We start from the raw sequence: 54,539 nt of genomic DNA, 5'->3' as shown, positions 1-54,539 counted from the left end.
GTCCACGTTGCCGGGCTGGTAGTAGCCGCGCCGGAAGCCGATGGGTTCGAATCCGAAGCGCTCGTAGAGCTTTTGCGCGCGCGTGTTGTCGACCCGCACTTCCAGCATCACCTCGGCGCACTCGAAGGCGGTCGCGGCCCGCAGCAGGTCGGTGAGGAGCCGGGCGCCGAGGCCGGTGCTCCAGTGGTCGCGGGCCACGGCGATGGTCTGCACGTCGGCGAGGTCACCGGAGGCGGCGAGCCCCGCGTACCCGACGAGGCGGTCGCCGTCCACGGCCACCACGTAGCGGCGGGTGGCCAGCGGTCCGCGCGCGTGGGCGAGCTCGGACCAGAACATCCCGCGCGACCAGGCGTCGTCCGGGAAGAGCTCCTTCTCCAGGACGAACACCGCGTCGATGTCCCACCAGCGCATCTCGCGCAGCACGGCGGTCCCTGCCGTCCGGGTCACCTGGGTCACTTGGGGGTGACCACCTTGTAGTTCTTGGGGACCTGCGCGTCGGGCCTGCGCAGGTAGAGCGGCCGGGGCTCCATGAGCTCCTCGCCCGCCGCGAGCCTCTCGGCGGCCAGGGCGGCGAGGGAGGCCGCCGAGACGTGCTCGGGGGCGCGGGCGTCGGGGAAGGTGTCGGGGTAGAGCAGCGCGCCGGCGCCGACCGCGGGCAGCCCCTCGACGTCGGCGGCGATGTCCGCGGGCCGGTCGACGGCGGGGTCGCCCACCCGGGTGCGCGCGTTCTCGTAGCGGGCCCAGTAGACCTCCTTGCGCCGGGCGTCGGTGGCGACCACGAAGGGTCCCCCGTCGAGGCCGGCGGCGTACGCGAGGCCGTCCAGCGTGCACACGCCGTGCACGGGCACGCCGAGCGCGAGGCCGAAGGTGTCGGCGGTCATCAGGCCGACGCGCAGCCCGGTGTAGGGGCCGGGGCCCACGCCGACGACGATGCCGGTCACGGCGTCGAGTCTCAGGCCGGCTTCGGCGAGGACCCGGTCGACGGCCGGCAGCAGCAGTTCTCCGTGGCGCCGGGCGTCCACCTGGCTGGACTCCGCGACGGCGGAGGAGCCGTCGTGGAGGGCGACGGTGACGGCGGGCGTTGCGGTATCCAGAGCGAGCAAGAGCACGCGAACAGCCTACGGCTCCGGCGCACGGAGCACGGCCGGTCCGGCATCAGGTGCGGCTGCCCCGGGATGGGGGGCGGCTGCTGCTACCGTCACTGCGTAGCCGTACGCAGTACGAAGAGGTGGGTGGCGCAAGGTGTCAAGGAGCAGCTCGGGATTCGTGGCCGGGCTCACCGCCGCTGCCGTCGCCGCGGTCGGTTTCCTCGCCTACCAGGCCTCGGCCAGCGCGCCGGACGGGCTGAAGCACCCGGACAAGACCCCCACCGCCGCCGCCCCGCGCTCCCCCAAGGACAAGAAGAACCCCGCGGAGGTTCCCGCGCAGTCCGGCAGCGGCAAGCGGGTCGTGTACTCCCTGGACGAGGACCGCGTCTGGCTGGTCGAGCCGTCCGGCAAGGCGCAGCTGACCTTCCGGGTCACCCCGGGCACGGTCGACCCGGCCCCCGGCACCTACACGGTCAGCTCCCGCTCCGGCTCGGTCACCGGCACGGACGGCAGGCCGATCGAGCACGTCGTGCGGTTCACGACGGTCGACGGGATCACGATCGGCTTCAGCGCGGCCGTGGACGGCTCCACGCCGAAGCCGGACCCGTCGAAGAAGACCGGCGGCATCCGTGAGTCGCGGGCGCACGGCGACGCGATGTGGAACTTCGCGGTGATCAACCAGAAGGTCGTCGTCGTCCCGTAGGCGCGTCACGCGTGCTCACGCCACGCGTCGCTCCCCGCTCACGTCACCCGCGAGCGTCACCCGAAGGTGCGTCCCCCGTGGGCGCCGGGTCGCACGGCGGTGTGGAGACGGCGCTCGCCGCGGCGCACGACGCCAGCAGGTCGCTCATCGACAGGTGCGAGGGGTCCACGACAGCCGTCGGTCCCGGCAGCACGGGCGGCTGCGGCTGTACGTCACGTTCTGAAGCCGACATGGATGCCTCCTGGGGCTCCGGGGGCAGACGTGGTTAGGTAGACCTAACCAGGACCGGTATCCATGTGACCACGCGCGACACACGCAACGCAACATTTTGCCGACGTCCTGTCGGAACGTTAGGGCGAACGTACGAGAACGGCCCGAGCGGCCCCCGGAAGGCCCGCCGGGGCCGGGCCCCGCCGCGCCTCAGGCCGACAGCGACACCAGGTCCGCCTCCGCCCAGCGCCGCCCGAGCCCGGTGAGCGTCACCTCGCGCACCTCGTCCGTCGTGTCGCCCACGGCACGGTCGATGACGACGTGCAGCCGGTCGTCCGAGAGCTCCTCGACCTTGCCGTCGCCCCACTCCACGACGACCACCGATTCGGGCAGCGAGACGTCGAGGTCCAGGTCCTCCATCTCGTCGAGCCCGCCGCCCAGGCGGTACGCGTCGACGTGCACCAGCGCGGGCCCGGCGCCGAGCGGCGGGTGCACGCGGGCGATGACGAAGGTCGGGGAGGTGACGGCGCCGCGCACGCCGAGGCCCTCACCGAGGCCGCGGGTCAGCGTCGTCTTGCCTGCGCCGAGCTCCCCGGTGAGCATGACGAGATCGCCGGGGCGCAGCAGCTTCGCGAGGCGACGGCCCAACTCCCCCATCTGTTCGGGAGAGTTGACGGTGATCTTGAGTACGGTGGCGGGGGCCTGGTCGTGCGGTGCTTCCATGCCGTCCACGGTAGCGGCTGACGGGCCCCGCACCGGCCCGCGCGGTCAGCCGCCGACCCGGCCCGCCCGGTCGGCCGCGGGGACGGCGCCCGCCCGCACCAGCAGGTCGGCGAGACGGTCCATGACCACCTCCGGGTGCTCCAGCATGACCAGATGTCCGGCGTCCGGGACCAGGACGAGCTCGGCGTCCGGCAGCCGCCCCGCGATGGTCTCGCTGTGCTCGCTCGGCGTGACGAGGTCCTTGTCCCCGGCCAGCACGAGCACCGGCAGCTCGGCGAAGTGCTTGAGCGCGTCCGCCTTGTCGTGCTCGGCGAACGCCGGGTAGAACTCCGCGACCACGTCGATCGGGGTCGCCTCGATCATCCGCTCCGCGAACCGCGCGATGCCCGGGTCCACGTCCTTGCGCGAGAACGAGTAGCGCTTGATGACGCCCGCGAAGAGGTCCGCGGTGGCCCGCCGCCCCTTCTCCACCAGCTCGGCCTGCGAGCCCAGCGCCCGCAGCACGCCGGGCAGCACCCGCCGGACCGCGTTCATCCCGGCCACCGGCAGACCGAAGTTCACCTGACCGAGGTGCCCGGACGACGTGCCGACCAGCGCGACGCCCACGACGCGCTCCCGGATCAGCTCGGGGAACTGGTCGGCGAGCGCCATCGTCGTCATGCCGCCCATGGAGTGCCCGACGAGGATGAGCGGCCCCTCGGGCGCCGCCGCGTCGATGACGGCCTTCAGGTCCCGGCCCAGCTGGTCGATGGAGACCGGCACGTCGTGCTCCGCCTGGCCGACACCGCGACCCGAGCGGGCGTGGCTGCGCTGGTCCCAGTAGACGGCGCGGACGACCCCCCGCAGCGCGGCCCGCTGGAAGTGCCAGGAGTCCTGGCTCAGGCAGTAGCCGTGGCTGAAGACGACGGTGACCGGCGCGGGTGCCCTGCGGCCGAAGAGCCTGCGGCGCCGCGAGGCCTGGTCGCTGTCGGACTCGACCTCCTCGACCTCGTAGGAGAGCGCCGTGCCGTCGTCCGCGTACGCCGTGCCGGGCATGCCGCGCAGCGAACCGTAGGGGCCCGAGGCGTCGAGCGCGAGCCGCGCCTTCTTGCGCATGCCGCGGCCCACGGTGAGCCGCTCTATGGCGACGCCGGCGGCCGCGCCCGCGGCGATGACACCTATCGCGGCGCCCGCCACTCCGGCCCGCCGCCAGTTCCCGGCCGCGGCGGCGGCCTCCGTCACCGCTTCCGCCGCGGCCGCCCCCGCGCTGCTCTCGCTCACGTGCCGCTCCTCGTCCGTTCCTGGTCAGTCCCCGGGCCGCCCGCTCCCGGTCAGTCCTTGGGCCGCTCGTTCACATAGACGCGCGGGACGCGCGATCCGATGCGGGTGACGATCTCGTACGCGATGGTCCCCGCGGCCTGCGCCCAGTCCTCCGCGGTCGGCTCCCCGCGGTCACCGGGGCCGAACAGCACGGCCTGCGAGCCCACTTCGGGCTCGTCCCCGCCGAGGTCGACCACGAACTGGTCCATCGCGACCCGGCCCGCGACCGTCCGCCACTTGCCGTCGACCAGCACCGGGGCCGTGCCGGACGCGTGGCGCGGGATGCCGTCGCCGTACCCGGCGGGGACCAGGCCGAGGGTCGTCTCGCCGGGGGTCACGTAGTGGTGGCCGTAGCTCACGCCGTGCCCGGCGGGGGCGTGCTTCACGTGGGCGAGCGAGGCGGTCAGCGTCATGACGGGCCGCAGCCCGAAATCCTGCGGGGTGCCCACCTCGGGGCTCGGCGAGATGCCGTACATCGCGATGCCCGGACGGACCAGGTCGAAGTGCGTCTCCGGCAGGGTCAGCGTCCCCGGCGAGTTGGCGATGTGCCGCACCTCGGGGCGTATGCCCTGCTCCTCCGCGTACGCCACCATCTCGCGGAAGACCGTGAGCTGGGCGGCGATGGAGGGGTGCCCCGGCTCGTCGGCGCAGGCGAAGTGCGACCAGAGGCCGGTTACCTCGACCAGGCCTTCGGCCTCGGCGCGCAGCGACGCGGCGACGAGCTCGGGCCAGTCGGCCGGCATGCAGCCGTTGCGCCCGAGGCCCGTGTCGGCCTTGAGCTGGATGCGCGCGGTGCGCCCGGCCTCGCGGGCGGCGGCGCTGACCTCGCGCAGCGCCCACAGGGCGCTCACCGACATGTCCAGGCCGGCCTCGATGCCCTCGCGCCAGGGGCCGCCCGGCGTCCACAGCCAGCACATGATCCGCCCGGGCAGACCCGCCGCGCGCACCGCGAGGGCCTCTTCGGGCGTGGCGGTGCCGATCCAGGTGGCGCCCGCCTCACGGGCGGCCCTGGCGCAGGCCACCATTCCGTGGCCGTAACCGTCCGCCTTCACCACGGCCATGAACGCTGCGTCCGGCGCGTGGGCGCGCAGCGAGCGCACGTTGGCGCGGAGGGCGTCGAGGTCGATCTCGGCGCGGACACGGAAAGGGGCTGTCTCGTTCATCGCGGACAAGTGTCTCAGAGGCCGCCGACAGCCCCCGCTCCCACGGGCCGGTACCCGGCTCAGGTGCCCGGCTTGCGGCCCCACACGTAGACGCGGTCGCCCTTGAGGAGCGTCTTCCACAGCGCGCGGGCGTCGGCCACCCGCAGGTTCACGCAGCCGCGCGATCCCGGCGGGCTGTACACGTTGCCGTAGATCGCGTGGAACGCCTGCCCCCCGTTGAAGAACTGGCTGTACGGCATGGGGGTCTCGTACAGCGACGACCAGTGGTTCTTGTGCTTCCAGTAGACCTTGTGCCAGCCGGTACGGGTCGGGTACCCGGCACGTCCGGTGCGGATGGGCACGGGGCCGAGCAGCTTCTTCTTGCCCTTCTGCACCCACATCAGCTGACGCGTCAGATCGACGCAGGCCAGGCGGTACGCGCGCGTGGGGCACTGTTTCGTGACGTTCGGATTCTTGCGGGCGGCGATCAGGCGCAGCCGGGCCCAGGTCACCGGGCCCGCGAACCCGATCGCGGGCCGGATCTTCTCCTTGCGCTGGAAGGCCCGGATGGCCCGGCAGTCCTTCGCGGACTGCCGCCCGTCCACCGTGAGGCGGAGCGCCCGCTCGATCTCCCGCTGGTAGGGGCCGGTGCGCCGGGTGCAGGCGGGCGCCGCCTCGGGTTCGGCCTCGCTGCGCGGCACGTACTCGACGAGGTCGTCGGCGGCGGCCGCCGCGTCCATGGGCTCGATCGCGTCCTCGGCGGCGCTCGGCCGGTACACGTGCGGGCGCAGCGTCTGGTCGGGGGTGTCCAGCTGCCACGGGTGGGACGCGGCGGACGGGAGGCCGGGGACCAGCGCGGCGGTGCCGGGGGACGCGGGGCGCGGTGGCGCCGGGTCCGCGGACGCGGGGACGGCCGGCAGGGCCGCGGCGAGGGCGAGCAGCACGGTGAGCCCGCGCTGAGCTGTCTTACTGATCATGTGATGAGCGAACCCGGCGCGGTGCCGTGCGGCCGTCAGCCGCGCGGAGGCGTCACTCGAAGGGCCCTCAGCCCATCCCTCACCCGGAAACCGCCCTACCCCGGCCGCCGCACCTCGCGCCACGCGCCGGGAATCGCGTCGGCCACGTCCTGTGCCGCCGCGGGCGCGCCGTCCGCCGCCCGCCGCCCGGCCAGCCCGTGCAGATACGCGGCGACGGACCCGGCGTCGCGCGCGTCGAGCCCCGCCGCCAGCAGGGACCCGGCGAGCCCCGACAGCACGTCGCCGCTGCCCGCGGTGGCGAGCCAGGCCGTGCCTGTGGGGTTGACGCGCACGGCGCCCTCCGCCGAGGCGACCAGCGTGGTGGACCCCTTCAACAGCACCGTCGCCCCGTACCGCCGCGCCAGCTCCCGTACGGCGGACAGCCGCCCCGCCTCGACCTCCGCGCGCCCGGCACCGAGCAGGGCGGCGGCCTCACCGGCGTGCGGCGTGAGCAGCGTGGGCGCGCTGCGCGCCCGCACCCGCCGCTCCCCCGCGAGCCGCAGCCCGTCGGCGTCGATCAGCACCGGCACGTCGGCCTCGACCACGTCCCGCAGCCGCTCCTCGTCATCACCGAGCCCCGGCCCCGCGACCCAGGCCTGCACGCGCCCGGCCTTCGACGGCGGCCCCGCGGACACCAGGACCTCGGGGAACCGCGCGATGACGGCGTCCGCGGCGGGCCCCACGTACCGCACGGCGCCCGCACCGCCGCGCAGCGCGCCCGCGACGGCGAGCACGGCGGCCCCCGGGTAGCGCGCGGACCCGGCGACGACCCCGACGACACCGCGCCGGTACTTGTCGCTCTCCCCGCCCGGCACCGGCAACAGCCGCTCCACGTCGGCGAACTGCAGGGCCTGCGCCACGCAGTCGTCGGCATCGAGGTCGAGCCCGATGTCGACCAGCCGCACGGCACCGGCGTACTCCCTGGCCGGATCGATCAGCAGCCCCGGCTTGTACGCGCCGAAGGTCACGGTCACATCGGCACGCACCGCCTCGCCCCGCACCTCCCCCGTGTCGGCGTCGACGCCGCTCGGCAGATCCACGGCGACGACCACCGCGTCCCGCACCGCTGCGACGAGCCGCACGGCGCTCTCCCGCAGCCCGCCCCGCCCGCCGATCCCCACGATCCCGTCGACGACCAGCCCGGCCGCGCCGACCAGCCCCTCGGCCCTCCCGTCCGCCGCGTCCACGACGACGGCCCCGGCGGCCCGCAGCGCGGCGAGCGCACGGGCGTGCGCCCGCGCGGGGTCCAGCAGCACGGCACTGACACCGGCACCTCTCCGGGCGAGCCGGGCCCCGGCGTACAGGGCGTCGCCGCCGTTGTCACCACTGCCCACGAGCAGGGCGACCCGCGCCCCGTACACCTTGCCGAGCAGCCGCGCGCACTCGGCGGCGAGGCCGGCGGCGGCGCGCCCCATCAGCACGTCGTCGGGCCCCTGGGCCATGAGCAGACGTTCCCCGGACCTGACGCTGTCCACGCTGTACGCATCACGCATACGCCCAGTCTCCCCCCAGGCGAAGGCGCCTGACTCCTGAACGGTGCGGGGTGGGTGGGTTCCTCCCTGCGCGGGCGGGTGCGGGTGCGCCGTGGCTTGTCGCGCAGTTCCCCGCGCCCCTAAAAGCCCACCCGCCGTTGCAGGCCGCGCTGCGTGGGCGGGTGCGGGTTTGTTGTGGCTTGTCGCGCAGTTCCCCGCGCCCCTAAAAGCCCACCCGCCGCTGGGGGGGCCGGACGCTTTGCGGGTGCGGGTGCGGGTTTGTTGTGGCTTGTCGCGCAGTTCCCCGCGCCCCTAAAAGCCCACCCGCCGTTGCGGGCCGTGCTGCGTGGGCGAGTGCGGCGGGTGTGTTGTGGCTTGTCGCGCCGTTCCTCGCGCCCCTGAAAGCAGCAGCCGGGCCGCAGACACCCCACCGGCCGGAGGGGGCGCGGGGGTATGTGCGCACGGAGCACCGAGCCAGCCATAGCGTCTTTGTTCGTGCAGCGTGGCGCAGGGATAGCGAGTACGTACATACCCCCGCGACCCCGCCCCACAGACGAACCCCAGGGGCGCGGGGAACTGCGCGACCAGCCACACCACACCCGCAGACGAAAGACGAAGGCGAAAACTCGCCCAGGACCGCCCAAGGCCCAGGGGCCAGAACCCTTACTCGCCTACTCGCCCTCCGCAACAACCACCGCAGACGCAACCCCCGCATCATGACTGAGCGACACGTGCCACGCCCGCACACCCAACGCCTCGGCCCGCTCCGCCACAGTCCCCCGCACCCGCACCCGCGGCTGCCCGCTCTCCTCCACGTACACCTCGGCATCCGTCCACCGAAGCCCGCCCGGCGCCCCCAGCGCCTTGGCCAGCGCCTCCTTCGCCGCGAACCGCGCCGCCAGCGAGGCGACCCCCCGCCGGTCCCCGCCCGGCAGCCGCAGCTCGCTCTCCACGAACAGCCGGTCCGCCATCCCGGGCGTCCGCTCCAGCGCCGCCCCGAACCGTTCGATCTCCGCGACGTCGATGCCAACCCCAATAATCACCGGCTCAGCGTGACACACCCCACGCACCACCCCACCCCCCGTCCCGTTCAAACAGCCGTAACAATGGACTGTGATCTCTTCGGTCTCCGTGCCCGCGACGGCACCGCGGAGCGCCCACCGGCACAAGCCGGAGGCGACTCCCTACCTCGACCTCACCCGCACCGAGTGGAGCGCGCTTCGGGAGAAGACGCCTCTGCCGCTCACGGCGGCGGAGGTGGAGCAGCTGCGCGGCCTCGGCGACGTCATCGACCTGGACGAGGTCCGCGACATCTACCTGCCGCTCTCCCGGCTCCTGAACCTGTACGTGGGCGCGACGGACGGCCTGCGCGGAGCGCTCAACACCTTCCTCGGCGAGCGGGGGTCCCAGTCGGGAACGCCCTTCGTCATAGGGGTGGCCGGCTCCGTGGCGGTCGGCAAGTCCACCGTCGCCCGCCTCCTTCAGGCCCTGCTCTCCCGCTGGCCGGAACACCCGCGCGTGGAGCGGGTCACGACCGACGGCTTCCTCCTGCCCACCAAGGAGCTCCAGGCCCGCGGCCTGATGTCGCGCAAGGGCTTCCCGGAGTCGTACGACCGCCGCGCCCTCACCCGTTTCGTCGCGGACATCAAGGCCGGCAAGGACGAGGTGACGGCGCCCGTCTACTCGCACCTGATCTACGACATCGTGCCGGGCAAGCGCCTCACGGTCCGCCGCCCGGACATCCTCATCGTGGAGGGCCTGAACGTCCTGCAGCCCGCGCTCCCCGGCAAGGACGGCCGCACCCGCGTGGGCCTCGCGGACTACTTCGACTTCAGCGTGTACGTGGACGCCCGCGCCGACGACATCGAGCGCTGGTACCTGAACCGCTTCAAGAAGCTGCGCCAGACGGCGTTCCAGGACCCGTCCTCGTACTTCCGCAAGTACACGCAGGTGTCGGAGGAGGAAGCCCTCGACTACGCCCGCACCACCTGGCGCACGATCAACAAGCTCAACCTCGTCGAGAACGTCGCCCCCACCCGCAGCCGCGCCACCCTCGTCGTCCGCAAGGGCCCCGACCACAAGGTGCAGCGCCTGAGCCTGCGCAAACTGTGAGCACCGGCACCGGTCCCACCGCCTGTGCCCCGGCTAACCTGCGGACATGCTGCACCTGCGCCTTATCACGCCACCGGACACGACCGACGAGGTGGTGCGCCTGATCGAGACCACGGTCGGCACCGCGCACCTGGCGGTGGTCCCGGGCGCGGCCCGCAATCCGGCGGGCGACGTCGTCATGTGCGACGTGGCCCGCGAGGCGGGCGACGGTCTGATCGGCGCGCTGCGCGACCTCGGCATCGACGAGTCGGGGTCGATCGCGCTGGAGAACATCGACCTGTCGCTGTCCCGTCGCGCGGACCAGGCGGAGGACGACGCTCCGGGTGAGGGCGCGGACGCGGTCCTGTGGGAGCACCTGGCCGACGCGACGCACGAGGAGTCGACGCTCTCGGTCACCTACGTCGCCTTCATCACGCTCGCCACGATGATCGCGGCCTGCGGCGTCGTGCTCGACAACGCGATCCTGATCGTGGGCGCGATGGCGGTGGGCCCCGAGTTCGGCCCGCTCGCCGGGTTCTGCACGGCGCTGGTCCGACGTGCCCCGCGCCTCGCCCTGCGCTCGATGTCCGCGCTGCTCGTGGGCTTCCTGGCGGCGATGGTGGTGACGGTCGGGTTCAGCTACTTCATGGACGCGATGGACCTGTTCAGCGACGACGCGCTGAAGGCGGAGCGCCCGAACACGAACTTCATCTACCGCCCCGACTGGTTCTCGTTCGTGGTGGCGGTCCTCGCGGGCGCCGCGGGCACGCTCTCGCTGACCTCGGCGAAGTCGGGCGCCCTGGTCGGCGTGGCGATCTCGGTGACGACGGTCCCCGCGGCGGCGAACGCCGCGGTCGCGTTCAGCTACGACGAGTACCGGCAGGCGTGGGGCTCCACCGAGCAGCTCCTGCTGAACCTCCTCGGCATCGTCCTGGCCGGCACGCTCACGCTGCTGGCCCAGAAGTTCTTCTGGGCCGTGCAGCGCGAGCGCACCGCCAAGGCACAACGCGCCTAGCCCAGCGCCGACTTCACCGCGTCGGCCAGCCGTCCGGCGACGGACCGTGCCTGCTCGATGTCGGCGGCCTCGACCATGACCCGTACCAGCGGCTCGGTCCCGGAGGGGCGCAGCAGCACCCGGCCCGTGGAGCCCAGCTCGCGCTCGGCGTCGGCGACGGCGGCGGCCAGCTCCGAGGAGGTGGTCACGCGGGTCCTGTCGACGTCGGGCACGTTGATCAGGACCTGCGGCAGGCGCTCCATGACACCCGCGAGGTCCGCGAGCGTACGTCCCGTCTCGGCGACCCGCGCCGCGAGCAGCAGCCCGGTCAGCGTGCCGTCGCCGGTCGTCGCGTGGTCGAGGATGATCACGTGCCCGGACTGCTCGCCGCCGAGGGCGAAGCCGTGCTCCTTCATCGACTCCAGGACGTACCGGTCGCCGACGGCGGTCTGCACGAGGGAGAGCCCCTGGCCCTCCATGGCGAGCTTGAAGCCGAGGTTCGACATGACCGTGGCGACCACGGTGTCGTGGCGCAGCGTCCCGTGCTCCCGCATGGCGAGGGCGAGCACGGCGAGGATCTGGTCGCCGTCGATCTCGGCGCCCGTGTGGTCCACGGCGAGGCAGCGGTCGGCGTCCCCGTCGTGCGCGACGCCGAAGTCGGCCTTGTGCTCGACGACGGCGGCCTTGAGCAGCTCCAGGTGCGTGGAACCGCAGCCGTCGTTGATGTTCAGCCCGTCGGGCTGGGCGCCGATCGTGATGACCTCGGCTCCGGCGCGCGCGAAGGCCTCGGGCGAGACGCGGGCGGCGGCGCCGTGCGCCTCGTCCAGGACGATCTTCAGCCCGTCGAGGCGGTTCGGCAGGACGCCGATGAGGTGGGCCACGTACTGGTCGAGGCCCTGGTCGTACGACTTCACGCGGCCGACGCCCGAGCCGGTGGGCCGCTGCCACGGGGCGCCGGTGCGGTGCTCCTCGTAGACCGACTCGATGCGGTCCTCCAGCTCGTCGGCGAGCTTGTGGCCGCCGCGGGCGAAGAACTTGATGCCGTTGTCGGGCATGGCGTTGTGGCTGGCGGAGAGCATCACACCGAGGTCGGCGCCCAGCGCACCGGTGAGATGCGCCACCGCGGGGGTGGGCAGCACACCGACGCGCAGGACGTCCACGCCCGCGCTCGCGAGGCCCGCGACGACCGCGGCCTCCAGGAACTCCCCGGACGCGCGCGGGTCACGCCCGACCACCGCCACCGCGCGATGGCCCTCAAAAGTGCCCGCCTCGGCCAGTACGTGCGCCGCCGCCACGGAGAGTCCGAGCGCGAGCTCGGCCGTCAGATCCGCGTTGGCGACACCGCGCACGCCGTCCGTGCCGAAGAGTCGTCCCACTGCTGTCCTCCGAACGTTCCAGAAAAACCATGAACCCCTGGAAAGAGAGTCCCAGAGTGAAGAGAGTCCCAGGGTCCCAGGGGTTCCTGATAGACGAACGCCCCGGCAGCACGGTGCGTGCCGCCGGGGCGAACGAGAAGTACGAGCAGGCAGCGATTAGCGCTTGCTGTACTGCGGGGCCTTGCGGGCCTTCTTGAGACCGGCCTTCTTGCGCTCGACCGCACGGTCGTCACGCTTGAGGTAACCGGCCTTCTTGAGGGCGGCGCGGTTGTTGTCGACGTCGGCCTCGTTCAGCGCACGGGCGACACCGAGACGGAGCGCACCGGCCTGACCGGAGACGCCGCCACCCGAGATGCGGGCGATGACGTCGTAGCGGTTGTCGAGCTCGAGCACCTTGAAGGGCTCGTTGACTTCCTGCTGGTGGACCTTGTTCGGGAAGTAGTCCTCGAGCGTACGCCCGTTGACCTTCCACTTGCCGGTGCCCGGGACGATCCGGACGCGGGCGATGGCGTTCTTGCGACGGCCCAGGCCGGCGGCCGGCTGCGGGTCGCCGAAGCGCGCGGCGTTCGACTCAGAGGTGTACTCGCCCTCGACGGGGACCTCGGACTCGGTGGTGTACTGCTCGACGTCAACAACCTCGGTCTCTTCGACCGGCTGCTCAACGGTGGTCTCGGCCACGATTCTCCTCAGATTTCTTTACGTCTTTGGGGGTGGCCGGAACTACTGCGCGACCTGGGTGATCTCGAACGGGACCGGCTGCTGAGCGCCGTGCGGGTGCTGGTCGCCCGCGTAGACCTTCAGCTTCGAGAGCATCTGACGGCCGAGGGTGTTCTTGGGGAGCATGCCCTTGACGGCCTTCTCGATGGCCTTCTCGGGGTTCTTCTCGAGCAGCTCGTCGTAACGGACGGACCGCAGACCACCCGGGTAACCGGAGTGGCGGTACGCCATCTTCTGGGTCTTCTTGTTGCCGGAGAGGTGCACCTTCTCCGCGTTGATGATGATGACGAAGTCACCGGTGTCAACGTGGGGGGCGTAGATCGCCTTGTGCTTGCCCCGCAGGAGGGAGGCTGCGGTGGTCGCCAGACGTCCCAGGACGATGTCCTGAGCGTCAATGACGTGCCACTGGCGGGTCACATCGCCGGGCTTGGGGCTGTACGTACGCACTTCGTAGCCTTCGCTTCTTCAGTGGATGGGGTCCAGACACACGGCACCCAGGAAGCGATCATGCAGCTGGGGCTCACAGTGCCGGGGACGCTGCCCGTATGCGAGCCACTGGTAACTGCTCCAGGGAACCTACGTATGGGCCCTTCGCGTGAGAACGACGACACCAATACGCATAACAATCCATGAGAGTACCCGCGCCGACCCGTACGGGTCAAAACGCGGACCGGGAGGCCGGCACCGCCTCGTCCCGCTCCCCGCGCTCCCCCCACACCCCCCGCTCCCCCGCGACCCGGCCTGTCACGCACGACCACCCGGCCGTGGCCGCGAGGAGACAGAGCGTGATCGCGTCCTTGAAGGCGCGCCGCGTCCCCGGCTCCAGGCCCGGCCACCCGAACCCCGGCACCTGCGGGACCAGCGCCACCCAGAACCACGGACTGCGCGCCATGGCCCCCTCCGACAGCGCCCCCGCGAGCAGCAGCGGAAGCACGACGAGGAGGTAGTGGTCGTAGGAGGGCCGGGAGACGAGAAAGGCCGAAAGCATCAGCATCACGGCGCAATCCACCACCCTCGCCGACCCCGCGTCCCCCCTCTCCCACCGCCGCCAGGCACACCACACCCCGGCCACCGCCGCACACCCGGCCAGCAGCGTGGCTCCCGACTGCGGCACCCCGAGCCGCGCGAGGACCGCCGACGGCGACGCCTCGTAGAGACGTACGAAGCTGTCCTCGCCGCGCAGCAGGAAGGGCAGCGTGCGCGTGAAGAACCCGGCCGGGTCCGGCATGACGAGCGCCGCGGCCACCGACACCAGCGCCGGCACCCCCACCGCGGCCCCCAGCGCCCGCCACCGGCGCGCGAGGACGAAGAGCAGCACGACGGGCGCGAGCAACGGCTTCACGGCGACGGCGGCCCCGATGACGACCCCCGCCGCGACCCACCGCCCGCGGCACGCGAGGAGCAGGGCGAACGGCAGCGCGGCCGCGGACCCCACCGTCCAGTTGCCGAGCTGCACGAGGTGCCCGAAGGGCGCGAAACCGAGCGCGAGGCCGAGCAGCCCGTACACCGCGAACCGGCTGCGCCACGGCACCCCGTGGATCCGCAGCGCGCACGCCCACCCGGCGACGAGCCCCGCGCTCACCCCCGCGGGCACCAGGAAGCGCGTCACCGCCGTCGGCAGCAGCGCCTGCGGGACCGCCGCGAGCACGGCGCCCGGCAGATAGAGGAAGTGCCGGTCGGCGTAGGGCGAGCGCCCGGCGAGCCACGCGTCGGCGGCCCGCACCACGATCGCGTTGTCCATCCCGCCGTCCGGATCCCGCAGCCCCACCCGCACGACCGCGGCGACCAGCACGACCCCGAGCACCCACCGGACGTGCCGCCCGGCCGGCCGCAACAACCACCCGCTAACAGCCGATCTGCCCGTGTTCATACGCCTCAGGCTAGGCCGGACACCCCGTGCAACCCCTGCTCAACATCCCGGACCGCCCGTCTAAGATGCGGCCCATGAGCTTTGGGCAAGGGGGACCTCAGTGGGGTCCGGGGGGAACGGGCGGACCCGGCGGCGGGCCCACGCCCGACTGGGCGGCACTGGCCGAGGCCTCCGAGGCGCGCACCCGCCGCCGCAAGTGGCTGCTGATCGGCGGCGGAGCGCTCGCCACGGTCGGCATCGCGGCCGCCGTGGCCATCACGGTCGTCACCGCCAACAGCGACGACCCCTCCGCGTCGAACAAGCCGGCCAGCGAGCTGCCGACGGCCGCGGACATCCCCGGCGCGAGCAAGGACGCGGAGCCCTCCTTCGACGCCACCACGCCGCCGCCCCCGCCGGACCCCAAGGACTTCATCTCCAGCGCCAAGAAGGACAAGGCGCCGCTCACCCCGGAGGGCCTCTTCCCCGGCAAGTCCTGGCGCACGGGCGAGCGCCTCTACAAGAAGGGCGCGACCGACAGCACCACCCAGTGCGCGTCCGTCACCCAGGACGCCCTCGGCTCGGTCCTCGCCAAGAACGACTGCACGCGCCTGATCCGCGCCAGCTACGTGCGCAACGGCCTCGCGGTCACCGTCGGCGTCGCCGTCTTCGACACCTCGGCCGACGCCGCGAAGGTCAAGGAGCAGGTGAAGAAGGGCCTGGTCAACTCCCTCTCCGGCAAGGGCGTGCCCGCCTTCTGCCGCACCGGGGTGTGCCGAGGCACCTACAACGCCTACGGCCGCTACGCGTACTTCACCACCACGGGCTACACCAGCGGCAAGAACGTGGTGACGACCGACACCAAGGCCTACGGCGTCGGCGACGACCTGGCCCGCTTCGCCTTCCAGCGCATCAACCAGCGCGGCGAGGCCCAGGCGTCGGCCGCCGCCGCGGCTCCGCGGTAGTCCGGCGGGCGGGCGCCCGGCCGGGGCTCAGCAGCACCCGGCCCCGGGCAGCGTCCGCTTGTTCCGCGCCTGATTGCTGCGCGCGGCGAGCAGCTCGTCGGCGGGGTAGCCGACCTCCTCCAGCGTGAGCCCGTGCGGCCGCACGACGTGCACGGCGGAGTCCCGCACGCCCGCCGCGAGCACCTTCGCAGGCCACTCGACGGGCCGGTGCCCGTCCCCCACGAACAGCATGGCGCCCACCAGCGAACGCACCATGTTGTGGCAGAACGCGTCGGCCCGCACGGTGGCCTCCAGGATCCCGTCGGCCCGCCGCTCCCACCGCAGCTCCTGCAGCGTACGGATGGTCGTGGCACCCTCGCGCCGCTTGCAGTAGGCGGCGAAGTCGTGCTCGCCGACCAGCCGCTCGGCGGCGGCGTTCATGGCGTCGAGGTCCAACTCCCAGTCGTGCCACAGCACATGGCCGCGCAGCAGCGGGTCGACGCCACCGGGGTGGTCCGTCACGCGGTAGGCGTACCGCCGCCACACGGCCGCGAACCGCGCGTTGAACCCGGCGGGCGCCTCGGCCACCTTCCACACCCGCACGTCGTGCGGCAGGCGCCCCGCCAGCCGCCGCAGCAGCTTGTCGCTGTGCTCGGCCCACACGCCCTCCGGCAGATCGACGTGCGCGACCTGCCCCCGCGCGTGCACGCCGCTGTCGGTCCGCCCCGCGACGGTCAGCTCGTACGTCTCCTGGGACCGGGTCACGGTCCGCAGCGCGGACTCGATCTCCCCCTGCACGGTCCGCTGCCCCTGCCGCTGCTTGGCCCAGCCGGAGAAGTCCCTGCCGTCGTACGACAGATCCAGCCGCACCCGCACGAACCCGGGCTCTACCTCGTCACTCACTCGTGGATCCTCTCAGGCAACACAAAAGCGGGCCCGTCCCCCGCAGGGGACGGGCCCGCGAACGCCCTGAAGGGGCGCGGGGAACTGCGCGACGAGCCACGACGGGGCCGCGGCCGGCGACACGCGGTCCCCGGCGGGACGCTTACGCGTCCTTCGACTCCTCGGCAGCCTCGTCGCCCTTGGCCGTGTCGACCTTGGGCTCGGAAACCTCGGCGTCCTTGGCGGCGCGCTTCGTCGCGGCCTCGGCCTCACCGGTGGCCTCCTGGGCCACGGTCAGGGCCTCCACCAGCTCGATGATCGCCATGGGCGCGTTGTCGCCACGACGGTTACCGATCTTGGTGATGCGGGTGTAACCACCGGGGCGGTTCTCGTAGCGCGGGCCGATCTCCGTGAAGAGCGTGTGCACGATGCTCTTGTCGGTGATGACGGACAGCACCTGGCGGCGGTTGTGAAGGTCGCCCTTCTTCGCCTTGGTGACCAGACGCTCCGCGTAGGGACGCAGACGACGGGCCTTCGCCTCGGTGGTGGTGATGCGGCCGTGCTCGAAGAGCTGCTTGGCGAGGTTCGCCAGCAGAAGCTTCTCGTGCGCGGCGCTGCCGCCCAGACGGGCACCCTTGGTGGGCTTCGGCATGGTGTTTCTCCTAGTGATCTGCCCCGGCCGTATCAGGTACCGGAGTCAGTGGACCCGCGCCCCGTAAGGGGCGCGGGGAACTGCGCGACCGGTCGAAGCCGGCCGGCAGCCAAAATCAGACCTAGTACTGCTCGGTCTCGACGAAGCCGGCGTCGGCGTCGTCGTCCGCGCCGAACGCGTCGGCCGCAGCGGTCGGGTCGAAGCCGGGAGGCGAGTCCTTGAGCGCAAGGCCCATCCCGTTGAGCTTCATCTTGACCTCGTCGATCGACTTCGCACCGAAGTTGCGGATGTCGAGCAGGTCCGCCTCGGAGCGGGCCACGAGCTCGCCCACCGAGTGGATGCCCTCGCGCTTGAGGCAGTTGTACGACCGAACGGTGAGCTCCAGCTCCTCGATCGGCAGGGCGAGATCGGCGGCCAGGGCCGCGTCCGTCGGCGAGGGGCCCATGTCGATGCCCTCGGCGTCGATGTTGAGCTCGCGGGCCAGACCGAACAGCTCGACCAGGGTCTTGCCGGCGGACGCCATGGCGTCACGCGGGCGCATGGCCTGCTTGGTCTCGACGTCGACGATCAGCTTGTCGAAGTCGGTGCGCTGCTCGACACGCGTGGCCTCGACCTTGTACGTGACCTTGAGGACCGGCGAGTAGATCGAGTCGACCGGGATGCGCCCGATCTCCTGACCGACCTGCTTGTTCTGGACGGCGGAGACGTAGCCGCGACCGCGCTCGACGGTCAGCTCCATCTCCAGCTTGCCCTTGCCGTTGAGCGTGGCGAGGACCAGGTCCGGGTTGTGCACCTCGACACCGGCCGGGGGCGCGATGTCAGCAGCGGTGACCAGGCCGGGACCCTGCTTGCGCAGGTACATCACGACCGGCTCGTCGTGCTCCGAGGAGACGACCAGCTGCTTGATGTTGAGGATGAGGTCGGTGACGTCCTCCTTGACGCCCGGCACGGTGGTGAACTCGTGCAGGACACCGTCGATGCGGATGGACGTGACAGCCGCACCCGGGATCGAGGAGAGGAGCGTACGACGCAGGGAGTTGCCGAGGGTGTAACCGAAGCCCGGCTCCAGCGGCTCGATCACGAACCGGGAGCGGAATTCGTCGACGACCTCTTCGGTCAACGAGGGACGCTGAGCGATCAGCATGAAGTGATTCCTTCAGTCATGGGCACCCACTATTTGATGCCCTTGAGTACTGCAAGGGTACGGGCGGCACGCCTCCGAAGAGCCGTACCGCCCGAAAACCTGAGACAACCGTGCGTCAGACGCGGCGGCGCTTGGGCGGACGGCAGCCGTTGTGCGGCGTGGGCGTCACGTCCTGGATCGAGCCGACCTCGAGGCCGGTGGCCTGGAGGGAGCGGATCGCGGTCTCACGGCCGGAGCCGGGACCCTTGACGAAGACGTCGACCTTGCGCATGCCGTGCTCCTGGGCGCGACGGGCAGCCGACTCGGCGGCCATCTGCGCGGCGAACGGCGTGGACTTGCGCGAGCCCTTGAAGCCGACGTGGCCGGCGGAGGCCCAGGAGATCACGTTGCCGGTCGGGTCCGTGATGGACACGATCGTGTTGTTGAACGTGCTCTTGATGTGCGCGTGGCCGTGAGCGACGTTCTTCTTTTCCTTGCGGCGCACCTTCTTGGCAGCGCCCTGACGACCCTTGGGGGGCATCTATAACTCCTACGGGAGGTGGTCGGTCCTGCAGCGTCAGCTGTCGATAGACCGCTGAGCGAGGACTACTTCTTGCCCGGCTTCTTCTTACCGGCGATGGCGCGACGCGGGCCCTTGCGGGTGCGGGCGTTCGTGCTGGTGCGCTGACCGCGGACGGGCAGACCACGACGGTGACGGATGCCCGCGTAGCAGCCGATCTCGACCTTGCGGCGGATGTCGGCCTGGATCTCGCGACGGAGGTCACCCTCGGTCTTGATGTTGGCGTCCACGTACTCGCGGATCTTGACGAGGTCTTCCTCGGTCAGGTCGCGAACGCGGGTGTTGCGGTCCACCTCGGTGGCGTCCAGCGTCTGCTGGGCCAGCGTGCGGCCGATGCCGAACACGTAGGTGAGGGCGACCTCAATACGCTTTTCGCGCGGGAGGTCAACGCCTTCAACGCGTGCCATTCATGGCTCCTGTTGATTCTTCGGAGGTCTTCAGCAGAACCACTCCCGGCCGCCGTCCCCGTTCTCCGGAATGTCTTCTGGAGAAGAGTCGGTACGTACCGGGTCCCCGGCCTCCGACCGGGGGTGCCGCCCTCCATTACCTATGGATCTGAAGAGGGACGGGCTCTGCGTATCTACTTACGTGCGTCGCGCGAAAATCTGCGAACTGCAGTCGTGCGTCAGCCCTGGCGCTGCTTGTGGCGCGGGTTGTCGCAAATGATCATGACCCGGCCGTGACGGCGGATCACCCTGCACTTGTCGCAGATCTTCTTGACGCTCGGCTTGACCTTCATTGGGTGAGGTTCTCCGGGTCAGTGCCACCACCCCGCCGGAACGGGATGCGGGCAAGATCTACTTGTACCGGTAGACGATCCGGCCACGCGTCAGGTCGTACGGAGACAGCTCCACCACGACCCGGTCGTCAGGGAGGATACGGATGTAGTGCATACGCATCTTGCCGCTGATGTGTGCCAGGACCTGGTGGCCGTTCTGGAGCTCCACCTTGAACATGGCGTTCGGAAGAGACTCGACGACAGTGCCTTCGATCTCGATGGCACCTTGCTTCTTGGCCACGCTTCGCCCTTCGAATCGACTACCTTGATCGGCTACGTACTCCGTGTCCCGCATACAGGCACACGGATGCACGAGAGCCGACGCGTCAGTCTACGTCAGTGCACTCGGAAAGACGAATCGAGAAAGTCTGCCCCACGACGAAGATCCTTAAGCAAGGGGGTGGCCCAACGGCCCATCCCCCCTGCCCGGACGCACTCAGCCCAGCGGGTCGGGCGCGACCGTGACCCCGTACTCCGCGAGCTTCGCCTTGCCGCAGTCGGGAGAGGTCAGCACGATCGGGCCCTCCTCCGTCAGCGCGACGGAGTGCTCCCAGTGCGAGGACCAGGTCCCGTCCGTCGTGATGACGGTCCAGTCGTCCTCGAGCACCTCGGTCCGGGGCGTGCCCAGGGAGACCATCGGCTCGATGGCCAGGCAGAAGCCGGGGACGAGCTTGGGGCCCTTGCCGCGGCGGCGCTCGACGTAGTTCAGGAGGTGCGGGTCCATGTGCATCTCGGTGCCGATGCCGTGGCCGCCGTAGTCCTCGACGATGCCGTACTTGCCGCCGCCGGGCTTCGGCTGGCGGCGGATGTACGTCTCGATGGCGCGGGAGATGTCGACGAGGCGGTTGCCCTGCTTCATGGCGGCCAGACCGGCCCACATCGACTCCTCGGTCACCCGGGAGAGCTCGATCAGCTCCGGAGCGTGACCGGTGCCCACGAAGGCCGTGTAGGCGGCGTCCCCGTGCCAGCCGTCGACGATCGCGCCCGCGTCGATGGAGATGATGTCGCCGTCCTTGAGGACGGTCTTGTCGTCGGGGATGCCGTGCACGACGACCTCGTTGACCGAGGTGCAGATCGTGGCGGGGAAGCCCCCGTACCCGAGGAAGTTCGACTTCGCGCCGTGCTCGTCGATGACCTTGCGCGCGACCTGGTCCAGGTCCTTCGTGGTGGCGCCGGGCACCGCGGCCTCACGGGTCGCGGCGTGGACGGCGGCGACGACAAGGCCCGCCTCACGCATCTTCGCGATCTGCTCGGGGGTCTTGATCTGCACCATGGGACTTCCGCTCTCCGTCATCCGTCGACAACCGGCTACGTACACACGAACCGGGTACGTAGACAACAGTACGGCCGCGGTCCCCTCACGGGCACCGCGGCCGAACAGCGTACTGGGTTACTTGTCGCCCTTGAGGGCGTCCATCGCGCGCGCGGTGACCTCTTCCACCTTGCCGAGCGCCGAGATCGTGACGACCAGACCCTGGGTCCGGTAGTAGTCGATGATCGGCTCGGTCTGCGTGTGGTAGACCTCGAGGCGCTTGCGCACGGTGTCCTCGCTGTCGTCCTCGCGCTGGTACAGCTCGCCGCCGCAGACGTCGCAGACGCCCTCGGTCTCGGGCTTCGAGTACGTCACGTGGAAGACGTGGCTCGAGTCCTTGCGGCAGATGCGCCGCCCGGCGATCCGCTTGACGACCTCGTCCTCGGGGACCTCCAGGTCCAGGACCGCGTCGAGCTTCACGTCGTCGGCCTTGAGGGCCACGTCGAGCGCCTCGGCCTGCGACACGTTCCGCGGGAAGCCGTCCAGCAGGAAGCCGTTCTCGGCATCCGGCTGCGCCATGCGGTCCTTCGCCATGCCGATGGTCACCTCGTCGGGGACGAGGTTGCCGGCGTCCATGTAGGCCTTCGCCTGCTTGCCCAGCTCCGTGCCCTTGCTGATGTTGGCACGGAAGAGGTCGCCCGTGGAGATGTGCGGGATCGACAGGTTCTTGGCGAGGAACGCGGCCTGCGTTCCCTTGCCCGCACCGGGCGGCCCGACGAGGACGATTCGCATCAGCGGAGGAACCCTTCGTAATTGCGCTGCTGGAGCTGGCTCTCGATCTGCTTCACGGTTTCCAGACCCACACCCACGATGATCAGGATGCTCGTCCCGCCGAACGGGAAGTTCTGGTTGGCCCCGAAGCCCACCAACGCCATCGTCGGCACAAGAGCGATCAGACCCAGATACAGCGAACCCGGCCAGGTGATCCGGTTGAGTACGTAACTCAGATACTCAGCGGTCGGACGGCCAGCCCGGATGCCCGGGATGAAGCCACCATACTTCTTCATGTTGTCGGCGACTTCCTCGGGGTTGAAGGAGATCGCGACGTAGAAGAAGGCGAAGAAGACGATCAGGATGAAGTACGTGGCGATGTAAATCGGGTGGTCACCCTTGGTCAGGTTCGCCTCGATCCACGTCTTCCATCCCGAGTTGCCACCCGCGAACTGGGCGACCAGCGCCGGAATGTACAGCAGCGAGGAGGCGAAGATCACAGGGATGATGCCCGCCTGATTGACCTTCAGCGGGATGTACGTCGACGTACCGCCGTAGGACCGGCGGCCGATCATTCGCTTCGCGTACTGGACCGGAATGCGGCGCTGAGCCTGCTCCACGAAGACCACCAGGCCGACCATGACGAGCCCGACCGCGATGACGGTGCCGAACTCGATCCAGCCACCCGCGAGGTCACCCTGCGACTTGATGGCCCACAGGGCGCTCGGGAAGGTCGCGGCGATCGAGATGAACATCAGGATCGACATGCCGTTGCCGATGCCGCGGTCGGTGATGAGCTCACCGAGCCACATCACGCAGGCCGTACCGGCGGTCATCGTGATGACCATCGTGATCGTGACGAAGATCGACTGGTCGGGAACGATCTCACTGGCGACCGGGCAGCCCTGGAAGAGGGTGCCGGTACGGGCGGTGGCCACCAGGCCGGTGCCCTGCAGGATCGCCAGCGCGATGGTCAGATAGCGCGTGTACTGCGTGATCTTCGCTGTGCCGGCCTGGCCCTCCTTCTTGAGGGCCTCGAGTCGCGGGATCACCACGGTCAGCAGCTGCAGAATGATGCTCGCCGTGATGTACGGCATGATGCCGAGCGCGAAGATCGTGATCTGCAGCAGCGCGCCACCGCTGAACATGTTGACGAGGCCGAACAAGCCCTGGTTCGCATTGGCGTTGTCAATGCAGACCTGGACGTTCTTGTAGTCGACGCCGGGAATCGGCACATGCGTACCGACCCGATAGATCACGATGATGCCGAGCGTGAAGAGCAGCTTCTTGCGCAGGTCGGGCGTCTTGAACGCCCGGGCGAACGCGGTGAGCACGGTGCCTCCTGCGACCCCCGCGCGCGTGCGCCAGAGGTGGTGGTCTGAGGTTCGACGAATACGTATCAGTCAAGAAAACCGTGCGGACAGACCGCACGGAGCTTAGACAGTGCACGCCACCTTACCGGCGACCGTGCCCCCCTAGGAACGACCAACCGGGGATGCCCCTTTTGTGGGGCATCCCCGGCTGGGAATCGCTCATGTCATCGACACGTCTGAGGGAATATCAGACGAGCTCGGTGACGGTACCGCCCGCGGCGGTGATCTTCTCCTTGGCGGAGCCGGAGACGGCGTCGACCGTCACCTGCAGCGCCACGGTGACCTCGCCCTGGCCGAGGACCTTGACAAGGCTGTTCTTGCGAACGGCACCCTTGGCGACGAGACCCTCTACGGTGACCTCGCCACCCTCCGGGTACAGCGCGCTCAGCTTGTCGAGGTTCACGACCTGGAACTCGGTCTTGAACGGGTTCTTGAAGCCCTTGAGCTTCGGGAGACGCATGTGGAGGGGCATCTGGCCACCCTCGAAGCGCTCCGGAACCTGGTAACGGGCCTTCGTGCCCTTGGTACCACGACCAGCGGTCTTACCCTTGGACGCCTCACCACGACCCACACGGGTCTTGGCGGTCTTGGCGCCCGGGGCGGGCCGGAGGTTGTGGACCTTCAGCGGGTTCTGCTCCGCCATGTCAGTCGACCTCCTCAACCGTCACGAGGTGGCGGACGGTGTGCACCATTCCGCGGAACTCGGGGCGGTCCTCCTTGACGACCTGCGTGTTGATGCCCTTGAGACCAAGGGAGCGCAGGGTGTCGCGGTGGTTCTGCTTGCTGCCGATGTACGACTTCGTCTGCGTGACCTTGAGGCGAGCCATTACGCACCCGCCCCAGCACGTGCACGGAGCAGAGCCGCGGGGGCGACGTCCTCGAGGGGCAGACCACGGCGGGCCGCGATCTCCTCGGGACGCTGCAGACCCTTGAGGGCCGCCACGGTCGCGTGCACGATGTTGATCGCGTTGTCGGAGCCCAGGGACTTCGACAGGATGTCGTGAACGCCGGCGCACTCGAGCACGGCACGCACCGGGCCACCGGCGATAACACCGGTACCGGGGGAAGCAGGCTTCAGCAGGACGACGCCCGCGGCCTTCTCACCCTGGATGGGGTGCGGGATGGTGCCCTGGATACGGGGGACCTTGAAGAAGTGCTTCTTGGCCTCCTCAACACCCTTGGCGATGGCGGCCGGCACCTCCTTGGCCTTGCCGTAACCGACACCCACGGTGCCGTCACCGTCGCCCACCACGACCAGCGCGGTGAAGCTGAAGCGACGACCACCCTTCACAACCTTGGCGACACGGTTGATCGCGACAACGCGCTCAACGTATGCGGTCTTCTCGGCGGCAGCGCCACCGTCGCGACCCTTCCGGTCCCGCCGCTCGCCGCCACCGGCACCGCCACCGCGGCGCTGGGGTCCAGCCATTGGAATTACCTCTCTCTGTTTCCGCTAGCTACGGAACCGACTCAGAACTTGAGTCCGGCTTCGCGGGCGGCGTCCGCCAGGGCGGCGATGCGCCCGGCGTACTGGTTACCACCACGGTCGAACACGACAGTCTCGACACCGGCGGCCTTGGCGCGCTCGGCGACCAGGGCGCCGACCGACTTGGCAGCCGCGGACTTGTCGCCCTCGGCACCGCGGATCGTGGTGTCCAGGGTCGAGGCCGACGCAAGGGTGTGACCCTTGATGTCGTCGATGACCTGGGCCACGATGTGGCGGTTGGAGCGCGTCACGACCAGGCGCGGACGCTCAGCCGTACCCGAGATGTGCTTACGGATGCGGATGTGACGACGCTTGATGGCAGCACGCTTGTAAGCGTCGCCCTTAGCAATCTTGACACCGTATGCCATGGCTTACTTACCCGCCTTTCCGACCTTGCGGCGGATGACTTCGCCTTCGTACTTGACGCCCTTGGCCTTGTACGGGTCGGGCTTGCGCAGCTTGCGGATGTTGGCCGCAACCTCGCCGACCTTCTGCTTGTCGATGCCCTCGACCGAGAAACGGGTCGCGGACTCCACCTTGAAGGTGATGCCCTCGGGGGCCTCGACCAGGATCGGGTGGCTGTAGCCCAGCGAGAACTCCAGGTTGGAGCCCTTCGCGAGGACGCGGTAACCGACACCGCTGATTTCGAGCTTCTTCACGTAACCCTGGGTCACGCCGGTGATCATGTTCGCCACCAGCGTGCGGGACAGGCCGTGCAGGGCCTTGTTCTGACGCTCGTCGTTCGGGCGGGTGACGTTCAGAACGCCGTCCTCGTCCTTAGCGATCTCGATCGGCGCGACAACGGTGTGCGAGAGGGAACCCTTGGGGCCCTTCACAGCGACCGTACGGCCGTCGATGGTGACGTCCACGCCGGCGGGAACCGTGATGGGGAGCTTGCCAATACGCGACATTAGCTATTCCTCCGTTCCCGACTACCAGACGTAGGCGAGGACTTCCCCACCTACGCCCTTCTTGCCTGCCTGCTGGCCGGTCAGGAGACCGTGCGACGTGGAGATGATCGCCACGCCGAGGCCGCCGAGGACCTTCGGCAGGTTGGTGGACTTCGCGTAAACCCGGAGACCGGGCTTGGAGATCCGCTTGATGCCCGCGATGGAGCGCTCACGGTTCGGGCCGAACTTCAGCTCGAGAACGAGGTTCTTGCCAACCTCGGCGTCCTCGACCTTCCAGCCCGTGATGAAGCCCTCCTGCTGGAGGATCTCCGCGATGTGAGACTTGATCTTGCTGTGCGGCATAGCCACGGTGTCGTGGTACGCCGAGTTCGCGTTACGCAGACGAGTCAGCATGTCCGCGATCGGATCAGTCATGGTCATGAATTGGCCTTCGGCCTCTCTCGCCGTGGTTTCCTATCTGCGCCATCCCTCTCCCCACTCAGAGGCGGGACGGGTGCGGCGCGGGGACCTACGGCGTAGTAAGTCGGTCAGGGCGGCAGACGCCCAACCCTCCTAGCCTAAGCCATGTGGAGGAGGGCCTCTGCCAACCCTTTACTTACCGAGAGATCCAGACAGTCCCTGAAAGCGGGGACTACCAGGAGCTCTTGGTCACGCCCGGCAGCTCGCCACGGTGAGCCATCTCACGAAGGCACACGCGGCACAGGCCGAACTTGCGGTACACGGAGTGCGGGCGGCCGCAGCGCTGGCAGCGGGTGTACGCACGCACACCGAACTTGGGCTTACGAGCAGCCTTGGCAATCAGAGCCTTCTTCGCCATCTCGCTTACGCCTCCTTGAAGGGGAAGCCGAGGTGACGGAGAAGGGCACGGCCTTCGGCGTCGTTGGTCGCCGTGGTGACCACGGTGATGTCCATACCCCGGACGCGGTCGATCTTGTCCTGGTCGATCTCGTGGAACATGACCTGCTCGGTGAGACCGAAGGTGTAGTTGCCACGGCCGTCGAACTGCTTGGGGGACAGACCACGGAAGTCGCGGATGCGCGGGAGCGCGAGCGACAGGGTGCGGTCCAGGAACTCCCACATGCGGTCGCCACGGAGCGTGACGTGGCAGCCGATCGGCTGGCCCTCGCGCAGCTTGAACTGCGCGATGGACTTCCGGGCCTTCGTCACGGCCGGCTTCTGACCGGTGATCGTGGTGAGGTCGCGGATGGCGCCGTCGATCAGCTTCGAGTCACGGGCGGCGTCGCCGACACCCATGTTCACCACGATCTTGACCAGGCCGGGGATCTGCATGACGTTCTCGTACGAGAACTCCTCACGCAGCTTGCCCGTGATCTCCTCGCGGTACTTCGTCTTGAGACGCGGAGTGGTGGTGGTCGTCATCAGATGTCCTCACCCGTCCGCTTGGCAACGCGGATCTTGTTGCCCTCGTCGTCGAAGCGGTAACCGACGCGCGTGACAACCTTGTTGCCGTCCTTCTCCACGACCAGCTGGACGTTGGAGACGTGGACGGGGGCCTCGGTGGTCACGATGCCGCCGGCCTGGGAGCCGCTGGCGGTCGGGCCGGCCTTCGTGTGCTTCTTGACCCGGTTGACACCCTCGACCAGGACGCGCTCGTCGCGCGGGTAAGCGGCAATGACCTTGCCCTGCTTGCCCTTGTCCTTACCGGTGATGACCTGGACCAGGTCGCCCTTCTTGATCTTCATGCTTACAGCACCTCCGGCGCGAGCGAGATGATCTTCATGAACTTCTTCTCGCGCAGCTCACGGCCGACGGGGCCGAAGATACGGGTGCCGCGAGGGTCGCCGTCGTTCTTCAGAATGACGGCGGCGTTCTCGTCGAAGCGGATGTACGAGCCGTCCGGACGGCGGCGCTCCTTGACGGTGCGAACGATGACCGCCTTGACGACGTCACCCTTCTTCACGTTGCCACCGGGGATCGCGTCCTTGACGGTGGCGACGATGACGTCACCGATGCCCGCGTAGCGGCGACCCGAGCCACCGAGAACACGAATGGTGAGAATTTCCTTCGCACCCGTGTTGTCGGCGACGCGAAGTCGCGACTCCTGCTGGATCACGTCTATCTCCTGTTTGTCTGCCGGTTCCCGGCGGGGGCGCGTCCCTTACGGGACACGACCCCACCGAGCCTGGCGGAACTGATCCGAGGGGAAACCCCCTCGGAAATTACTTGGCCTTCTCGAGGATCTCGACGATGCGCCAGCGCTTGGTCGCCGACAGCGGACGCGTCTCCATCAGGAGGACGCGGTCGCCGACGCCGGCAGCGTTCTGCTCGTCGTGCGCCTTGAGCTTGTTCGTACGACGGATGACCTTGCCGTACAGCGCGTGGGTCACGCGGTCCTCGACAGCGACGACGACGGTCTTGTCCATCTTGTCGCTGACGACCAGGCCCTGGCGGGTCTTGCGGAAACCGCGGTCGGTCTTCGTCTCAGTCACGTTGCTCTCGCTCATCAGGCGCTCTCCACCGTCTCGATGCCCAGCTCGCGCTCACGCATCAGGGTGTAGATCCGCGCGATGTCCTTACGGACGGCCTTGAGCCGGCCGTGGTTCTCGAGCTGGCCCGTCGCCGCCTGGAAGCGGAGGTTGAACAGCTCTTCCTTGGCCTCGCGAAGCTTGTTGACAAGCTCCTCGTTGCCCAGCTCGCGCAGCTCGGACGCCTTGGTACCGGCCGACATCACGACTCACCTGCCTCGCGCCGGACGATGCGGCACTTCATCGGAAGCTTGTGAGCAGCGCGGGTGAGCGCCTCACGAGCAATCTTCTCGTTCGGGTAGGACAGCTCGAACATCACCCGTCCCGGGTGAACGTTCGCGACCCACCACTCGGGGGAACCCTTACCGGAACCCATGCGGGTCTCGGCAGGCTTCTTGGTGAGGGGGCGGTCCGGGTAGATGTTGATCCAGACCTTGCCGCCACGCTTGATGTGGCGGGTCATCGCGATACGAGCCGCCTCGATCTGGCGGTTGGTCACGTACGCCGGCGTGAGGGCCTGAATGCCGTACTCGCCGAACGCAACCGTCGTACCGCCCTTGGCCTGACCACGGCGCTTCGGGTGGTGCTGCTTGCGGTGCTTGACCCTACGGGGGATCAGCATTTCGGTCAGGCCTCCGTTCCGGTGCTCTCAGCCGGAGCGGCAGCGGCGGCGGGAGCGTCGGCCTTGGGGGCCTCGGCAGCCGGCGCGGACTGCTGCTGCGGCTTGCGGCCGCGGCCGCCACGCTCGCCACCACGGCCACCACGGGCCGGGCGGTCGTTGCCGCCACCACGGGCCGGGCGGTTACCCGCACGGGCCGCGGCGTTCTCGGCACGGACCTCGGCGATGTTCTTGACGTCGCCCTTGTAGATCCAGACCTTCACGCCGATGCGGCCGAAGGTCGTCTTGGCCTCGAAGAAGCCGTAGTCGACGTTCGCGCGGAGCGTGTGCAGGGGCACGCGGCCCTCGCGGTAGAACTCCGAGCGGGACATCTCGGCGCCGCCGAGACGACCGCCACACTGGATCTTGATGCCCTTGGCGCCCGCCTTCATCGCCGACTGCATGCTCTTACGCATGGCGCGACGGAAGGAGACGCGGGAGGACAGCTGCTCCGCGACGGCCTGGGCCACGAGCTGAGCGTCGACCTCGGGGTTCTTGACCTCGAGGATGTTCAGCTGGACCTGCTTGCCCGTGAGCTTCTCGAGGTCACCGCGGATGCGGTCGGCCTCGGCGCCACGGCGGCCGATGACGATGCCGGGACGAGCGGTGTGGATGTCCACACGCACGCGGTCACGGGTGCGCTCGATCTCCACCTTCGAGATGCCGGCGCGCTCCATGCCGGACGTCATCATCCGACGGATGGCGACGTCTTCCTTGACGTAGTCCTTGTACAGCTTGTCGGCGTACCAACGCGACTTGAAGTCGGTCGTGACACCGAGCCGGAACCCGTGCGGGTTTACCTTCTGGCCCATTACCGGGTTCCTTCCTTGCTGCTGACGACCACGGTGATGTGGCTGGTCCGCTTACGGATCCGGTAGGCACGGCCCTGGGCACGCGGACGGAACCGCTTCAGGGTCGGGCCCTCATCCACGTACGCCTCGCTGATGACCAGCGAAGAGGCGTCAGAGTGGTCGTAGTTGTGCGCGGCGTTGGCAATGGCGCTGTCCAGCACCTTGCCGACCGGCACGCTCGCGGCCTGCGGGGCGAAACGCAGGACCGCCTGAGCCTCCGTGGCATCCATGCCACGGATGAGGTCCACCACGCGGCGGGCCTTCATGGGCGTGACGCGGATGTACCGCGCCTGGGCCCTGGCTTCCATGGTTGTCCCTTCGGTGTTAGTCATAGTCGTTTCCACCCCGCGCTAGCGGCGCTTCGACTTCCGGTCGTCCTTGACGTGGCCGCGGAAGGTGCGAGTCGGCGAGAACTCGCCGAGCTTGTGGCCGACCATCGACTCGGTGACGAACACCGGGATGTGGGTCTTGCCGTTGTGCACCGCGATCGTGTGACCCAGCATGCTGGGGACGATCATCGAGCGACGGGACCAGGTCTTGATGACGTTCTTGGTGCCGGCTTCGTTCTGGACGTCCACCTTCTTTACGAGGTGGTCGTCAACGAAGGGCCCCTTCTTGAGACTGCGCGGCATCTAAACCCGCTCCTAGCGCTTCTTGTTCGACTTGCGGCGACGGACGATGTACTTGTTGCTCGCCTTGTTGCGATCACGAGTACGACCCTCCTTCTGACCCCACGGCGAGACCGGGTGACGACCACCGGAAGTCTTGCCTTCACCACCACCGTGCGGGTGGTCGACCGGGTTCATCACGACACCACGCACGGTCGGGCGGACGCCCTTCCAGCGCATACGGCCGGCCTTGCCCCAGTTGATGTTCGACTGCTCGGCATTGCCGACCTCGCCGATGGTGGCGCGGCAGCGGACGTCCACGAGACGGATCTCGCCGGACGGCATGCGAAGGTGCGCCATGGCGCCTTCCTTCGCGAGCAGCTGCACGGAGGCACCCGCGGAGCGGGCGAACTTCGCGCCGCCGCCGGGCCGCAGCTCGATGGCGTGGATGGTCGTACCGACCGGGATGTTGCGCAGCGCCATGTTGTTGCCGGGCTTGATGTCGGCGCCGGCGCCGCTCTCAATCCGGTCACCCTGCTGCGTGCCGCGCGGGGCGAGGATGTAGCGCTTCTCGCCGTCCGCGTAGTGCAGCAGCGCGATGCGCGCGGTGCGGTTGGGGTCGTACTCGATGTGCGCGACCTTGGCCGGCACGCCGTCCTTGTCGTGACGACGGAAGTCGATCACGCGGTAGGCGCGCTTGTGTCCGCCACCCTGGTGACGAACGGTGATCCGACCGGCGTTGTTACGGCCGCCCTTGCTGTGCAGCGGGCGAACCAGCGACTTCTCCGGCGTGGACCGCGTTACCTCGACGAAGTCGGCGACGCTGGAGCCACGACGGCCCGGCGTAGTCGGCTTGTACTTGCGGATTCCCATTTCTCAGTCCTCGTCCGATATTCGGACCAGGGCACTCCGTTAGGAGGCCTGGCCGAAGATGTCGATACGGTCGCCCTCAGCAAGGGTCACGATGGCGCGCTTGGTGTCGGCACGCTTGCCGAACCCGGTGCGCGTACGCTTCCGCTTGCCCTGACGGTTGATCGTGTTGACGCCGGTGACCTTGACCGAGAAGACCGCCTCGACGGCCTGCTTGATCTGGGTCTTGTTGGCGCCCGGGGCCACGATGAACGTGTACTTGCCCTCGTCGAGCAGCGCGTACGACTTCTCGGAGACGACCGGCTTGACGAGGACGTCGCGCGGGTCCGAGAAGGACTTGCTCAGCGGGGTGGGCTCAACGGCGATCTTGCCCTCGGTCGCGATGCGCTTCGCCTTGGCGACGCGCGCGGCCTTCGCGGCCTTCGCAGCCTTGGACGCGATGCTCTGGTGACGAATAGCCATCAGGCTTCGCTCCCTTCGGTCTCATCGGCCTTGGGGCCAGACACGAAGGACTCGAACGCGGCCTTGGTGAAGACCACGTCGTCCGAGACGAGCACGTCGTACGTGTTCAGCTGGCCCGGCTCCAGGATGTGCACCTGGGGCAGGTTGCGGGCGGAGAGCAGCGAAGTCTCGTCCGCGCGGTCGATGACCAGGAGCACGTTCTTGCGCTCGCTGACCTTGCCGAGCAGCGTCTTCGCGGCCTTCGTGGAGATGTCGCCCTCGACCACGTTGGTGACAACGTGGATACGAGCGTTGCGGGCCCGGTCGGTGAGGGCGTGGCGCAGGGCCGCGGCCTTCATCTTCTTCGGGGTCCGCTGCGAGTAGTCGCGCGGCTGCGGGCCGTGGACGACGCCACCGCCGGCGAACTGCGGCGCACGGGTCGAACCCTGGCGCGCGCGGCCGGTGCCCTTCTGGCGGTACGGCTTCTTGCCGCCACCGCGGACTTCGCCACGACGCTTGGTCTTGTGCGTGCCCTGACGGGCAGCGGCCAGCTGGGCGACGACGACCTGGTGGATCAGCGGAATGCTGATCTTCTCGACGTCGAAGATCTCCGCGGGGAGCTCGACCGTCCCGGTCTTGTCGCCTGCCGGCGAAAGGATGTCAATGGTGCTCATGGGTTACCTCAGGCCCCCTTGGCCGCGGTACGGACCAGGACGAGGCCGCCGTTCGGACCAGGAACCGCGCCCTTGATGAGGAGCAGGCCCTTCTCCGCGTCAACGGCGTGGACGGTCAGGTTCTGGGTGGTGACCCGCTCGTTGCCCATGCGACCGGCCATGCGCTGGCCCTTGAAGACACGGCCGGGCGTGGCGCAGCCACCGATGGAGCCGGGCTTGCGGTGCACGCGGTGGGCACCGTGGGAGGCCTTGCCACCGGCGAAGTTGTGACGCTTCATCACACCGGCGAAGCCCTTGCCCTTGCTCTTACCGGTGACGTCGACCTTGATACCGGCCTCGAACGTCTCGGCAGTCAGCTCCTGGCCGAGGGTGTACTCGCTGGCACCAGCGGTACGGATCTCGACGAGGTGGCGACGGGGGGTCACGTCGGCCTTGGCGAAGTGGCCCTTGAGGGGCTTGTTCACCTTGCGCGGGTCGATCTCGCCGAAGGCGATCTGGACCGACTCGTAGCCGTCGCTGTCATTCGTGCGGACCTGGGTAACGACGCAGGGTCCGGCCTTGACCACGGTCACCGGGACGATGCGGTTGTTCTCGTCCCAGACCTGGGTCATGCCGAGCTTCTCGCCCAGGATGCCCTTGATCTGCTTGGTCATCTTCTTCGCGCCCTTCAGAGCTTGATCTCGATGTCAACGCCGGCCGGAAGGTCCAGGCGCATCAGCGAGTCAACGGTCTTGGGGGTCGGGTCGAGGATGTCGATCAGGCGCTTGTGCGTGCGCATCTCGAAGTGCTCGCGCGAGTCCTTGTACTTGTGCGGCGACTTGATGACGCAGTACACGTTCTTCTCAGTGGGCAGCGGCACCGGGCCCGCGACCGACGCACCAGTACGCGTCACCGTCTCGACGATCTTCTTCGCCGAGGAGTCGATGACCTCGTGGTCGTAGGCCTTGAGCCGGATGCGGATCTTCTGTCCCGCCATGGCTACTTAGTAGTCCTTCGTCTCGAACGCTCTGGCTCCCGGGAGGCCCTTTTTTCTACTTCCTCCGACCCACGCGGTCGGGCGTGTCGCAGTCCCGCTCACACAGATCTCCCGAAGGATTTCCCTGCTAGGGGCTGCGGCCCTGAATGACCGCGGGTCCGGGGGAAGAAACCCACCGGGCGCCTGGCCGAGCCACCGCACTGCACTTCCCGAAAGATTCCCGTACGTCCGCCACAGCGCTGCCAGTGGATCCTTGCGGACCCTTCGACAGATGGGGCGACGAGTACTGTGGGACTCGCTTCCGGTCCTCCCGGCGGGAGGCGCGCAGCATCGGCACTCAACCGAGCAACCTGAACAGTGTGCCATACGGGGCATGCCGAAGGCCAATCGGGACGAACTGTCAAGCTGCCACGGCCAAGATCGCGTACACAAAGAGCCGTACGCAAAGAGCCCCGCCCACCCGGAGGTGGACGGGGCTCTTCGCTGCGCTCAGTTCAGAGCGACCGGGTCTCCCCGATCTTCAAGCAAGCGAGCTTACTTGTTGATCTTGGTGACCTGGCCGGCGCCGACGGTCCGGCCACCCTCACGGATGGCGAACTTCAGGCCCTCTTCCATCGCGACGGGCTGGATGAGCTCAACGGTCATCTCAGTGTTGTCGCCCGGCATGACCATCTCGGTGCCCTCGGGGAGGGTCACGACGCCGGTCACGTCGGTGGTGCGGAAGTAGAACTGCGGGCGGTAGTTGTTGAAGAAGGGGGTGTGACGGCCACCCTCGTCCTTCGACAGGATGTAGGCCTGGGCCTCGAACTCGGTGTGCGGCGTGACCGAACCGGGCTTGATGATGACCTGGCCGCGCTCGACGTCCTCGCGCTTGATGCCACGGAGGAGCAGACCGACGTTCTCACCGGCCTGGCCCTCGTCGAGCAGCTTGCGGAACATCTCGATGCCGGTGACCGTGGTGGTGGTCTTCTCGTGCTTGATGCCCACGATGTCAACGGTCTCGTTGACCTTGAGGATGCCGCGCTCGATACGACCGGTGACGACGGTGCCACGACCGGTGATCGTGAAGACGTCCTCGATCGGCATCAGGAACGGCTTGTCGACGTCACGCTCGGGCTGCGGGATGTTCTCGTCGACCGCCTTCATCAGGTTGAGGACGGACTCACCCCACTCCTTGTCGCCCTCGAGCGCCTTGAGCGCCGAGACCTTGACGACCGGCAGGTCGTCGCCCGGGAACTCGTACTCGGAGAGGAGCTCACGGACCTCGAGCTCGACGAGCTCCAGGATCTCCTCGTCGTCCACCATGTCGGCCTTGTTCAGGGCGACGACGATGTACGGAACGCCGACCTGGCGGGCCAGGAGCACGTGCTCCTTGGTCTGCGGCATCGGGCCGTCGGTGGCGGCGACCACGAGGATGGCGCCGTCCATCTGCGCGGCACCCGTGATCATGTTCTTGATGTAGTCCGCGTGACCGGGGCAGTCGACGTGCGCGTAGTGACGGTCCTCGGTCTGGTACTCGACGTGCGCGATCGAGATCGTGATACCGCGCTGGCGCTCCTCGGGAGCCTTGTCGATCTGGTCGAAGGCCGAGGCCTCGTTCAGGTCGGGGTACGCGTCGTGCAGCACCTTGGTAATGGCGGCCGTGAGGGTCGTCTTACCGTGGTCAATGTGACCGATGGTGCCGATGTTGACGTGCGGCTTAGTCCGCTCGAACTTTGCCTTCGCCACTGAATCCTCCTGCGGAGTGGTTCTGTACGCCTTGCTTCATCGGCGCCAGGTGATCTTTGCTGGGAAGCCAGCCACCGGGGTTCTTGCCCTGCGGGGTCGAACCCCGGCGGATGGTGTCAAGCCTAAAGCGTGAACTCGGGTGAGTTACTCGCCCTTGGCCTTCGCGATGATCTCCTCGGCGACGTTCCGCGGAACCTCGGCGTAGGAGTCGAACTGCATTGAGTAGCTTGCGCGACCCGACGTCTTGCTGCGGAGGTCTCCGACGTAGCCGAACATCTCCGAGAGGGGCACGAGGCCCTTCACGACGCGAGCGCCGCTGCGCTCCTCCATGGCCTGGATCTGGCCACGGCGGGAGTTGATGTCACCGATGACATCGCCCATGTAGTCCTCGGGCGTGGTGACCTCGACGGCCATCATCGGCTCGAGCAGCACAGGGCTGGCCTTGCGCGCGGCCTCCTTGAAGGCCTGGGAGCCGGCGATCTTGAAGGCGAGCTCCGAAGAGTCGACCTCGTGGTACGCACCGTCGAGAAGGATGACGCGGACGCCAGTCATCTCGTAGCCGGCCAGGATGCCGAACTGCATGGCCTCCTGCGCACCGGCGTCCACCGACGGGATGTACTCCCGCGGGATGCGGCCACCGGTGACCTTGTTCACGAACTCGTACGACGCGTCGCCGTCCGTGATGGGCTCGATCGCGATCTGCACCTTGGCGAACTGACCGGTACCACCGGTCTGCTTCTTGTGGGTGTAGTCCACGCGCTCGACGGTCTTGCGGATCGTCTCGCGGTACGCGACCTGCGGCTTGCCGACGTTCGCCTCGACGCGGAATTCGCGCTTCATGCGGTCGACGAGCACCTCGAGGTGAAGCTCGCCCATACCACCGATGATGGTCTGGCCGGTCTCCTCGTCCGAGTGGACCTGGAAGGAGGGGTCCTCCTCCGAGAGACGCTGGATGGCTACACCCAGCTTCTCCTGGTCACCCTTGGACTTCGGCTCGATGGCGACCTGGATGACCGGCGCCGGGAAGTCCATGGACTCCAGGATCACCGGCTGCTTGTCGTCACAGAGCGTCTCACCCGTGGTGGTCTGCTTCAGACCCATGACGGCGACGATGTCACCGGCGCCCACCGACGCGATCTCCTCACGCTTGTTCGCGTGCATGCGGTAGATCTTGCCGATGCGCTCCTTCTTGCCCTTGACGGAGTTCAGCACCGCGGTGCCGGCCTCCAGGCGACCGGAGTAGATCCGGACGAAGGTGAGCTTGCCCAGGTGCGGGTCGCTCGCGATCTTGAACGCGAGCGCCGACAGGGGCTCCTCGTCGGACGGCTTGCGCTTGACGACCGTCTCCGGGTCCTTGACGTCGTGGCCCTCGATGGCCTCGACGTCCAGGGGGGACGGCAGGTAGCGCACGACGGCGTCGAGCAGGGGCTGAACGCCCTTGTTCTTGAACGCGGTGCCGCAGAAGACGGGGGTGACGGTGGTGTCGCCGCCCTTGCCCGAGGCGATGGTGACACGACGGATCGCCGCGTACAGCTGCTCCTCGGTGGGCTCCTGGCCCTCGAGGTACAGCTCCATCATCTGCTCGTCGTTCTCGGCCACGGCCTCGAGCAGCTTGCCGCGGTACTCCTCGGCAGCCTCGGTGTGCGTGTCCGGGATGTCGACGATGTCGTAGGCCTCGCCCATCTTGGTCTCTGCGGACCAGACGAAGGCCTTCATCGTGACGAGGTCGACGACGCCCTTGAAGTCAGCCTCCGCGCCGATGGGCAGCTGCATGACGATCGGGGTCGCACCGAGGCGGTCGACGATCATGTCGACACAACGGTGGAACTCGGCACCGGTGCGGTCGAGCTTGTTGACGAAGCAGATGCGCGGGACGCCGTAGCGGTCCGCCTGACGCCACACGGTCTCGGACTGGGGCTCAACACCGGCGACGCCGTCGAACACCGTCACGGCACCGTCGAGCACGCGGAGCGAACGCTCCACCTCGACGGTGAAGTCGACGTGGCCCGGGGTGTCGATGATGTTGATGGTGTGGTCGACGTCGTTCAGCGGCCAGTGACAGGTGGTGGCAGCAGAGGTGATCGTGATGCCACGCTCCTGCTCCTGCTCCATCCAGTCCATCGTCGCGGCGCCGTCGTGCACCTCACCGATCTTGTACGACACACCGGTGTAGAACAGGATCCGCTCGGTGGTCGTCGTCTTGCCCGCGTCGATGTGGGCCATGATGCCGATGTTGCGCACCTTGGCCAGGTCAAGTGAAGTGGTAGCCATATCGGCTCAGTCTTCTCTCGGTCTCGATGGGGGTAGCGACTACCAGCGGTAGTGCGCGAAGGCCTTGTTGGACTCGGCCATCTTGTGGGTGTCCTCACGCTTCTTCACAGCGGCACCGAGGCCGTTGGAGGCGTCGAGGAGCTCGTTGAGCAGACGCTCGGTCATGGTCTTCTCGCGACGGGCGCGGGAGTAACCGACCAGCCAGCGCAGGGCGAGCGTGTTCGCTCGGCCCGGCTTGACCTCGATCGGGACCTGGTAGGTCGCGCCACCGACACGGCGGGACTTGACCTCGAGGGTCGGCTTGATGTTCTCGAGCGCGCGCTTCAGCGTGATGACCGGGTCGTTGCCGGTCTTCTCGCGCAGGCCCTCCATGGCGCCGTACACGATGCGCTCGGCGGTGGAGCGCTTGCCGTTCAGCAGCACCTTGTTGATGAGGGAGGTCACCAGAGGAGAACCGTAGACCGGGTCGATGATGACCGGGCGCTTCGGGGCGGGGCCCTTACGAGGCATTCTTACTTCTCCTTCTTGGCGCCGTAGCGGCTGCGGGCCTGCTTGCGGTTCTTGACACCCTGGGTGTCGAGGGAACCGCGGATGATCTTGTAACGAACACCAGGCAGGTCCTTCACACGGCCACCACGCACGAGCACGATGGAGTGCTCCTGCAGGTTGTGTCCCTCACCCGGAATGTAGGCCGTGACCTCGATCCCGGAGGTCAGACGCACACGCGCGACCTTACGGAGGGCCGAGTTCGGCTTCTTCGGGGTGGTCGTGAACACACGCGTGCAGACGCCACGGCGCTGGGGCGAACCCTCGAGTGCGGGCGTCTTGTTCTTCTCGACCTTGTCCTGCCGGCCCTTACGGACCAGCTGCTGGATCGTAGGCACTACTTCTCCGGTTTCTGTGTGCCGAATAGGTAAAGCTAACCCGGAACATCGCCGACCCACGCGGTCGGGTGTGTCGAATGCTGCAGACTCCCGCCGCAAGGCGGAAAGGGGCGCAGATTACGGTGGCCGTTCTCGGACTCGCGATGCGGCTGAAGACACGCGCGCGAGCCCAGGCACACCCCAGGCACAAGGTCTGAGCGTACCTACCTCATCGGGTTCGGTCAAAACAAATGCAGGCCACCCCGACACGCCGGACTTCTCGGACCACTTTCGCAGCCCCTCCGAGGGCCGATTCCCACCCTTCCATGTTCATGGCGCACTCGTCTTCAGTAGCTTGATCGGTCCGCTGGACGATCGGGGGACCCATGACGGTGGCGCACTTACCCGGGGACGGCGGTCTGGACGACCGCGTCCCCTTCCTCGCCCGCCTGGAGAGCGAGGAACGCTCCGCCCTGCTCGGGCTCGGCCACGAGCTGGACTTCGCTCCCCGCATCAGGCTCCTGCACCAGAACGAACCCTCGTCGCACGTCCTGCTCATCCTGTACGGCTGGAACAAGGTGACCGCCGCGGCCGCCAACGGGTACGAGGCGCTCCTCGCCCTGCGCGGCCCCGGCGACATCATCGGAGAGTCCGCCGCACTGACCGGACGGCCGCGCTCGGCGACGGTGACCGCCCTGGAGGCCGTGCGCGCCGTGGCCGTGGAACACGAACGGTTCACGGACTTCCTCGGCCGCTCCCCCGCCGCCTCCTTCGCCCTGCTGGCCCTGACCTCCGACCGCACCCGGGCCGCCGACCGGCGCCGCCTGGAGTTCGCGTCCATGAGCGTCAAGGAACGGTTCGCCGCACTGCTGCTCGACCTCGCCCGCACCCACGGGCGCCGCACGGCCGAAGGCATCGAGCTCGCCGTGCCACTGAGCAAGCAGGAGCTCGCCGGGTCCGTCGGGGCGTCCCGGGAGATGGTGCAGCGGCTGCTCAAGGAATTGCGCGACCGGGAGGCGGTCTCCACCGGGCGGCGGGCCCTCGTGATCATGCGACCCGACGTACTGCGGCGCATCGCGCGCGCCGAACGCCCCGAGCACTGGTGACCGAGGGCCACCACCCGCTTCCCCAAAGCGACTCTGTGCACACGGTCACACTTCGAGTGCGTCATCCGCCCTCACCGCGGGGAGCCCGTCGTCGGCACGCTTCAGGTCGGCACGACTCCCCGAGCGAAGGGCGAACATGACCGACCCCGTGAGCCGCACGATCCTGCTGCTCGACATCGAGAAGTACAGCGACCGCGACGACGTCGAACAGGCGTATCTGCGACGCATGTTGTACGACATCACCGACCGTGCGCTGGAGAGCGCCCGGATCGACGAAACCCTGCGGCTGCGCGCCGACCGCGGCGACTCGGTGATGGAGCTGATCGACGCCAACGCCTCGGTGCACGCCCTGCTGCGCGCTCTCCTCGGTGAGGTGCCGGCCCAGCTGCGCGCGGTCAACCGGATGGCATCGCGCTCCGCGCAGATCAGGCTGCGGGCCGTGGTCGCGACGGGATACGTGGCGGTGGACGAGCTGAACGGATGGGTCGGCTCCGACCTCAACCACGCCTGCCGGCTGCTCGACGCCGACGTCCTGCGTGCGGCGCTGCGGGAACGCGCCGACGACTTCGCGCTCTGCGTCTCGCAGGGCGTGTACGCGGGTGTCGTGCGGCACGACCGGCCGGGCGTCCCGTCCGACGGCTTCCACGCCGTCACCGTCGACAGCAAGAACGGCCCGCTGGAGGCATGGCTGCACGGGCCCGTGCCGGGTGCGGCCCTGACCGATGACCACTGTGGAGCGGGGGAAACCCCGGCGCCGGGCGGCGGCTCGGGGGACCGTCCGGCGCCGGGGCGGGGGACTCCTCCCGGGTCCGCGGGTGCGGTCTTCACCTTCCACGGCGGCTCCCCCAGCTTCGGCGGCAGCCTCGTGGGCGGCGACCAGCACGGGGTGTCCGGCGGGACCGTCAAGGGCGACGTGTATCTGGGCGGTGCATCAGGCGTACCCGGCACACCCGCGGGACCGGGGCGGGGTGACTCCGCGTGAACCCTCCGTCGCCGGCTCCCCCGGGGGCCGTACCTCCCCAGGACCCGCGCCCCGCCGAGCCCCGGGAACCCGAGGAGCAGACGCAGGAGGCGCGTGCCGCCCAGCGCGAACTCTTCGCGCACGCGCCGGAGTTCATCATCGGCGCGGCTTCCTCCTTCGGGGGCTCGCTGGTCGGCGGCGCCCAGCACGGGGTGTCCGGCGGGTCCGTAGGCCGGGACGTCGTCATGGGTGGCAAGACCGAGATCCACCAGTACGGGGCGGCCGGCCCCGCGTACGCCTCCGGCGAGGTCCCTCGCGAGCGGCTCGACCGGCTCGCCGGTGTCTTCGTCGAGGGACCCGCTTTCGCGGCGGCGCTCCGGCGGTTGCGCGAGGACCGGGTCCTGGTGCTCTCGGGGGCCCATGCCACCGGGCGCGCCGCGGCCGCACTGATGCTCCTGCGCGGCGCGGGCAGCGCCACTGTGCGGGCCCTGCAGCCCGAGACCAGCCCGGGCGCGCTGGCCGCGCAGCTCACGCACGGGGATGGCCATGTGCTCCGCGACATGGTGCTCAGCCGGAACAAGCCGCTGCGGGACACCCATCTGTACGCCGCCCGCGACCAGCTCAAGAGTTCCGGCGGCCATCTGGTGATCACCGTCGAGAACTCCCCCCACCTGCTGGGCGCCGTCCCTGCCGTCTGGGAGACGCCGGACCCGGCCCAGGTCCTGCGCGCGCACCTGTCCGCCCTGCACCACCAGGAGGCCGCCACCGTCGAGCGGCTGCTCACGCTCGGCCCCGTGGTGGATTTCCTGGGCACCGGACGGCGGCGGCCGGCCGAGGTCGCGGACTTCGCCGAGCGCCTCGCCGGGTACGACGGGTCAGAGCAGGCGCTCGGACGACTCGTGGACTTCGGTGTCGCCGCCGTGGAGAAGCAGTGCCGGACCTGGCTGAGCGACCCGGCGCTGACCCTGCGGGACAAGGCGTTCCTGATCTCGCTCGCCGTCTTCGACCAGGCGCCCTACGTCCTGGCCGCCGAACTCGCCGACAGACTCTTCGTGCACTTCCAGCGCCTCCAGCATCCCGAACAGCCCCCGGAGATCCCGGTGTTCGGGCCCGCGGCGGCCGACCGTCTCGACCTGGCGCGTGCCGTGGGTGAGGAACGGCACGAGCCGACCGAGTGGGGCCCCGTACCCCAGTACCTGGCGCGCTTCAGCGAGGAACGCACCCCGAAGGCCCTGCTCACCGAGGTATGGACGGGGCACCCCTCGGCCCGCCCCGCGCTCGTCGACTGGCTCAAGCAGCTGGCCCGCGACGGACGCCCCCTGGTGCGGACCCGCGCCGCGGCGGCGACCGCGCTCCTGGCGTACGCGGATCTCCCCTCCACCATGGCGCTCCTGATCGACACGTGGGCGGCCTCGCCGTCCTTCGGCCCCCGGGTCACCGCGGCGAACGCACTCACCCTCGCCCAGCTCTCCGGCGCCCCGGTGGTCCTGCGGCTGCTCTCGCAGTGGTGCACCGACCCGCACTGGGCGCGCCGCTGGACCGCGATCCGTGCCTTCGCGCTGCTCGCGCCGCTGCGGCCCGATCTGGCCGGGCCCGCCCTCGACGCACTGGCGACACGAGCCCGTGCGGAGAGCAGCAGCGCGGCCGAGCGGGACAACCTCATCGAGTCGACGGCTCTGCTGCTCTCCGCGGGCAGCCGCGGCGAAATGCTCTCCGAGCTGGTGCGACTGCTCTACCTGGACACCCCCGCGGTCCGCTCCCTCGCGCTCGACGCGTTCGTACGCGCCTGCGACAACCCGGAGGAGGGCGGCCTGGTCGAGTGGTACGCCGAGTCCGGCACGCACCACACGGAGTGGGCCCGCGACCTCGCCACTCTCTGGCGGACGGCGCTGGGCGACCGCTCCCACACCCGGCCCGCACTCGAGGCGATGCGGACCTGGGTGTACGTCGCCGGGCGGCACCCCGACGCCGAACGGGCCCTCGCCGGGCTCCTGCCCGCCCTGGTCGGCACGGTCGCCGACCGCGACCGGCTCGACCACCTGCTGCGGACCCTGCGCGCCGAGGACGGCGGCCCGCGCCCCGAGATCGCCGACCGGCTCCTCCAGGTCCTGCACCCGGCGCCCCCGGTGAGCCGTCCGGCAGCCCCCTCCCCCTCCCTCTGACTCGCACCCGAACCATCGAGGAGTTGACCCATGGCGGACATCCGCCGACAGCCGGAGTGGCAGCAGCAGGCCGACCGGCACACCCGGTTGATCGACCCGGTGCTCACGGTCCGGCCGATCTCACGCTTCGACTACACCGCGCGCAGGCCGGTGACCGCGATCGACCACGCCTTGGTCTTCGCCACGGCGGGCGGCACGTACGACGTCTTCGTGCCGCCCCACCGGCCGACCCGGACGGACGCGGCCACCCGCCGCTACGTCTCGGTGTACGAGGTGGACCTGGGCAGCCACCCCGTCCAGGTCGAACTTCAGCTCCCCAGCGACGACGACGCGTTCTCGTTCGGGGTCACCGCCGACCTGACCTGGCGGGTGACCGACCCGATCAGGTGCGTGGCATCCGGAGAGCGCGATCTACCGACCCGGCTCACCCGCGAGCTGCACCAGTTCGCCCGGCCGGTCAGCCGCCGCTTCGCGATCGAGGACAGTCCGACCGCCGAGGCAGCCGTCCAGCGGGCGGTCGAGGCGGGGGGCTTCGCGGCGGGCATCGGTGTCACGGTGACCTGCCTGGTGCGGCTGCGGCTCGACGAAGAGGCGATCGCCCACCGCCAACGGCAACGGCAACTGCGCTACGAGAACGAGATGCTCGACCCCGAGCACCAGTTCCAGCTGCGTCGGGCCCATCAGGAGCACGAGCTGGAGGCGCTGCGGCAGCAGCAGGCGCAGGAGCTCGTCGCGAAGAAGATCGCCTTCTACCAGTACCACCTGCAGCACGGCGGAGTCGGCGACTGGGCCCTGCACCTGGCCCAGCACCCCGACGACACCCAACTGGTGATGAGCAACATCCGCAGGGACCAGCTCTCGCTCATCCAGAGCCAGTTGGAGCTGATCGGCGGCGACGGGCTCGAGGACTACCAGAAGGCGGAGTCCGCGAAGTTCGCGCTGCGGGCGCTCAACGAGCTCATCAGGCAGCAGGGCGTGGGCAGCGCTCCCCCGGCGCAGGACGCGGGCCCCGCGCCGAGCGAGCCGGGCCCGCAGGACGCCCTGCTCGGCGCGGCCGGCCCGGCAGGGCAGCCGCCGGAGCCCACCGACCGGCCCCCCGCACCCCAGCCGTACGGGCAGCCGCAACCGTCCGGAGACCCGAGCGCCCCCTCGTCCGCATGACCGCCCCGAGCGGCACCACCTCCACCGGCGGCCCCGACGCCCCGGGGGTCAAGCTCGCCGAACGGCTGCTGACCGACCTGCGGGGCGAGATCGCCCGCGCCGACAGCAAGGCCGGCGTCCTGGTGGGCGCGCTGGGGATGACGGCGGGCATGTTCAGCGGGCTGCTCGCGGGTCGCGACTGGCGGCCGAGCGCGCTGTCCCCGGCCGGCACAGCAACCTGGTGGGCGGGGATCGCGACCCTCACGCTCGCCCTGTTCGCCCTGCTGCTGGCCGTGCTGCCCCGGTACCGCACCGGTGCCGGGGCCGCGGGACAGCCCCTGTCGTACTTCGGGGACATCCAACAGGCCGTACGCGAGGGCCGGTTGGCCGCCGCACTCGCCGAGACGGAACGCTGTCCCGCTCTCGGCCTCACCTCGGCCCTGGCCGAGACCAGTCGTATCGCCGCGCGCAAGCACCAGTGGATCCGCACCGGCCTGATCGCCTTCTGCGTCGGCACGGTGCTGCTCCCGGTGGCTCTGCTCATCGGCTGACGCCCCAGCACCGCACACCGCACATCCCCACCCGTCGCCCCACGAGCCGAAGGAACCCGTACCGTGTCCCCTCCCGGCCCCGCCTACCCGGAACCGCCGTACCCGGGCGATCCCCGCCCCCCGCAGTACCCCACGGCCTCCCCGCAGTACCCCACGGCCGCCATTCCGCCTCAGGCCCCGCCGCCCTACCCGGGCACCCCGCAGTACCCCGCGGGCGCGCCCAGTGCGCCCCCTGAGTCCGCTCCGCCCTCGCAGTACCCGCAGCCGCCCCAGACCACCCCGCAGGCCTCGCCGTCGCTCCCCCACCGGGCCACCGACGACCTCGACTACCGCCACCTCGGCTCCCGCGTCCACGTGGCCGCACACCAGCGCGGCGCCGACGCCACCGCGGTCGGCAGTCTGCTGGTCCACGCACCGGGGTTCATCGTGAGCCTGATCGTGGTCGGCTCGCTCGCGCTGGCGCTGTTCGGCGCCCTCGGCTGGCTGATCGTCCTCACCTGGCTGGCCTCCGGCGCGCTCGTCTTCCATCGCCCGACGGAGCTGGCCTTCGCCCGCCACGTCCTCGGGCTGCGTCACCCCCTGGCCGAGGAGAGGGCACGGCTCGACCCCGTCTGGCGCGAGGTCACCGCTCGCGCGGGCGTCGAACCGCACACGTACGAACTGCTGGTGGAGAACAGCGACGAGCTGAGCGCCCTGGCGGCGGCGGGCCACGTCGTCGGCGTGACCACCTACTCCTTGAACCAGCTCCCCAGCAGCAGGCTCGCCGCCGTGCTCGCCCATGAGCTCGGCCACCACACGGGCGGCCACTCCTGGGCCGGTCTGCTCGGCTACTGGTACTCGCTGCCCGGACGGATCGTCTGGGGAATCGCCCGCTGGTTCGCCCGCGTCGCGCTCTTCGTCGCGCGCCACATCTCGGTCCTCGCGACCGGCGTCATCTTCCTGGCCATCGGCGCCTTCGCCGTCGCGGCGGCGGCCACCCTGTGGTTCATCGTGATCCCGCTGATCGCCGCGCCCTACCTCCTCGCCCACGTCGGGCGCCGCAGCGAACTCCGCGCCGACCAGCAGGCCGCCGCCCTCGGTTTCGCCCCGACCCTGACCGAGGTGCTCCATCAGATGCAGGCCCAGGAGGACAGCGACCGCGCCCGGGCGCTCACCGCGGGACGCCGCGTGGGAAAGCCGGGCAGGCTGGCCGGGCTCCTCTCCAGCCATCCGGACACCCGCACGCGGCTGCGCGCGCTGGAGCCCCACCTCCGGCTGAACCGCTGACCGTCCTCCCGGCAGGCGGAAACGCCGCAGGGCGGCCACCCCTTTCGGGATGACCGCCCTGCGGTTCGACTCGAGCGAACGACTCGCCCGGAGCCACTCTTACTGGTTGTAAGGCCCGTAGTCGTAGTCCTCCAGCGGAACGGCCTGGCCGGAGCCCGTGCCGAACGGGGAGTAGTCGATGTCGTCGTAGCCGACGGCCGAGTACATCGCGGCCTTGGCCTCCTCGGTCGGCTCGACCCGGATGTTGCGGTAGCGGGAGAGACCCGTACCGGCCGGGATGAGCTTACCGATGATGACGTTCTCCTTGAGGCCGATGAGGCTGTCGGACTTGGCGTTGATCGCCGCATCCGTCAGGACTCGGGTCGTCTCCTGGAAGGAGGCGGCCGACAGCCAGGATTCCGTCGCCAGCGAGGCCTTGGTGATACCCATCAGCTGCGGACGGCCGGAGGCCGGGTGGCCGCCTTCCGTGACCACACGACGGTTCTCGGTCTCGAACTTCGAGCGCTCGACGAGCTCGCCCGGCAGCAGCTCCGCGTCGCCGGACTCGATGATCGTCACGCGGCGCAGCATCTGCCGGATGATGATCTCGATGTGCTTGTCGTGGATCGACACGCCCTGGCTGTTGTAGACCTTCTGGACTTCGCCGACCAGGTGGACCTGGACCGCGCGCTGACCGAGGATCCGCAGCACGTCGTGCGGGTTGGTGGCACCGAAGGTGAGCTTCTGGCCCACCTCGACGTGGTCACCCTCACGCACGAGGACCTTGGCACGCTTCGAGATCGGGAAGGGAGTCTCGTCGCTGCCGTCGTCCGGCGTGACGACGATCTTCTTGGTCTTCTCGGTCTCCTCGATACGGATGCGGCCGGCCGCCTCCGAGATCGGGGCGACACCCTTGGGCGTACGAGCCTCGAAGAGCTCGACGACACGGGGCAGACCCTGGGTGATGTCGTCACCGGCCACACCACCGGTGTGGAAGGTACGCATCGTCAGCTGTGTGCCGGGCTCACCGATGGACTGGGCGGCGATGATGCCGACCGCCTCACCGATGTCGACCAGCTTGCCGGTGGCGAGCGAACGGCCGTAGCAGAAGGCACAGGTGCCGACCGCGGACTCGCAGGTCAGGACCGAGCGGGTCTTGACCTCCTCGACGCCGTTGGCGACCAGGGCGTCGATGAGGACGTCACCGAGGTCGACGTTGGCCGGCGCGATGACCTTGCCGTCGATGACGACGTCCTCGGCCAGCATGCGGGCGTACACCGAGGTCTCGACGTTCTCCGTCTTGCGGAGCACACCGTCCTCGCCCTTGACCGCGATCTTCAGCTTCAGACCGCGCTCGGTGCCACAGTCCTCCTCGCGAATGATGACGTCCTGGGAGACGTCGACCAGACGACGGGTGAGGTAACCGGAGTCGGCGGTACGCAGAGCCGTGTCCGCCAGACCCTTACGGGCACCGTGCGTGGAGATGAAGTACTCGAGGACGGTCAGGCCCTCACGGAACGAGGCCTTGATCGGACGCGGGATGGTCTCGTTCTTCGCGTTCGACACCAGACCACGCATACCGGCGATCTGACGCATCTGCATCATGTTTCCTCGGGCACCCGAGTCAACCATCATGAAGATGGGGTTCGTCTTGGGGAAGTTCGCGTTCATCGCCTCGGCAACCTCGTTGGTCGCCTTGGTCCAGATCGCGATGAGCTCCTGCGTGCGCTCGTCCTTGGTGATCAGACCGCGCTCGTACTGCTTCTGGACCTTCTCGTCCTGGGCCTCGTAGCCCGCGACGATCTCCTTCTTGGCCTCGGGGACCACGACGTCGGAGATGGCCACGGTGACGCCGGAACGGGTCGCCCAGAAGAAGCCGGCCGCCTTCAGGTTGTCGAGCGTCGCCGCCACGATGACCTTGGGGTAGCGCTCGGCCAGGTCGTTGACGATCTCGGAGAGCTGCTTCTTGCCCACCGAGTAGTCGACGAACGGGTAGTCCTCGGGCAGCAGCTCGTTGAAGAGCGCGCGGCCCAGGGACGTGCGCAGCCGGAAGCTGTCGCCGGGCTGGTAGGCCCGCTCGTCACCGAACTCCTCGCCGTCCGCGTTGACCGGCGGGGTCCAGCCGCGCGGCGGGATGGTGCCCACCGGGAAGCGGATGTCGACGGACGACTGGAGCGCGAGCTCGCCGGCGTCGAACGCCATGGTCGCCTCGGCGGTGGAGCCGAACGCACGGCCCTCGCCCTTGACGTCACGGAGCTCACCGTCGGTGGTCAGGAAGAACAGACCGAGGACCATGTCCTGGGTCGGCATCGTGACCGGACGGCCGTCGGCGGGCTTCAGGATGTTGTTCGAGGACAGCATCAGGATGCGGGCCTCGGCCTGCGCCTCCGCGGAGAGCGGCAGGTGCACGGCCATCTGGTCACCGTCGAAGTCCGCGTTGAACGCGGTGCAGACGAGCGGGTGGATCTGAATGGCCTTGCCCTCGACCAGCTGCGGCTCGAAGGCCTGGATGCCGAGGCGGTGCAGCGTGGGCGCACGGTTCAGGAGAACCGGGTGCTCCGCGATGACCTCTTCCAGGACGTCGTACACGACCGTGCGGCCGCGCTCGACCATGCGCTTCGCCGACTTGATGTTCTGCGCGTGGTTCAGGTCGACCAGGCGCTTCATCACGAACGGCTTGAAGAGCTCCAGTGCCATGGCCTTCGGCAGACCACACTGGTGCAGCTTCAGCTGCGGGCCGACGACGATCACGGAACGCGCGGAGTAGTCCACACGCTTACCGAGAAGGTTCTGACGGAATCGGCCCTGCTTGCCCTTGAGCATGTCGCTCAGGGACTTCAGCGGGCGGTTGCCGGGACCGGTGACCGGGCGACCACGACGACCGTTGTCGAAGAGGGCGTCCACGGCCTCCTGGAGCATGCGCTTCTCGTTGTTCACGATGATCTCGGGCGCACCGAGGTCGAGAAGGCGCTTCAGGCGGTTGTTGCGGTTGATCACGCGGCGGTACAGGTCGTTCAGGTCGGAGGTCGCGAAGCGGCCACCGTCCAGCTGCACCATCGGACGCAGGTCCGGCGGGATGACCGGCACGCAGTCGAGCACCATGCCCTTGGGGCTGTTGCTGGTCTGCAGGAACGCGGAGACGACCTTGAGGCGCTTGAGCGCACGGGTCTTCTTCTGGCCCTTGCCGGTACGGATGATCTCGCGGAGGCGCTCGGCCTCCTCGTCGAGGTCGAAGGACTCCAGGCGCTTCTGCAGAGCAGCCGCACCCATGGAGCCGTCGAAGTACGTGCCGAAGCGGTCACGCAGCTCGCGGTAGAGCAGCTCGTCGCCCTCGAGGTCCTGGACCTTGAGGTTCTTGAAGCGGCTCCACACCTCGTCGAGACGGTCGATCTCGCGCTGCGCACGGTCGCGCAGCTGCTTCATCTCGCGCTCGGCGCCTTCGCGCACCTTGCGGCGCACGTCGGCCTTGGCGCCCTCGGCCTCGAGCTCGGCCAGGTCGGTCTCGAGCTTCTTGGCGCGGGCCTCGAGGTCCGAGTCGCGACGGTTCTCGACCTGCTGGCGCTCCACGGAGACGTGCGCCTCCAGGGAGGGCAGGTCACGCGTACGGCGCTCCTCGTCCACGAACGTGATCATGTACGCCGCGAAGTAGATGACCTTCTCGAGGTCCTTCGGGGCGAGATCAAGCAGGTAGCCGAGGCGCGACGGGACGCCCTTGAAGTACCAGATGTGCGTGACAGGGGCGGCCAGCTCAATGTGGCCCATCCGCTCACGACGCACCTTGGCGCGAGTGACCTCGACGCCGCAGCGCTCGCAGATGATGCCCTTGAAGCGGACACGCTTGTACTTGCCGCAGTAGCACTCCCAGTCCCGGGTCGGACCGAAGATCTTCTCGCAGAAGAGTCCGTCCTTCTCGGGCTTGAGCGTGCGGTAGTTGATGGTCTCCGGCTTCTTGACCTCGCCGTGGGACCACTGTCGGATGTCGTCCGCGGTGGCAAGGCCGATCCGCAGCTCGTCGAAGAAGTTGACGTCGAGCACTTTGTCGTCAATCCCTCTTTCGGGGTCGAGTCTCAATCATGGTCTGAACGGGTCCGGGGAGAGCCGGCCGGATCGGAGATCCGGCCGGCCAACCCGTCAGACCTCTTCGACGCTGCTCGGCTCGCGCCGGGACAGGTCGATACCGAGCTCCTCCGCCGCGCGGAAGACGTCCTCGTCGGTGTCGCGCATCTCGATGGACATGCCGTCCGAGGACAGCACCTCCACGTTGAGGCAGAGCGACTGCATTTCCTTGATGAGCACCTTGAAGGACTCGGGGATGCCGGGCTCGGGGATGTTCTCGCCCTTGACGATGGCCTCGTAGACCTTCACGCGGCCGGTCACGTCGTCGGACTTGATCGTCAGCAGCTCCTGGAGGGCGTATGCGGCGCCGTATGCCTCCAGCGCCCACACCTCCATCTCACCGAAGCGCTGACCACCGAACTGAGCCTTACCACCCAGCGGCTGCTGGGTGATCATCGAGTACGGACCGGTCGAACGCGCGTGCAGCTTGTCGTCGACCAGGTGGTGCAGCTTGAGGATGTACATGTACCCGACCGAGATCGGGTCCGGGAACGGCTCGCCGGAGCGGCCGTCGAACAGCTGCGCCTTGCCGGACGGCTGGACCAGGCGGTCGCCGTCGCGGTTCGGGATCGTGGCCTCGAAGAGACCGGAGATCTCGTCCTCGCGGGCGCCGTCGAAGACCGGGGTCGCGACGTTGGTGCCCGGGGGGACCTGGTCGGCGCCGATGGCCTGCAGACGCTGCGCCCACTCGTCGCCGAGCCCGGAGACGTCCCAGCCGCGGCTGGCGAGCCAGCCGAGGTGGATCTCCAGGACCTGTCCCGGGTTCATTCGGGACGGCACACCCAGCGGGTTGAGGATGATGTCGACCGGAGTTCCGTCCTCGAGGAACGGCATGTCCTCGATCGGAAGGATCTTCGAGATAACACCCTTGTTGCCGTGACGGCCGGCCAGCTTGTCGCCGTCCGTGATCTTGCGCTTCTGCGCCACGTAGACACGAACCAGCTGGTTCACGCCCGGCGGCAGCTCGTCGCCCTCTTCACGGTCGAAGACGCGGACGCCGATGACCTTGCCGATCTCGCCGTGCGGCACCTTCAGGGAGGTGTCACGGACCTCGCGCGCCTTCTCACCGAAGATCGCGCGGAGCAGGCGCTCCTCCGGCGTCAGCTCGGTCTCGCCCTTGGGCGTGACCTTGCCGACGAGGATGTCGCCGGCGACGACCTCGGCACCGATACGGATGATGCCGCGCTCGTCGAGGTCGGCGAGGACCTCTTCGGAGACGTTCGGGATGTCCCGGGTGATCTCCTCCGGGCCGAGCTTGGTGTCACGGGCGTCGACCTCGTGCTCCTCGATGTGGATCGAGGAGAGGACGTCGTCCTGCACGAGGCGCTGCGACAGGATGATCGCGTCCTCGTAGTTGTGACCCTCCCACGGCATGAACGCCACGAGCAGGTTCTTGCCGAGGGCCATCTCGCCCTCTTCGGTCGCGGGACCGTCGGCCAGGACCTGGCCCTCGATCACGCGGGCGCCCTCGTCGACGACAACCTTCTGGTTGACGGAGGTGCCCTGGTTCGACCGGGAGAACTTGGCGATGCGGTACGTGGTGTACGTGCCGTCGTCGTTGGTGACCGTGACGTAGTCCGCGGAGACCTCCTGGACCACACCCGCCTTCTCGGCCTTGATCACGTCACCGGCGTCGACCGCACAGCGGTACTCCATGCCGGTGCCGACGAGGGGAGCCTCGGCGGTGATCAGCGGCACGGCCTGACGCATCATGTTCGCGCCCATGAGGGCACGGTTGGCGTCGTCATGCTCAAGGAAGGGGATCATCGCGGTCGCGACCGACACCATCTGGCGCGGCGAGACGTCCATGTAGTCGACGTCCGTGCCGGGCACGTAGTCGATCTCTCCGCCACGACGGCGGATCAGGACGCGGGCCTCGGCGAAGTGGAGGTCGTCCGTCAGCGGCGCGTTGGCCTGCGCGATGACGAAGCGGTCCTCCTCGTCGGCCGTCAGGTAGTCGACGTCGTCGGTGACCTGGCCCTCGACGACCTTGCGGTACGGCGTCTCGACGAAGCCGAACGCGTTGACGCGGCCGTAGGAGGCGAGCGAACCGATCAGGCCGATGTTGGGGCCTTCGGGCGTCTCGATCGGGCACATGCGGCCGTAGTGGGACGGGTGCACGTCACGGACCTCGAAGCCGGCCCGCTCACGGGAGAGACCACCCGGGCCAAGCGCCGAGAGACGGCGCTTGTGGGTGAGACCCGACAGCGGGTTGTTCTGGTCCATGAACTGCGACAGCTGCGAGGTGCCGAAGAATTCCTTGATCGACGCCACGACCGGGCGGATGTTGATCAGGGTCTGCGGCGTGATCGCCTCGACGTCCTGGGTCGTCATGCGCTCGCGCACGACGCGCTCCATACGAGCCAGACCCGTGCGGACCTGGTTCTGGATGAGCTCGCCGACGTTGCGCAGACGACGGTTGCCGAAGTGGTCGATGTCGTCGGTCTCGACGACGATCGACGTACCGCTGTCGCCAACGGTCTCGGTCTCACCGGCGTGCAGCTTCACCAGGTACTTGATCGAGGCGATGATGTCCTCGACCGTCAGGATGCCCGCGTCGAGCGGAGCGTCCGCACCCAGCTTCTTGTTGACCTTGTAGCGGCCGACCTTCGCGAGGTCGTAGCGCTTGGGGTTGAAGTAGAGGTTCTCGAGCAGCGTCTGAGCGGCCTCACGGGTCGGCGGCTCGCCCGGACGGAGCTTGCGGTAGATGTCGAGCAGCGCGTCGTCCTGGCCCTGGGTGTGGTCCTTCTCCAGGGTGGCGCGCATGGACTCGTACTCGCCGAACTCCTCGAGGATCTGCTCGGTCGTCCAACCGAGAGCCTTGAGCAGAACGGTGACCGACTGCTTGCGCTTGCGGTCGATGCGGACACCGACCATGTCGCGCTTGTCGATCTCCATCTCCAGCCAGGCACCCCGGGACGGGATGATCTTGGCGGAGAAGATGTCCTTGTCGGACGTCTTGTCGATCGAGGAGTCGAAGTAGACGCCGGGCGAACGGACCAGCTGCGACACCACGACACGCTCGGTGCCGTTGATGACGAAGGTGCCCTTGTTCGTCATGAGCGGGAAGTCGCCCATGAAGACCGTCTGGGACTTGATCTCGCCGGTCTCGTTGTTGGTGAACTCGGCGGTGACGAAGAGCGGGGCGGCGAACGTGAAGTCGCGCTCCTTGCACTCGTCGATGGAGTTCTTCGGGGGCTCGAAACGGTGGTCGCGGAACGTCAGGGACATCGACCCGGAGAAGTCCTCGATCGGGGAGATCTCCTCGAAGATCTCCTCCAGACCGGACTTGGTGGGGACGTCCTGTCCGCTGTCCAGAGCCGCCTCGACACGAGCCTTCCACGCGTCATTGCCGAGCAGCCAGTCAAAGCTCTCGGTCTGCAGCGCAAGAAGGTTCGGAACCTCGAGGGGCTCCTTGATCTTTGCAAAGGAGATGCGCAGCGGGGCGGTGCTGGCGCCGTTGTTCGTATTCGCGGTCGAGGCAGTGCGCGAGGCGGCCAAGAGGGGGTCCTTCCGAGGGCTCGGACTCACTACGCGCGTACCGGTCCCAGGCTGGACACAGGGACAGAATTCCCAGGTCAGGGAAGATTCGGTCCACGGTGCTCAAGCATGGGCATGCCCCTGGTGACGGGCAGGAGGCAGCTAACAGGCAGCGCAAAGGGTCAGTGTAGCCAGTTGGCCCACTGATGTCCAGTGCGGGTTCTGGGAGACCCTCGTTGTTCTCAACCCCTGCTGCAAGCCACGCCCTCGATGCACATCGATACTGCCCTCTTCGCCGCCGATCCATGCCTCGGATCCGGATCGTTGTGACGACGCGTCCTGAGAATTGCGCGCTGCGTGCGGTTCGTCAAGGCCCCCCTGCCCCGACTTCTGCCCCGACTTCGCTCTGAGATCGTCACCGTCACGGGCCGTCCCGAGGCACAACGAAGATCACCATACTCGTCGGGGCCGACATCGCAAGGCACCGTTCGCGCGCGTGCCCGGGAACGCCGAAAGGCGACCACCCACATGGGTGATCGCCCTTGGCGACCCGTGCGTTACAGCGTGTCCGCCGTACGTACGGTGAAAAGAGTCAGACGACTCGTGAGGTCACTTGACCTCGACGGAGGCGCCGGCGCCCTTGAGGGCCTCGGCGGCCTTCTCCGCGGCGTCCTTGGCGACCTTCTCGAGGACCGGCTTCGGGGTGCCGTCGACGAGGTCCTTGGCCTCCTTGAGGCCCAGGGAGGTGAGCTCGCGCACGACCTTGATGACCTGGATCTTCTTCTCGCCGGCGCCGGTGAGGATGACGTCGAACTCGTCCTGCTCCTCGGCGACCTCGGCAACGGCGCCCGGGCCGGCCGGGGCAGCGGCGACCGCGGCGGCGGCGGTGACGTCGAACTTCTCCTCGAAGGCCTTCACGAACTCGGAGAGCTCGATGAGGGTCATGCCCTCGAACTGCTCGAGCAGGTCTTCCTGAGACAGCTTCGCCATGATGGCGTCCTTCCACTAATTCGGCTGGTGCCGGGTGTATATGAAGGCGGGCGTACGTTGGGCCCGCTACGACCGTCGCCTCAGGCGGCGGTCACTGTGCGAGCCGAATTACTCGGCACCGCCCTGCTCGGCCTGCTTGACACGAAGCGCCTCCGCGGTGCGGACGAACTTCGAGGGCAGCGCCTGGAAGAGCTGAGCAGCCTGGGACTGCTTGCCCTTGAAGGCACCGGCCAGCTTGCTGAGCAGAACCTCGCGGGACTCGAGGTCCGCAAGCTTCTTGAACTCGTCGGCGGACAGCGCCTTGCCGTCAAGGACACCGCCCTTGATGACGAGGTTGGGGTTGTCCTTGGCGAAGTCACGAAGACCCTTCGCCGACACCACCGGGTCACCGGTGACGAAGGCAACCGCCGTCGGACCCGAGAACAGGTCGTCCAGCGTGTCGATCCCGGCCTGGTTGGCCGCGATCTTGGTCAGCGTGTTCTTCACCACGGCGTACTCGGAGTTCTCACCGAGCGAACGGCGCAGCTGCTTGAGCTGGGCCACGGTGAGACCCCGGTACTCGGTCAGCACGGCGGCGTTCGAGCTGCGGAACTTGTCCGTGAGCTCGGCTACCGCGGCAGCCTTGTCGGGCGTCGGCATAGAGCGTCGGCCTCCTTCCGGGTGATGAGGACCGCTCAAAAGGGGCCGACAAAACAAAACGCCCCGTCGCAGGCGCACGGGGCGTGAGCTCGACCGGACGAAGTCCGGGAGCACTACCACAGTCACCTGCGCGGGTCGTCCGCAGTTTCAACGGATCCTTCGGCCACTACGCCCTCAAGTGAGAACACAGCAACGACCAGCGGTCTTTGGCTTCTGTGGAAGAGTACGCGAACGGGTTCGCGTCAGGCAAATCCGGTCAGCCCTGGAGGCCCTTCATCTCCGCGCCGAAGTCCA

63 protein-coding genes (2 of these 63 running past the window's edge) are annotated in these 54,539 nt (G+C 68.8%); 10 read left to right on the top strand and 53 right to left on the bottom strand.

Translation table 11 applies throughout. From position 1 onward, the window contains the following. Positions 1-411: the 5' portion of a ribosomal protein S18-alanine N-acetyltransferase gene (gene rimI / locus ACZ592_RS05730; protein WP_471580715.1), read on the bottom strand. The gene continues 72 nt to the left of window position 1, outside the view; only the first 411 of its 483 coding nucleotides appear in the window; its start codon is at positions 409-411; its stop codon lies beyond the left edge, outside the window. Positions 412-452: 41 nt separating this feature from the next. After that, positions 453-1,109: a tRNA (adenosine(37)-N6)-threonylcarbamoyltransferase complex dimerization subunit type 1 TsaB gene (gene tsaB, locus ACZ592_RS05725; RefSeq protein ID WP_471580227.1), complete on the bottom strand. Its 657-nt coding sequence runs from the start codon at positions 1,107-1,109 to the stop codon at positions 453-455. 133 nt (positions 1,110-1,242) lie between these two features. Between tsaB and ACZ592_RS05720 the strand changes: the two genes are divergently transcribed. Next, positions 1,243-1,791: a hypothetical protein gene (locus tag ACZ592_RS05720; protein ID WP_471580226.1), complete on the top strand. Its 549-nt coding sequence runs from the start codon at positions 1,243-1,245 to the stop codon at positions 1,789-1,791. 43 nt (positions 1,792-1,834) lie between these two features. Here ACZ592_RS05720 and ACZ592_RS05715 read toward each other — a convergent pair whose 3' ends face one another. From ACZ592_RS05715 to ACZ592_RS05685, 7 genes are all read right to left on the bottom strand, one after another. Continuing rightward, complete coding sequence (locus ACZ592_RS05715) at positions 1,835-2,023, bottom strand: hypothetical protein (RefSeq protein ID WP_471580225.1); 189 nt, start codon at positions 2,021-2,023, stop codon at positions 1,835-1,837. Between the two features lie 188 nt (positions 2,024-2,211). Continuing rightward, complete coding sequence (tsaE, locus tag ACZ592_RS05710) at positions 2,212-2,724, bottom strand: tRNA (adenosine(37)-N6)-threonylcarbamoyltransferase complex ATPase subunit type 1 TsaE (protein WP_471580224.1); 513 nt, start codon at positions 2,722-2,724, stop codon at positions 2,212-2,214. A 45-nt stretch (positions 2,725-2,769) separates the two neighbouring features. Beyond that, complete coding sequence (locus tag ACZ592_RS05705) at positions 2,770-3,984, bottom strand: alpha/beta fold hydrolase (RefSeq protein WP_471580223.1); 1,215 nt, start codon at positions 3,982-3,984, stop codon at positions 2,770-2,772. A gap of 50 nt (positions 3,985-4,034) precedes the next feature. Then, positions 4,035-5,186: an alanine racemase gene (gene alr / locus ACZ592_RS05700; RefSeq protein ID WP_471580222.1), complete on the bottom strand. Its 1,152-nt coding sequence runs from the start codon at positions 5,184-5,186 to the stop codon at positions 4,035-4,037. A 59-nt stretch (positions 5,187-5,245) separates the two neighbouring features. Continuing rightward, entirely contained in the window at positions 5,246-6,142 is an 897-nt protein-coding gene (locus tag ACZ592_RS05695) for a L,D-transpeptidase family protein (protein ID WP_471580221.1), read from the bottom strand. A gap of 95 nt (positions 6,143-6,237) precedes the next feature. Continuing rightward, positions 6,238-7,674 (bottom strand): NAD(P)H-hydrate dehydratase, encoded by a 1,437-nt coding sequence (locus tag ACZ592_RS05690; RefSeq protein WP_471580220.1) that lies wholly within the window; start codon positions 7,672-7,674, stop codon positions 6,238-6,240. 650 nt (positions 7,675-8,324) lie between these two features. Beyond that, positions 8,325-8,696: a holo-ACP synthase gene (locus tag ACZ592_RS05685; protein WP_471580219.1), complete on the bottom strand. Its 372-nt coding sequence runs from the start codon at positions 8,694-8,696 to the stop codon at positions 8,325-8,327. Positions 8,697-8,784: 88 nt separating this feature from the next. Here ACZ592_RS05685 and coaA point away from each other — a divergent pair, with 88 nt between their 5' ends. Together coaA and ACZ592_RS05675 are read left to right on the top strand one after the other, a co-directional pair. Continuing rightward, positions 8,785-9,765 carry a type I pantothenate kinase gene (coaA, locus tag ACZ592_RS05680; RefSeq protein WP_471580714.1) on the top strand — a complete coding sequence of 327 codons (981 nt, stop codon included), beginning with the start codon at positions 8,785-8,787 and terminating at the stop codon, positions 9,763-9,765. A gap of 46 nt (positions 9,766-9,811) precedes the next feature. Then, positions 9,812-10,759 carry a DUF389 domain-containing protein gene (locus ACZ592_RS05675; protein ID WP_471580218.1) on the top strand — a complete coding sequence of 316 codons (948 nt, stop codon included), beginning with the start codon at positions 9,812-9,814 and terminating at the stop codon, positions 10,757-10,759. Here ACZ592_RS05675 and glmM read toward each other — a convergent pair. From glmM to ACZ592_RS05655, 4 genes are all read right to left on the bottom strand, one after another. Continuing rightward, positions 10,756-12,114, bottom strand: a complete 1,359-nt coding sequence (glmM, locus tag ACZ592_RS05670) for a phosphoglucosamine mutase (protein WP_471580217.1) — start codon at positions 12,112-12,114, stop codon at positions 10,756-10,758. The two genes, ACZ592_RS05675 and glmM, sit on opposite strands and share 4 nt — an antisense overlap. Positions 12,115-12,270: 156 nt before the next feature. After that, positions 12,271-12,792: a 30S ribosomal protein S9 gene (rpsI, locus tag ACZ592_RS05665; RefSeq protein ID WP_361716623.1), complete on the bottom strand. Its 522-nt coding sequence runs from the start codon at positions 12,790-12,792 to the stop codon at positions 12,271-12,273. Positions 12,793-12,834: 42 nt separating this feature from the next. Further along, a complete protein-coding gene (gene rplM / locus ACZ592_RS05660; RefSeq protein WP_361164921.1) occupies positions 12,835-13,278 on the bottom strand; it encodes a 50S ribosomal protein L13 in 444 nt (147 codons plus the stop codon). Between the two features lie 211 nt (positions 13,279-13,489). Next, complete coding sequence (locus tag ACZ592_RS05655) at positions 13,490-14,701, bottom strand: glycosyltransferase family 87 protein (protein WP_471580216.1); 1,212 nt, start codon at positions 14,699-14,701, stop codon at positions 13,490-13,492. A 74-nt stretch (positions 14,702-14,775) separates the two neighbouring features. On the opposite strand from ACZ592_RS05655, the gene ACZ592_RS05650 reads away from it, so the two are divergent. Next, complete coding sequence (locus ACZ592_RS05650; protein ID WP_471580215.1) at positions 14,776-15,642, top strand: hypothetical protein; 867 nt, start codon at positions 14,776-14,778, stop codon at positions 15,640-15,642. A gap of 27 nt (positions 15,643-15,669) precedes the next feature. On the opposite strand, the gene truA is transcribed toward ACZ592_RS05650, so the two are convergent. From truA to rpsL, 35 genes are all read right to left on the bottom strand, one after another. Then, a complete protein-coding gene (gene truA, locus ACZ592_RS05645; RefSeq protein ID WP_471580214.1) occupies positions 15,670-16,524 on the bottom strand; it encodes a tRNA pseudouridine(38-40) synthase TruA in 855 nt (284 codons plus the stop codon). A 142-nt stretch (positions 16,525-16,666) separates the two neighbouring features. Then, on the bottom strand, positions 16,667-17,155 hold the full coding sequence (gene rplQ / locus ACZ592_RS05640) for a 50S ribosomal protein L17 (protein ID WP_471580213.1): 489 nt from the start codon (positions 17,153-17,155) through the stop codon (positions 16,667-16,669). A gap of 121 nt (positions 17,156-17,276) precedes the next feature. Beyond that, positions 17,277-18,299 (bottom strand): DNA-directed RNA polymerase subunit alpha, encoded by a 1,023-nt coding sequence (locus tag ACZ592_RS05635; protein WP_016645160.1) that lies wholly within the window; start codon positions 18,297-18,299, stop codon positions 17,277-17,279. 115 nt (positions 18,300-18,414) lie between these two features. Next, entirely contained in the window at positions 18,415-18,819 is a 405-nt protein-coding gene (gene rpsK / locus ACZ592_RS05630) for a 30S ribosomal protein S11 (RefSeq protein ID WP_003948617.1), read from the bottom strand. A gap of 65 nt (positions 18,820-18,884) precedes the next feature. After that, a complete protein-coding gene (rpsM, locus tag ACZ592_RS05625) occupies positions 18,885-19,265 on the bottom strand; it encodes a 30S ribosomal protein S13 (protein ID WP_447037971.1) in 381 nt (126 codons plus the stop codon). A 218-nt stretch (positions 19,266-19,483) separates the two neighbouring features. Then, on the bottom strand, positions 19,484-19,597 hold the full coding sequence (gene rpmJ, locus ACZ592_RS05620; protein WP_003948619.1) for a 50S ribosomal protein L36: 114 nt from the start codon (positions 19,595-19,597) through the stop codon (positions 19,484-19,486). 58 nt (positions 19,598-19,655) lie between these two features. Continuing rightward, positions 19,656-19,877: a translation initiation factor IF-1 gene (gene infA / locus ACZ592_RS05615; protein ID WP_003948620.1), complete on the bottom strand. Its 222-nt coding sequence runs from the start codon at positions 19,875-19,877 to the stop codon at positions 19,656-19,658. 195 nt (positions 19,878-20,072) lie between these two features. Beyond that, positions 20,073-20,909, bottom strand: coding sequence for a type I methionyl aminopeptidase (map, locus tag ACZ592_RS05610; protein WP_471580212.1), 837 nt, complete (start codon positions 20,907-20,909; stop codon positions 20,073-20,075). Positions 20,910-21,026: 117 nt separating this feature from the next. Continuing rightward, positions 21,027-21,680: an adenylate kinase gene (locus ACZ592_RS05605; protein WP_471580211.1), complete on the bottom strand. Its 654-nt coding sequence runs from the start codon at positions 21,678-21,680 to the stop codon at positions 21,027-21,029. Further along, on the bottom strand, positions 21,680-22,993 hold the full coding sequence (gene secY / locus ACZ592_RS05600) for a preprotein translocase subunit SecY (protein WP_471580210.1): 1,314 nt from the start codon (positions 22,991-22,993) through the stop codon (positions 21,680-21,682). Before secY ends, ACZ592_RS05605 begins: the two co-directional genes overlap by 1 nt. Positions 22,994-23,219: 226 nt before the next feature. Beyond that, on the bottom strand, positions 23,220-23,675 hold the full coding sequence (gene rplO / locus ACZ592_RS05595; RefSeq protein WP_055564835.1) for a 50S ribosomal protein L15: 456 nt from the start codon (positions 23,673-23,675) through the stop codon (positions 23,220-23,222). 1 nt (position 23,676) lies between these two features. After that, complete coding sequence (gene rpmD / locus ACZ592_RS05590) at positions 23,677-23,859, bottom strand: 50S ribosomal protein L30 (RefSeq protein ID WP_055553514.1); 183 nt, start codon at positions 23,857-23,859, stop codon at positions 23,677-23,679. Next, positions 23,859-24,461 (bottom strand): 30S ribosomal protein S5, encoded by a 603-nt coding sequence (gene rpsE, locus ACZ592_RS05585; protein ID WP_055553512.1) that lies wholly within the window; start codon positions 24,459-24,461, stop codon positions 23,859-23,861. The genes rpmD and rpsE overlap by 1 nt, the downstream gene beginning before the upstream one ends. 41 nt (positions 24,462-24,502) lie before the next feature. Continuing rightward, complete coding sequence (gene rplR, locus ACZ592_RS05580) at positions 24,503-24,886, bottom strand: 50S ribosomal protein L18 (RefSeq protein ID WP_055564833.1); 384 nt, start codon at positions 24,884-24,886, stop codon at positions 24,503-24,505. A gap of 3 nt (positions 24,887-24,889) precedes the next feature. After that, on the bottom strand, positions 24,890-25,429 hold the full coding sequence (rplF, locus tag ACZ592_RS05575; RefSeq protein WP_362363444.1) for a 50S ribosomal protein L6: 540 nt from the start codon (positions 25,427-25,429) through the stop codon (positions 24,890-24,892). A 21-nt stretch (positions 25,430-25,450) separates the two neighbouring features. Continuing rightward, positions 25,451-25,849: a 30S ribosomal protein S8 gene (gene rpsH / locus ACZ592_RS05570; protein ID WP_018528360.1), complete on the bottom strand. Its 399-nt coding sequence runs from the start codon at positions 25,847-25,849 to the stop codon at positions 25,451-25,453. Positions 25,850-26,060: 211 nt separating this feature from the next. Further along, complete coding sequence (locus tag ACZ592_RS05565; RefSeq protein WP_003956452.1) at positions 26,061-26,246, bottom strand: type Z 30S ribosomal protein S14; 186 nt, start codon at positions 26,244-26,246, stop codon at positions 26,061-26,063. 5 nt (positions 26,247-26,251) lie between these two features. Beyond that, positions 26,252-26,809 (bottom strand): 50S ribosomal protein L5, encoded by a 558-nt coding sequence (gene rplE / locus ACZ592_RS05560; RefSeq protein WP_055564831.1) that lies wholly within the window; start codon positions 26,807-26,809, stop codon positions 26,252-26,254. Then, complete coding sequence (gene rplX / locus ACZ592_RS05555; protein WP_016645174.1) at positions 26,809-27,132, bottom strand: 50S ribosomal protein L24; 324 nt, start codon at positions 27,130-27,132, stop codon at positions 26,809-26,811. Before rplX ends, rplE begins: the two co-directional genes overlap by 1 nt. A 2-nt stretch (positions 27,133-27,134) precedes the next feature. Then, positions 27,135-27,503, bottom strand: a complete 369-nt coding sequence (gene rplN / locus ACZ592_RS05550) for a 50S ribosomal protein L14 (protein WP_003974257.1) — start codon at positions 27,501-27,503, stop codon at positions 27,135-27,137. A 106-nt stretch (positions 27,504-27,609) separates the two neighbouring features. Then, positions 27,610-27,894 carry a 30S ribosomal protein S17 gene (rpsQ, locus tag ACZ592_RS05545; protein WP_055553502.1) on the bottom strand — a complete coding sequence of 95 codons (285 nt, stop codon included), beginning with the start codon at positions 27,892-27,894 and terminating at the stop codon, positions 27,610-27,612. Beyond that, entirely contained in the window at positions 27,894-28,118 is a 225-nt protein-coding gene (gene rpmC / locus ACZ592_RS05540) for a 50S ribosomal protein L29 (protein ID WP_006347226.1), read from the bottom strand. Before rpmC ends, rpsQ begins: the two co-directional genes overlap by 1 nt. Beyond that, complete coding sequence (gene rplP / locus ACZ592_RS05535; RefSeq protein WP_030782563.1) at positions 28,118-28,537, bottom strand: 50S ribosomal protein L16; 420 nt, start codon at positions 28,535-28,537, stop codon at positions 28,118-28,120. Before rplP ends, rpmC begins: the two co-directional genes overlap by 1 nt. A 5-nt stretch (positions 28,538-28,542) precedes the next feature. Then, positions 28,543-29,385, bottom strand: a complete 843-nt coding sequence (gene rpsC / locus ACZ592_RS05530; protein WP_125514476.1) for a 30S ribosomal protein S3 — start codon at positions 29,383-29,385, stop codon at positions 28,543-28,545. Further along, a complete protein-coding gene (rplV, locus tag ACZ592_RS05525) occupies positions 29,385-29,732 on the bottom strand; it encodes a 50S ribosomal protein L22 (RefSeq protein ID WP_016645177.1) in 348 nt (115 codons plus the stop codon). The genes rpsC and rplV overlap by 1 nt, the downstream gene beginning before the upstream one ends. A 42-nt stretch (positions 29,733-29,774) precedes the next feature. Then, positions 29,775-30,056 (bottom strand): 30S ribosomal protein S19, encoded by a 282-nt coding sequence (gene rpsS, locus ACZ592_RS05520; protein ID WP_447037978.1) that lies wholly within the window; start codon positions 30,054-30,056, stop codon positions 29,775-29,777. Positions 30,057-30,068: 12 nt separating this feature from the next. Next, positions 30,069-30,905, bottom strand: a complete 837-nt coding sequence (gene rplB / locus ACZ592_RS05515; protein WP_471580209.1) for a 50S ribosomal protein L2 — start codon at positions 30,903-30,905, stop codon at positions 30,069-30,071. Positions 30,906-30,944: 39 nt separating this feature from the next. Next, a complete protein-coding gene (gene rplW, locus ACZ592_RS05510; RefSeq protein WP_055564827.1) occupies positions 30,945-31,364 on the bottom strand; it encodes a 50S ribosomal protein L23 in 420 nt (139 codons plus the stop codon). Then, entirely contained in the window at positions 31,364-32,017 is a 654-nt protein-coding gene (gene rplD, locus ACZ592_RS05505) for a 50S ribosomal protein L4 (RefSeq protein WP_356251647.1), read from the bottom strand. Before rplD ends, rplW begins: the two co-directional genes overlap by 1 nt. Before the next feature lie 8 nt (positions 32,018-32,025). Further along, complete coding sequence (rplC, locus tag ACZ592_RS05500) at positions 32,026-32,670, bottom strand: 50S ribosomal protein L3 (protein WP_055553489.1); 645 nt, start codon at positions 32,668-32,670, stop codon at positions 32,026-32,028. Between the two features lie 14 nt (positions 32,671-32,684). Beyond that, complete coding sequence (gene rpsJ / locus ACZ592_RS05495; RefSeq protein ID WP_003948644.1) at positions 32,685-32,993, bottom strand: 30S ribosomal protein S10; 309 nt, start codon at positions 32,991-32,993, stop codon at positions 32,685-32,687. 534 nt (positions 32,994-33,527) lie between these two features. Next, entirely contained in the window at positions 33,528-34,721 is a 1,194-nt protein-coding gene (tuf, locus tag ACZ592_RS05490; protein WP_471580208.1) for an elongation factor Tu, read from the bottom strand. Positions 34,722-34,865: 144 nt separating this feature from the next. Then, positions 34,866-36,992 (bottom strand): elongation factor G, encoded by a 2,127-nt coding sequence (fusA, locus tag ACZ592_RS05485; RefSeq protein ID WP_471580207.1) that lies wholly within the window; start codon positions 36,990-36,992, stop codon positions 34,866-34,868. 39 nt (positions 36,993-37,031) lie between these two features. Then, positions 37,032-37,502: a 30S ribosomal protein S7 gene (gene rpsG, locus ACZ592_RS05480; protein ID WP_003974303.1), complete on the bottom strand. Its 471-nt coding sequence runs from the start codon at positions 37,500-37,502 to the stop codon at positions 37,032-37,034. A gap of 2 nt (positions 37,503-37,504) precedes the next feature. Then, positions 37,505-37,876, bottom strand: coding sequence for a 30S ribosomal protein S12 (gene rpsL, locus ACZ592_RS05475; protein WP_003948652.1), 372 nt, complete (start codon positions 37,874-37,876; stop codon positions 37,505-37,507). 371 nt (positions 37,877-38,247) lie between these two features. Here rpsL and ACZ592_RS05470 point away from each other — a divergent pair, with 371 nt between their 5' ends. The 6 genes from ACZ592_RS05470 (at position 38,248) to ACZ592_RS05445 (ending at position 45,041) form a co-directional block, all read left to right on the top strand. Further along, positions 38,248-38,961 carry a Crp/Fnr family transcriptional regulator gene (locus ACZ592_RS05470; protein ID WP_471580206.1) on the top strand — a complete coding sequence of 238 codons (714 nt, stop codon included), beginning with the start codon at positions 38,248-38,250 and terminating at the stop codon, positions 38,959-38,961. A gap of 136 nt (positions 38,962-39,097) precedes the next feature. Continuing rightward, complete coding sequence (locus tag ACZ592_RS05465) at positions 39,098-39,943, top strand: hypothetical protein (protein ID WP_471580205.1); 846 nt, start codon at positions 39,098-39,100, stop codon at positions 39,941-39,943. Further along, on the top strand, positions 39,940-42,084 hold the full coding sequence (locus ACZ592_RS05460) for a hypothetical protein (RefSeq protein ID WP_471580204.1): 2,145 nt from the start codon (positions 39,940-39,942) through the stop codon (positions 42,082-42,084). The genes ACZ592_RS05465 and ACZ592_RS05460 overlap by 4 nt, the downstream gene beginning before the upstream one ends. 30 nt (positions 42,085-42,114) lie before the next feature. Continuing rightward, complete coding sequence (locus ACZ592_RS05455) at positions 42,115-43,245, top strand: PE-PGRS family protein (protein ID WP_471580203.1); 1,131 nt, start codon at positions 42,115-42,117, stop codon at positions 43,243-43,245. Beyond that, the gene (locus tag ACZ592_RS05450) at positions 43,242-43,775 is read left to right on the top strand and encodes a Pycsar system effector family protein (RefSeq protein WP_471580202.1); all 534 of its coding nucleotides are present in this window, start codon (positions 43,242-43,244) and stop codon (positions 43,773-43,775) included. Before ACZ592_RS05455 ends, ACZ592_RS05450 begins: the two co-directional genes overlap by 4 nt. 63 nt (positions 43,776-43,838) lie before the next feature. After that, positions 43,839-45,041, top strand: coding sequence for a M48 family metalloprotease (locus ACZ592_RS05445; RefSeq protein ID WP_471580201.1), 1,203 nt, complete (start codon positions 43,839-43,841; stop codon positions 45,039-45,041). 99 nt (positions 45,042-45,140) lie between these two features. On the opposite strand, the gene ACZ592_RS05440 is transcribed toward ACZ592_RS05445, so the two are convergent. From ACZ592_RS05440 to ACZ592_RS05420, 5 genes are all read right to left on the bottom strand, one after another. Beyond that, positions 45,141-49,055 (bottom strand): DNA-directed RNA polymerase subunit beta', encoded by a 3,915-nt coding sequence (locus ACZ592_RS05440; RefSeq protein ID WP_471580200.1) that lies wholly within the window; start codon positions 49,053-49,055, stop codon positions 45,141-45,143. A gap of 96 nt (positions 49,056-49,151) precedes the next feature. After that, the gene (gene rpoB / locus ACZ592_RS05435) at positions 49,152-52,637 is read right to left on the bottom strand and encodes a DNA-directed RNA polymerase subunit beta (protein WP_471580199.1); all 3,486 of its coding nucleotides are present in this window, start codon (positions 52,635-52,637) and stop codon (positions 49,152-49,154) included. Positions 52,638-53,225: 588 nt separating this feature from the next. Next, entirely contained in the window at positions 53,226-53,606 is a 381-nt protein-coding gene (rplL, locus tag ACZ592_RS05430; RefSeq protein WP_471580198.1) for a 50S ribosomal protein L7/L12, read from the bottom strand. A 108-nt stretch (positions 53,607-53,714) separates the two neighbouring features. Beyond that, a complete protein-coding gene (gene rplJ / locus ACZ592_RS05425; RefSeq protein WP_471580197.1) occupies positions 53,715-54,245 on the bottom strand; it encodes a 50S ribosomal protein L10 in 531 nt (176 codons plus the stop codon). Positions 54,246-54,501: 256 nt separating this feature from the next. Beyond that, a protein-coding gene (locus ACZ592_RS05420) for an SCO4651 family lipoprotein (RefSeq protein ID WP_471580196.1) crosses the window boundary here: on the bottom strand, positions 54,502-54,539 show its 3' portion. 817 nt of this gene lie beyond the right edge of the window; only the last 38 of its 855 coding nucleotides appear in the window; its start codon lies beyond the right edge, outside the window — the gene reads right to left on this strand; it ends in the stop codon at positions 54,502-54,504.

The organism is Streptomyces sp. NPDC040622 (genome assembly GCF_055593965.1).
This window is presented reverse-complemented; position numbering and strand designations above follow the sequence as displayed.

What these genes read in the sequence shown, in the direction of transcription:
- ACZ592_RS05715 (WP_471580225.1), bottom strand. Translation starts at nt 2,023, where the DNA reads ATGTCGGCTTCAGAACGTGACGTACAGCCGCAGCCGCCCGTGCTGCCG.
- tsaE (WP_471580224.1), bottom strand. Translation starts at nt 2,724, where the DNA reads ATGGAAGCACCGCACGACCAGGCCCCCGCCACCGTACTCAAGATCACC.
- alr (WP_471580222.1), bottom strand. Translation starts at nt 5,186, where the DNA reads ATGAACGAGACAGCCCCTTTCCGTGTCCGCGCCGAGATCGACCTCGAC.
- ACZ592_RS05695 (WP_471580221.1), bottom strand. Translation starts at nt 6,142, where the DNA reads ATGATCAGTAAGACAGCTCAGCGCGGGCTCACCGTGCTGCTCGCCCTC.
- ACZ592_RS05690 (WP_471580220.1), bottom strand. Translation starts at nt 7,674, where the DNA reads ATGCGTGATGCGTACAGCGTGGACAGCGTCAGGTCCGGGGAACGTCTG.
- ACZ592_RS05675 (WP_471580218.1), top strand. Translation starts at nt 9,812, where the DNA reads ATGCTGCACCTGCGCCTTATCACGCCACCGGACACGACCGACGAGGTG.
- ACZ592_RS05655 (WP_471580216.1), bottom strand. Translation starts at nt 14,701, where the DNA reads ATGAACACGGGCAGATCGGCTGTTAGCGGGTGGTTGTTGCGGCCGGCC.
- ACZ592_RS05650 (WP_471580215.1), top strand. Translation starts at nt 14,776, where the DNA reads ATGAGCTTTGGGCAAGGGGGACCTCAGTGGGGTCCGGGGGGAACGGGC.
- rplQ (WP_471580213.1), bottom strand. Translation starts at nt 17,155, where the DNA reads ATGCCGAAGCCCACCAAGGGTGCCCGTCTGGGCGGCAGCGCCGCGCAC.
- ACZ592_RS05635 (WP_016645160.1), bottom strand. Translation starts at nt 18,299, where the DNA reads ATGCTGATCGCTCAGCGTCCCTCGTTGACCGAAGAGGTCGTCGACGAA.
- rpsK (WP_003948617.1), bottom strand. Translation starts at nt 18,819, where the DNA reads ATGCCCCCCAAGGGTCGTCAGGGCGCTGCCAAGAAGGTGCGCCGCAAG.
- rpsM (WP_447037971.1), bottom strand. Translation starts at nt 19,265, where the DNA reads ATGGCACGCGTTGAAGGCGTTGACCTCCCGCGCGAAAAGCGTATTGAG.
- rpmJ (WP_003948619.1), bottom strand. Translation starts at nt 19,597, where the DNA reads ATGAAGGTCAAGCCGAGCGTCAAGAAGATCTGCGACAAGTGCAGGGTG.
- map (WP_471580212.1), bottom strand. Translation starts at nt 20,909, where the DNA reads ATGGTGCAGATCAAGACCCCCGAGCAGATCGCGAAGATGCGTGAGGCG.
- ACZ592_RS05605 (WP_471580211.1), bottom strand. Translation starts at nt 21,680, where the DNA reads ATGCGAATCGTCCTCGTCGGGCCGCCCGGTGCGGGCAAGGGAACGCAG.
- rplO (WP_055564835.1), bottom strand. Translation starts at nt 23,675, where the DNA reads ATGGCGGAGCAGAACCCGCTGAAGGTCCACAACCTCCGGCCCGCCCCG.
- rpmD (WP_055553514.1), bottom strand. Translation starts at nt 23,859, where the DNA reads ATGGCTCGCCTCAAGGTCACGCAGACGAAGTCGTACATCGGCAGCAAG.
- rpsE (WP_055553512.1), bottom strand. Translation starts at nt 24,461, where the DNA reads ATGGCTGGACCCCAGCGCCGCGGTGGCGGTGCCGGTGGCGGCGAGCGG.
- rplR (WP_055564833.1), bottom strand. Translation starts at nt 24,886, where the DNA reads ATGGCATACGGTGTCAAGATTGCTAAGGGCGACGCTTACAAGCGTGCT.
- rplF (WP_362363444.1), bottom strand. Translation starts at nt 25,429, where the DNA reads ATGTCGCGTATTGGCAAGCTCCCCATCACGGTTCCCGCCGGCGTGGAC.
- rpsH (WP_018528360.1), bottom strand. Translation starts at nt 25,849, where the DNA reads ATGACCATGACTGATCCGATCGCGGACATGCTGACTCGTCTGCGTAAC.
- ACZ592_RS05565 (WP_003956452.1), bottom strand. Translation starts at nt 26,246, where the DNA reads ATGGCGAAGAAGGCTCTGATTGCCAAGGCTGCTCGTAAGCCCAAGTTC.
- rplE (WP_055564831.1), bottom strand. Translation starts at nt 26,809, where the DNA reads ATGACGACCACCACCACTCCGCGTCTCAAGACGAAGTACCGCGAGGAG.
- rplX (WP_016645174.1), bottom strand. Translation starts at nt 27,132, where the DNA reads ATGAAGATCAAGAAGGGCGACCTGGTCCAGGTCATCACCGGTAAGGAC.
- rpsQ (WP_055553502.1), bottom strand. Translation starts at nt 27,894, where the DNA reads ATGAGCGAGAGCAACGTGACTGAGACGAAGACCGACCGCGGTTTCCGC.
- rpmC (WP_006347226.1), bottom strand. Translation starts at nt 28,118, where the DNA reads ATGTCGGCCGGTACCAAGGCGTCCGAGCTGCGCGAGCTGGGCAACGAG.
- rplP (WP_030782563.1), bottom strand. Translation starts at nt 28,537, where the DNA reads ATGCTGATCCCCCGTAGGGTCAAGCACCGCAAGCAGCACCACCCGAAG.
- rpsC (WP_125514476.1), bottom strand. Translation starts at nt 29,385, where the DNA reads ATGGGCCAGAAGGTAAACCCGCACGGGTTCCGGCTCGGTGTCACGACC.
- rplV (WP_016645177.1), bottom strand. Translation starts at nt 29,732, where the DNA reads ATGGAAGCCAGGGCCCAGGCGCGGTACATCCGCGTCACGCCCATGAAG.
- rpsS (WP_447037978.1), bottom strand. Translation starts at nt 30,056, where the DNA reads ATGCCGCGCAGTCTCAAGAAGGGGCCCTTCGTTGACGACCACCTCGTA.
- rplB (WP_471580209.1), bottom strand. Translation starts at nt 30,905, where the DNA reads ATGGGAATCCGCAAGTACAAGCCGACTACGCCGGGCCGTCGTGGCTCC.
- rplW (WP_055564827.1), bottom strand. Translation starts at nt 31,364, where the DNA reads ATGGCTATTCGTCACCAGAGCATCGCGTCCAAGGCTGCGAAGGCCGCG.
- rplD (WP_356251647.1), bottom strand. Translation starts at nt 32,017, where the DNA reads ATGAGCACCATTGACATCCTTTCGCCGGCAGGCGACAAGACCGGGACG.
- rplC (WP_055553489.1), bottom strand. Translation starts at nt 32,670, where the DNA reads ATGACCAAGCAGATCAAGGGCATCCTGGGCGAGAAGCTCGGCATGACC.
- rpsJ (WP_003948644.1), bottom strand. Translation starts at nt 32,993, where the DNA reads ATGGCGGGACAGAAGATCCGCATCCGGCTCAAGGCCTACGACCACGAG.
- fusA (WP_471580207.1), bottom strand. Translation starts at nt 36,992, where the DNA reads ATGGCTACCACTTCACTTGACCTGGCCAAGGTGCGCAACATCGGCATC.
- rpsG (WP_003974303.1), bottom strand. Translation starts at nt 37,502, where the DNA reads ATGCCTCGTAAGGGCCCCGCCCCGAAGCGCCCGGTCATCATCGACCCG.
- ACZ592_RS05465 (WP_471580205.1), top strand. Translation starts at nt 39,098, where the DNA reads ATGACCGACCCCGTGAGCCGCACGATCCTGCTGCTCGACATCGAGAAG.
- ACZ592_RS05455 (WP_471580203.1), top strand. Translation starts at nt 42,115, where the DNA reads ATGGCGGACATCCGCCGACAGCCGGAGTGGCAGCAGCAGGCCGACCGG.
- ACZ592_RS05450 (WP_471580202.1), top strand. Translation starts at nt 43,242, where the DNA reads ATGACCGCCCCGAGCGGCACCACCTCCACCGGCGGCCCCGACGCCCCG.
- rplL (WP_471580198.1), bottom strand. Translation starts at nt 53,606, where the DNA reads ATGGCGAAGCTGTCTCAGGAAGACCTGCTCGAGCAGTTCGAGGGCATG.
- rplJ (WP_471580197.1), bottom strand. Translation starts at nt 54,245, where the DNA reads ATGCCGACGCCCGACAAGGCTGCCGCGGTAGCCGAGCTCACGGACAAG.